Source organism: Ideonella margarita, from assembly GCF_038066635.1.
In the GTDB taxonomy this organism is placed as follows: domain Bacteria; phylum Pseudomonadota; class Gammaproteobacteria; order Burkholderiales; family Burkholderiaceae_C; genus Ideonella; species Ideonella margarita.
The window spans coordinates 57,672-110,763 of sequence record NZ_JBBUTI010000015.1 but is presented as its reverse complement, the minus strand read 5'-3'; the positions used below and the strand labels follow the sequence as shown (position 1 = coordinate 110,763).

Genomic DNA, 53,092 nt, shown 5'->3' with positions numbered 1-53,092 from the left:
GGGGGCGGCGGCTTGATCTCTTCGATGATCTTCGTCTCGATCGGCGCCTTCACCACCTCGACGATCTTGCGCGCCAGGCCGTTGACCAGCGCCCAGCCCAGCACCACGTGCAGGCCGGCCACGATCAACAGGCCCGTGGCCTTGTTCTTCTTCTCTAGTGGATTGTCGGAATAGTTCATTCGGCTGGGTCTTGTCAGGCCTGGGTGTTCAACTCGGCGATGAAGTCATAAGTGTCGCCGCGGTAGAAAGACTGCGACAGCTCGACGGCGCGGCCGTCGCGAAGGTAGCCCAGCCGCTCGACCAGCAAACCGGCATCACCGGGCTGGGCTTGCAGCAGGGCCGCCTGTTCCTCGTTCAGCAACAGGGCCCGCAAGCGTTGCAAGGCCCGTACCGGGCGAAAGCCTGCGTGCTCCAGGGCGTCATACAGCGAGGCCTGCACCGCGTCGAGCGACGGCAGCACCGACGCCAGCACCGTGGCGTACTCCAGCGCCATCGGCGCGTTGTCGGCATAGCGCAGGCGGTGGAAGCGGTACACCAGGGTGCCCGGGCTCAGTGCCATCTTGATGGCTTCTTCCGGCGACACGGTGCCTTCGGTGCGGCGCAGCCATTCACTGCGCGGCGTGCGGCCGCGGGCGCGCATGTCTTCAGAGAAGGAGGTGAGCTTCGAGAAGTTCTTGTCGATGCGCGCATTGACGAAATTGCCCGAGCCCTGCCGGCTCACCAGCAGGCCCTCACCGGCCAGACCATCAATCGCCTTGCGCACGGTGATGCGCGACACGCCCAGGTCCAGCGCCAGTTGCCGCTCGGACGGCAGCGCGTCATCCGGCCCGAGCACATGCTGCTCGATGGCGTCGCGCAGGGCCCGCTGCAGCTGCTGATACAGCGGCTGGCTGCTGCCGGCGTCCAGGGCGGACAAGAGTCTCTCCACCAGGGGCGTGGTCATGTTGAACGGAGTCTCCGGGGTCTTGCGGGGTTTGGGTAGGTGAGGTCTGAAACCTCTAGTACCACTAGCATACCAGAGGACTCGCAATTTCCGCATCCGGCCTCACCCGAAGTGATGTCCACATTGGTGCACCACCTGCACCACCCCGGTGACGCGTCACGAAACAGACACATCAGGGACATTCCCTAGCAACAAGTGGTAGCCAACTGGTTCTCTTTGGTAGTACATTGGTATTCATCGATCGACCCCCCAAGCCCATCCACCGAGGAGCCCATGAAACTGCAACTCACCCCCGTCGCCACCGCCGCAGCCCTGCTGGTGTTGAGCACGTCCGCCCTGTCGCAAGCCACCCCGGCTGCCGCCCCCGCCGCATCCGATGTCCAGACCATTGAAGTGACGGGCATCCGCGCTTCGATGCAGAAGTCGCTGCAAGCCAAGCGCAATGCTGAATCGCTGGTGGAGGTGATCACCGCCGAAGACGTGGGCAAGATGCCGGACAAGAACGTCGCTGACTCGCTGCAGCGCGTGCCTGGCGTGACGACCACGAGCGCCGGCTCGGCCGAAGGCTCTTTCGGTGAAAACGAACATGTGCAGATGCGCGGCCTGAGCTCGCAGCTGACCCTGACCACGCTGAACGGCCACCTGGTGTCGACCGGTGACTGGTACGGCCCGAACATCGCCGCGGGTGGCCGCAGCGTCACCTTCACCCTGCTGCCGTCCGACCTGATCGGCCGCGTGGTGGTGCACAAGTCGTCGCAGGCTGACCTGCCTGAAGGCGGCGCCGCCGGCACCGTGGACATCGAGACCCGCCATCCGCTGGACTTCAAGGCCCCGTTCAGTGGCGTGGTCAGCGTGGAAGCCGCCTACTCGGCCGCTGCCCGCAAGACCGACCCGTCCGTCAGCGCCCTGCTGAACTGGAAGAACGACGACAACACCTTCGGCCTGCTGGGCCAGGTGTTCTCGCAAGCCCGCCACCTGCAGCGCGCAGGCTCGGAAGGCGTGTGGTGGGACAAGACCCCCGCCACCTACCCGAACGCGGCCATGGCCGGCAAGAACATCAGCCTGCTGAGCGGCGCCGTGCTGTTCGAGCAGGAACGCAAGCGCGAAGGCGGCTACGTTGAAGCCCAGTTCAAGCCGAACAACCAGTTGATGTTCAACCTGTCGGGCTTCTACTCGACGGTGAAGGCCAAGAACTTCAACACCAACTACATGGCCGACGTGATCAACCCGGTCAACGGCCCGGGCTGGAACGGCAAGGCCGTCGGCCCCACCGGCACGCCGGTGGTGAGCGGCAACACCGTCACCAGCGTGTTCTATGACAAGAACGCCTTTGACGCCGTTGGCGGCTCGGCCGGTGCCTGGTCGGTGGTGGAAGACGTGGCGGCACGCCCTGACGCCAAGACCGACTCCAAGTTCCTGAACCTGGACGGCAAGTGGGTCATCAATGACGACCTGACCCTGACCGGCAAGGTCGGCCGCACCAGCGGCGGCGGCCGTACCAAGGACGTCGGCTTTGAAGTGCTGAGCGCCTGGAACAACGGCGCCGGCTACACCCTGAGCCCGGAAGGCATCTTCATCCTGAACGTGCCGGGCGGCGACAAGTTCGTCAAGGGCGGCGCAGGCATCGGCGGCTGGGGCGGCTACACCTCCTCGACCGACAGCGAAACCTACGCCCAGGTCGATGGCACGCTGAAGCTGACCTCGGACCTGACCCCGTCGGTCAAGTTCGGTGCCCGCAGCACCCAGCACCGCCGCACCCTGACCAAGCTGGGCATGACGCTCGGCGCAGGCGCCTCTGACGAAGCCAACATCCCGGATTCGGCCGTCGGCAACTTCGCCGCAGGCTGGTACGGCAACCTGCCGGTCAACCCGACGCCAGGCTTCCTGCCGTTCAAGATCAGCAAGGAGTTCGTGGAGCAGTGGGTCGCCAAGTACGCCACCTTCACCACCCACGCCACGCAGCAGGAATTCGACATCAAGGAAAAGACCAACGCCGCCTATGCGATGGTGAACCTGCAGCCGACCGACGCCGTCTCCGGCAACGTCGGTGTGCGTCTGGTGCGTACCAGCGAAGACATCGCCGCCTTCCTGCCGGGTGGCGTGCCGAGCTACCAGCAAAGCTTCACCGATGTGCTGCCGAGCCTGAACCTGCGCGCTGACCTGGCCAAGGACCTGGTGGGTCGTCTGGCGCTGAACCGCGGCATGTCGCGCCCTGACTTCGGTCAGCTCGCCGGCAATGACCTGCGCGACACGCAGAAGAACGGTGTGGGCTCCAACCCCTACCTGACGCCGATCCGCAGCAACAACTTCGACGTCTCGGCCGAGTACTACTACGCGCCGAAGTCGGCGGTGTCGGTGGGTGCCTTCGCCAGCCAGCTGAACGGCGTGATCGCCTACGGCCACTCGATGCTGCCCTACGCCAACCAGGCCAACGGCGGCAAGATCGAGCTGTATGACGTGTCGAGCCCGGTGAACACCAAGGGCCGCATGACGGGCATCGAGCTGATGCTGCAACATGCCCTGGGCGCCGGCTTCGGTGTGGAAGCGAACTACACCCACGCCAACGGCAAGCAGACCACCCAGCTGGCCACCGGCACCTGCAACGGCTCGGCCACGCAGGACTGCTCGCTGTACGGCACCTCGAAGGACGTCTACAACCTGGGCGCCTACTACGAAGATGAGCGCATGAGCGCCCGCCTGGCCTACAGCCACCGCTCGACCTACAAGCTGGGCAACCGTGGCGGCAAGGACTACTTCCAGAGCGCCAACGGCCAGCTGAACTTCGCGTTCAACTACAACGTGAATGACAAGGTCACCCTGACCTTCGAAGCGCAGAACCTGACCGATCCGCTGCTGACCGTCTTCCAGACGGACCAGACGCAGATCGCCGGTGTCTACAAGGCTGGCAAGATGTACTTTGCCGGTGCCCGCGTGAAGTTCTGATCGAGCGCCTGTGAGGGCTGTCGGCTTCAACCACCTTGGAGCCACCAGCCCCACCCCTTTGCCTTCAGCGGCCCGGCGTCACAACCGGGCCGCTTTTTTGTGGCTGACACCACCATGACCCACTTCTTTCCGAACCGCATGGCCCTGGCCCTGTGCCTGGCAGCAGCGCTGAGCACGCTGGCCTGCGCGCAAGCCGCACCCGCCACCGCGGCTGAGCCCACCCTGCCCTACGTGCCCTACAAGGACGTGACCCAGGGCTTTGATGCCACCACCCATGTGCTGCGCAGCGTGGCCGGCGATGCTCAGGCCAAGCCGCTGGTAGCTCAAGGCCTGAGCCAGCTGCCGGCCCGCACCCGCCAGGTGATGTGGGCCTTTGCCAGCGGTGAATGCGGCCAGGAAAGCTGGGGGCCTGGCATGGATGCCGACCGGCTGGTGGCCGTGAATGCCCCGGCCTTTGCCCAGGCGGGCCTGCGCTTCGTGGTGTCCACCGGTGGTGAAGCCGGTGTGTTCACCTGCGGCACCGAGGCCGGCATGGCCCGCTTCGCTGCGCGCTACGCCCACCCGGCGCTGGCTGGTTTCGACTTCGACATCGAAGGTCGCCAAACCCCGCAGCAGATCGACGACCTGGTGCGCCTGGCCCAGCAGCTGGCCCAGCGCCAGCCCGCCCTGCAGATCAGCTTCACGGTGGCCACGCTGGCCGCCAGTGACGGCCAGGCCGGCGGCGTGAATGCCACCGGCGCCGCGGTGATGGCGGCCCTGAAGAAATACCGCTTCGATCAGGCGGTGGTGAACCTGATGGTGATGAACTATGGCCCGGCCAGCACCGCCAACTGCGTGCTGCAGGCCAACAGCCAGCCGGCCCGCTGCGACATGGGCGCCTCGGGGGCGCAGGCCGCACGCAACCTGCACCAGCGCTTCGGCTGGCCGCTGTCGCGCATCGCCCTCACCGGCATGCTGGGCCGAAACGATGTGGCGGAGAACGTCTTCAGCATCGACGACGCGCGGCGCATGCAGGCGGATGCCAGCCGCCTGGGCCTGGCCGGCCTGTACGTGTGGTCGCTGGACCGTGACGCGGCCTGTGCACACGCCAACGCGCCGCTGTCACCGCGCTGCCATCATCTGCAGCAGGTGCCCGCGGGCGCGTTCCTGGCCCTGCCCTGATCAGTCGTTGCAGAAATCGTAGGGGCCGCCACGCTGCAGGGCGCGCTGGTAAGCGGGCCGGGCGTGGATGGTCTTGAGCCAGGCCATCAGTTTCGGGCGACTGGCGTCCAGCCCGGCACGCTGGGCAGCTGCTTCCACCGGGAAGCTCATCTGGATGTCGGCGGCGCTGAACGCCTCACCGGCGAACCACGGCTGGCGGCTCAGCGTGGCTTCCATGAAGTCGAGCTGGTTCTTCAGATTGGGCTCGACGAAGCTGCTCAGCACCTGCCTGGCAATGCCGCGCGCCACCGGCTTGACGAAGAACGGCATCGGCGCCGTCTGGATGCGGCCGAACACCAGCTTCATCAGCAGCGGCGGCATGGCCGAACCTTCGGCGAAATGCAGCCAGTAGGTCCAGTCGCGGCGCTGCGGCGTGCCGGCGGCCGGCCGCAGGCGGCCCTCGCCGTAGGTCTCCACCAGGTATTCAATGATGGCGCCGCTCTCGGCCACCGTGATGTCGCCGTCGGTGATCACCGGCGACTTGCCCAGCGGATGCACCTGCCGCAGCTCGGGCGGGGCCAGCATGGTGGTGGCGTCGCGCTGGTAGGGGCGAATCTCGTAGGGCAGGCCCAACTCCTCCAGCAGCCAGAGCACGCGCTGCGAGCGGGAATTGTTGAGGTGGTGAACGGTGATCATGGTGGTGAGGGTGGTGATGGGCGGCAACCGCAGACCATTTCATTGTGGCAGCGGCTTCAAGGCGGCGTTCACCCTGCTGTTTCAGCCTTGGCCCGGCAGGGGTGGCCAACAGAATCAAGGGGCAGTCGCCGCGTTGGCGTTCAACGCCCCCTACCCCCCACCGCCGTGAGCCAAGCTCCCTCTGTTTCCAGCTTCCTGACGCCCGCCATCCGCTTGATGCGAAGCCTCAGCCTACCCGTGAAGATGGCCTTCATCGCCTCGCTGGTGGCCGTGCCCCTCGCCATTCTGACGGCCCGCAGCCTGAGTGACACCTCCAGCCAGCTGTCGTTCACCCGGGAAGAGCTCGCGGGCTCCGAGGTGGTGCAGCAATTGATGGCCGTGGCGGTGCTGGCCCAGACACACCGCGGGCAGACCAACCTCGCGATGTCGGGCAATGCTGCCGCCGAACAGCAACTGCCCGCCACGCGCGACAAGCTCAAGGCCGCGCTGGCCAGTGCCGGCACCGCCGTTCAGGCACAGCCGCACTGGAGCGTGGCCGCCAGCTGGAAAACCACGCACGACGGTCTGCTGGCCCTGGCCAATGGCCAGCGCGACGGCGACCGCGCTGCGGTCTTCAAGAGCCACACCGCCCTCGTGTCCTCACTCCGGCAGCTGGTGTCGCGCGTCGGCGAAGACTCGCAATTGCTGTTCGACCCCGAAGCCGCGTCCTTCTTCCTGATGGACCTGGTGGTCGAGCGCATGCTGCCCTTCACCGAAGGCGCCGGCCTGCTGCGCGGACAAGGCGCCGGACTGATCGCCAAGGGTGAAGCCAGCCCGCAGGACATCGCCACGCTCTATGGCCGCATCGCCGGCCTGGAAGACCAGGCCCGCACCATCGAGGAGCGGATCGCCGCACTGGGCCGAGCGGGTGAGCCTGCACCGGCCGGCCATGAGGCGATGCTGGAGAAGACCCGCAGCTTTGCCGCCCTGGCCCGAACTTCGTTCGCGAGTGGCCAGCCCGCCGGCGACGCCGCGGCCTACTTCAAGGCCGGCACCGACGCCATTGGCGCGATGGTGGGGTTCTCGCAAGCCGCCAATGCCCGCCTGACCGAGCTGCTTCACGAGCGCAACCAGCGCCTGACGATGCAGCGCAACCTGGCCTTTGGCGGTGCCTTGCTGGGTGTGCTGGCCCTGCTGTACTTCGCGGCCGGCTTCTACCGCAGCACCATGCAGGCCCTGCACCAGGTGATTACCGCAGCGCGCGCCGGGGCGGCGGGTGATCTGACCGTGCGTGCCCGCGTGGAAGGCCGCGACGAGCTGGCGCAGATGGGCCGGGAGATCGACACCATGACGACCCAGCTGGCCGACATGGTTCACCAGATCCGTCAGAACGCCAGGGCCGTGGCGGCCACGGGCGACGACATCGCCGGCAGCAGTGAAGAGCTGGCCAGCCGCACGGCCCAGCAGGCCGCCAGCGTGGAAGAGTCAGCGGCCACGCTGACCCAGGTGGCGCACACCGTGCGCAACAACGCCAACCACGTGAACCAGGTGGATGAGCTGTTCCTGACCGTGCGCAGCACCGGCGAAGACGGCAATACCCGGATGCAGGTGGCGGTGACCACCATCGAAGGCATCGAGGCCACCAGCCGCCGCGTGGGCGAGATCGTCAGCGTGATCGACGGCATCGCCTTCCAGACCAACATCCTCGCGCTGAATGCCGCGGTGGAAGCCGCGCGGGCCGGCGAATCGGGCCGCGGCTTTGCCGTGGTGGCGAGCGAAGTACGCAGCCTGGCCCAGCGCTGCGCCAAGGCCGCGGCAGAAATCCGCGGGCTGATCCAGACCTCGGCCAACCAGGTGGCTCAAGGCGTGGGCCAGATCCACAGTGCCCGCGACAGCATGGGCCGCATGCTGGAACAGGTCAGCCACGTCAGCGTGGCGATGACGGAGCTGTCGGGCTCGACCCGGGCGCAGACCACCGCCGTCGAGCAGGTGAGCCTGGCGGTGCGGCAGATCGGCGATGTGACGGCCAACAACGTGAGCAGTGTTCAGCAGGCGTCCAACGCCGCCGCCGAGCTGCAGCGCACGGCGCTGGATCTGTCGCAGCTGGTGCACCGCCTGCGGGTGACGGACGCCGAAGCCGCCTGAGCGGCGAGCAACCTGCTACCGGTGCAGACTCAGGCCTCGGCCGGTGCCCCTGCCAGGCGCGCCGCCAGCCCGCGGGCAGCCACCACCGCACTGGCAAAACAGGCGCTGAGCAGGTAGCCGCCCGTCGGGGCTTCCCAGTCGAGCATTTCACCGGCCACGGCCACACCAGGCCAGGCTTGCACCTGCAGCTGCGCATCCAGCGCGCCCAGGCGCACGCCACCGGCGGTGCTGATGGCCTCGTCCATCGGGCGTGGCGCGGTCAGCGTCACGGGCAGTGCCTTGATGCGCCCGGCCAGCCAGGCCGCATCGCCGCTGTGGCGCGACCAGGTCGGCGCATCCACACCTTCGCGCAGCAAGCCGGCCTTCACACCGGAGAGGCTCAGTTGTTCGCGCAGGTGGTTGGCCAGGGAACGGGCGCCACGGCCACGGGCGATGGCCTGCGTGACAGCGTCCAGCGGTTGGTCGGGCAGCAGGTCGAGGTGCACGGTGACCGGGCCACGCGCAGCGATCTGGTCGCGGATGCAGGCAGAGGCGGCGTACACCAGACTGCCCTCCAGCCCGCCCTCGGTGAGCACACATTCGCCCTTGCGGCGGAAGAGCTCGGCGCCATCCAGGTCTGCCACGCACAGCGCCACGTTCTTCAGGGCGGCACCGGCGTGCTTCTCGCGCAGGTGCGGGCTCCACACGGCATCAAAGCCGCAGTTGGCCGCCTGCAGCGGCGCCACATCCAGGCCCGCGGCCTGCAGCGGGGCCACCCAGGCGCCGTCTGAGCCCAGGCGTGCCCAGCTGCCGCCGCCCAGCGCCAGCAACACGCCGCGCGCCTGCACAGTGCTGCGACCGGCCGGGTGATCAAATTCCAGGGTGTGCACGCCGTTCACCGGCGCCAGCGACGCCGGCACCCAGCGGTGGCGCATGTGAAAGCGCACGCCCGACTGGCGCAGGCGGTGCAGCCAGGCGCGCAGCAGCGGTGCGGCCTTCATCTCGGTCGGGAACACCCGGCCGGAGCTGCCCACGAAGGTGTCCACGCCCAGGGCCTGCGCCCAGTCGCGCAGGGCTTGCGGGCTGAAAGTGTCGAGCCAGCCGTCCACGGCCGGGGCTTGTGCGCCGTAGCGGCCGGCGAACTGCGGCTTGGCCTCGCTGTGCGTCAGGTTCAGGCCGCCCTTGCCGGCCAGCAGAAACTTGCGGCCCACCGAGGGCATGGCGTCGTACAGCGCAACCGGCAGGCCGGCGGCGGCAAGCACCTCGGCGGCCATCAGGCCGGCCGGTCCGCCACCCACGATCACCACGGGCGCGCCCCCAGCCTCCGGGGTCAGCGTGTCAGGGGCCGCGGCGTCTGCGGGCGAATTCGAGGGGGTGGTGTCTGGCATGAGGGGGCGAAGTCTAGTGCAAAGCCCCTGCCCCCGCCTGCCTGCCGGCCCACCCGGGCCTGTCAGATCGACATCATGTCGCGCACACCGCGACTTTCCATCTCGTGGCCACGGCCCTGGGCGATCACCTCGCCACGCTCCATCACCAGGTACTGGTCGGCCAGTTCAGCCGCAAAGTCGTAGTACTGCTCGACCAGCACGATGGCCATGGTCTTGCGGTCAGCGAGCATGCGGATGACGCGGCCGATGTCCTTGATGATGCTGGGCTGGATGCCCTCGGTCGGCTCATCGAGTATCAGCAGCTTCGGGCCAGCGGCCAGCGCGCGGGCAATCGCCAGCTGCTGCTGCTGCCCGCCCGACAAGTCACCGCCACGCCGCTGCAGCATCTGCTTGAGCACCGGGAACAGCTCGAACAGCTCGGCCGGAATGGGCTCGCTGCCCGGCCGGGTTGCCATGCCCATGCGCAGGTTGTCTTCCACCGTCAGGCGGCCGAAGATTTCGCGGCCCTGGGGCACGTAGCCCACACCCCGGCGCACGCGCTCATACGGCGTGTCGTGGGTGATGTTGGTGCTGCCGAGCGTGACCTGCCCGCTCTTGACCGGCACCACGCCCATCAGGCTCTTGAGCAGCGTGGTCTTGCCCACGCCATTGCGGCCGAGCACCACGGTGACCTCGCCCAGCGCGGCCTCGAACGAGACGCCGCGCAGGATGTGCGAGCCGCCGTAGTACTGGTGGAGTTGATCTACTTTCAGCATGAATGAACCTTGTGCTGCGGCGCTGGCTCAGCGCCCCAGATAAACCTCGACCACCTTCGGATTGGCCTGCACTTCCGACAGCGGGCCTTCGGCCAGCACGCTGCCTTCATGCAGCACGGTGACCTTCTTCCAGCCCTCGGTGAGCTGGTCGACGAACTTCATGTCGTGCTCGACCACCACCAGCGAGTGCTTGCCTTCCAGGCTCAGGAACAGCTCGGCCGTGCGCTCGGTCTCTTCGTCGGTCATGCCGGCCACCGGCTCGTCGAGCAACAGCAGCTTGGGCTCCTGCATCAGCAGCATGCCGATCTCCAGCCACTGCTTCTGGCCATGGCTGAGCAGGCCGGCGGTGCGCTGCGCCTCGGGCAGCAGGTGGATGAGCTGCAGGGTCTCGCCGATGCGGTCGAGCTGCGCGCCGGTCAAGCGCGAGAACAGGCTGGCCCGGGCGCGGCGGTCGGCCTTCAGCGCCAGCTCCAGGTTCTCGAACACGCTGAGCTGTTCCACCACCGTGGGTTTCTGGAACTTGCGGCCGATGCCGATCTGGGCGATCTCGTTTTCACGCAGGCGCAGCAGGTCGATGTTCGAGCCGAACGATGCTGTGCCGGCATCGGGCCGGGTCTTGCCGGTGATGACGTCCATCATCGTCGTCTTGCCCGCGCCGTTGGGGCCGATGATGCAGCGCAGCTCGCCTACGTTGATGGCCAGGCTCAGCGCATTGAGGGCGCGGAAGCCATCAAACGTGACGGTGATGTCGTCGAGGTACAGCGCCACGCCGTGGGCGAAATCGGGCTCGGCGCCCAGCACGCGGCCGTAACCGGCGCTGCGGTCACCGGAGGTCTGACCTTCAGCCGACTTGGCGGCGAATTCAGCCAGCTTGGCGGCGCCGGCCTGTTGCAGTTCGGGGGTCATGCGCGCTCCTCGGGGCGTTGCTTCTTGCTGAACTTGCGGGCCAGGCCCACCAGACCATCGGGCAGGTACAGCGTGACGGCGATGAACAGGGCGCCCAGGAAATACAGCCAGAACTCCGGAACCATCTGGGTGAACCAGCTCTTCGCCCCGTTGACGAAAAAGGCACCCACGATCGGGCCGATCAGGCTGGCGCGGCCGCCCACGGCCGTCCAGATGGCGATCTCGATCGACGCTGCGGCGCTCATCTCACCGGGGTTGATGATGCCGACCTGCGGCACATACAACGCACCGGCCACGCCGCACATCACCGCCGACAGCACCCAGATCGCCAGCTTGTACGACAGCGGGTCGTAGCCGGTGAACATGACGCGGCTCTCCGCATCACGGATGGCCTGCAGCACCCGGCCGAACTTGCTGTTCACGATGGCGCGGGCCATCAGGTAGAAGCCGATCAGCGTGAGGCCGGTCAGCACGAACAGCACCGTGCGGGTGGACGGCTGCGCCAGCGGCACGCCGAGGATGCGCTTGAAATCGGTGAAGCCGTTGTTGCCGCCAAAGCCGGTTTCATTGCGGAAGAACAGCAGCATCGCGGCGAAGGTCATCGCCTGGGTGATGATCGAGAAATACACGCCCTTGATGCGGCTGCGGAAGGCGAAGTAGCCGAACACCAGCGCCAGCAGCCCCGGCACCGCCACCACCAGCAGCATCTGCAGCGCAAAGCTGTCGCTCCAGGCCCATTGCCACGGAAGCTCTTTCCAGTCGAGGAAGACCATGAAGTCGGGCAAGTCGCTCTTGTAGTTGCCCTCGCGGCCGATCTCGCGCATCAGCGTCATGCCCATGGCATAACCACCCAGCGCGAAGAACAGGCCGTGGCCCAGGCTGAGGATGCCGGTGTAGCCCCAGATCAGGTCCATGGCCAGCGCACAGATGGCGTAGCACATGATCTTGCCGATCAGCGCCACGCTGTACTCGCTCATGTGGAACATGCTGTCGGCCGGCACCAGCAGGTGCAGCACGGGCACCAGCACGGTCACCACCAGCAGCGCGGCGGCCACGGCCAGCCAGCCGGCGCGGTTCAACAGCAGCCCGCGGCGTGGCGTGGGCAAGGCAAATTCGACACGGGTGGCGCTCATGGCGGGCTTCACGGCTTCAGTGAGAGGTGGTTGGGTGCTCATGCGTCACGCCCCTTCATGGCGAACAGGCCTTGCGGGCGCTTCTGGATGAACACGACGATGAACACCAGCACCATGATCTTGGCCAGCACCGCACCGGCCCAGCCTTCGAGGAACTTGTTCAGCACGCCCAGGCCGAGGGCGGCGTAGACGGTGCCGGCGAGTTGGCCCACACCGCCCAGCACCACCACCATGAAGCTGTCGACGATGTAGTTCTGGCCGAGGTCAGGGCCCACATTGCCGACCTGGCTGAGCGCGCAGCCGGCGAGGCCTGCAATGCCTGCGCCCAGGCCAAACGCCAGGGTGTCGATGCGGGCGGTATCAATGCCCACGCAGGCCGCCATGCGGCGGTTCTGGGTGACGCCGCGCACGAACAGGCCGAGGCGGGTGCGGGCGATCAGCAGCGCCACACCGGCCAGCACGGCGAAGGCGAAACCGATGATGGCGATGCGGTTGTAGGGCAGCACCAGGTTGCTCATGACGGCCACGCCGCCCGAGAGCCACGCAGGGTTTTCCACCGGCACGTTCTGCGCGCCGAACAGGCTGCGCACGGCCTGCATCAGCACCAGCGAGATGCCCCAGGTGGCCAGCAGCGTTTCCAGCGGACGGCCGTACAGCCAGCGCAGCACCAGCCGTTCGAGCACCGCGCCCACCAGCGCCGAGGCCAGAAAGGATGCGGGAATGGCCAGCCAGATGTAGTGGTCGAACGCCGACGGCGCGTAGGTGCGGAACAGGTTCTGCACGAGGTAGGTGGCGTAGGCGCCGATCATCATCAGCTCGCCGTGGGCCATGTTGATCACGCCCATCAGGCCGTAGGTGATGGCCAGGCCCAGCGCCACCAGCAGCAGGATGCTGCCCAGGCTGATGCCGGTGAACATCACGCCCAGGCGCTCGCCCCAGGCCAGCTTCGCAGAGACCTTGTCGATGGAGGCGATGAGGGCACCGCGCACTTCGGGGTCGGTTTCGGGGCCGCCGGTCTTGGCGTCGCCCAGGCGTTCCTGCAGCAGGCTGCGCACCTGGCTCTGGCCGCTCTCGCCCAGTGCGCGGGCGGCGTCGAGGCGCTGTGCCCGGTCAGACGAGGCAATCAGGATGGCGGCGCGCATCAGGCTCAGGCGCTCTTTCAGGGCCGGGTCGGTTTCAGCACCCAGCGCCTTGTCGATGAGGGGCAGCTGGGCGGCTTCCAGCGTTTCCTTGCCCAGCTCAGCCACGGCCGACTGGCGCACGGCCATATCGGGCGACAGGAGCTTCAGGGCGGCCTGCGCGGCCTGCAAGGCGCCGCGCATGCGGTTGTTGTTGACGACGTCTTCTGCGTCGTCCGGCAGCGTGGCCGCCTGCCCGGTGGCGGCGTCCAGCGCCTTGTCGCCGTCGATCACCAGCACCTGCTTCGGCGTCAGCTTCACGGCGTCGTCCAGCAGCGCCTGCACCAGGCGGGGCAGGCCTTCGTCGGCGCGGGCCGCGGCGGCTGCCAGTGCGGCGATGCGGGCATCGGTGTCGCCGGCCGCAATGGCGCGCGCCTCGTCAGGGGCCAGCGCTTGGGCTGGCAGCGAAGCCAGGCCCACGAAGGCGGCAAACAGCAGGGAAGTCAGGCGGCGCAAGTGCATGGTGGCAGGCTGGCGGTGGTGGTGAGGGGTTGCCACGAGGACGTGGCGCAGCACGCGCTTCAAGCACAGCGGGCCGGCCGCTGCCGGCCGGCCCGCTGGGAAAGTGCAGTGGCGAGGTGCGCTGTCCGGCTGGTCAGCGCAGCCTCACGACATCACTTCTTTTCAGGCACGTTCTTCTTGCCCTTGTTCTCGGCGATGTAGTCGCTCCACGGGTCGGCAACCACCGGGCCCGGGGTCTTCCAGACCACGTTGAACTGGCCGTCGGCCTTCACTTCGCCGATGAACACCGGCTTGTGCAGGTGGTGGTTTTCCTTATCCATCGTCGACATGAAACCGCCCGGTGCCTTGAACGTTTGGCCGGCCATCGCGGCGATCACCTTGTCGGTGTCGGTCGACTTGGCCTTGGCCACGGCCTGGGCCCACATGTGGATGCCGATGTAGGTGGCTTCCATCGGGTCATTGGTCAGCGGCTTGTCCTTGTGGCCCGGGATGTTCTTGGCCTTGGCGTAGTCGCTCCACTGCTTGATGAAGGCGGTGTTGGTCGGGTTCTTCACCGACATGAAGTAGTTCCAGGCAGCCAGGTGGCCGACCAGCGGCTTGGTGTCCACGCCGCGCAGCTCTTCTTCACCCACCGAGAAAGCCACCACCGGCACGTCGGTGGCCTTCAGGCCCTGGTTGCCCAGTTCCTTGTAGAAGGGCACGTTCGAGTCACCGTTGATGGTGGAGATCACGGCCGTCTTCTTGCCTTCGGAAGCGAACTTCTTGATCTTGGCAATGATGCTCTGGTAGTCAGAGTGACCGAACGGGGTGTACTCCTCGATGATGTCGGCTTCAGCCACGCCCTTGGACTTCAGGAAGGCGCGCAGGATCTTGTTGGTGGTGCGGGGGTAGACGTAGTCGGTGCCCAGCAGCACGAAGCGCTTGGCCGAGCCGCCGTCCTTGCTCATCAGGTATTCCACGGCGGGAATGGCCTGCTGGTTCGGTGCTGCGCCCGTGTAGAACACGTTCTTGCTCAGCTCTTCACCCTCGTACTGCACGGGGTAGAACAGCAGCGAATTCTTTTCTTCGAAGACCGGCAGCACCGACTTGCGGCTGACCGAGGTCCAGCAGCCGAACACGGCAGCGACCTTGTCCTGGTCGATCAGCTGCTTGGCCTTTTCGGCGAACAGCGGCCAGTTGGACGCGGGGTCGACCACGACAGGCTCGAGCTTCTTGCCGAGCACGCCGCCCTTGGCGTTGATTTCATCGATGGTCATCAGGGCCACGTCCTTCAGGACGGTTTCCGAGATGGCCATGGTGCCCGACAGCGAGTGCAGGATGCCGACCTTGATGGTGTCGGCGGCCTGGGCCAGCGAGCTGAAACCGAGCACGCAGGCAGTGGCTGCCAGCGCGGTGATCGAACGACGTGAGATCTTCATGGGTGGGGCTCCGTGGGACGTTGCTGAAAACCGCATCGCTGCGGACTGAGTGCAGTCTCCGCCGGGAGCCCCTGCGCACCTATACGCAAGGTGGCGTAGTTGCTCAGTCGCCCGAGCCGCCGCGCACGCGCGTCAGGGCCAGGCCGGCCGCTGCAGTGCGCGTCTCCACGCCCAGCTTTTCGAAGACGTGTTCGAGGTGCTTGTGCACGGTGCGCGGGCTGGTGCCGAGGATGTCGCCGATGTCGCGGTTCGTCTTGCCCTGGATGACCCAGTACAGCACTTCGGATTCGCGCGCGGTGAGGCTCGGGAACGAGAGCGCCAGGCTTTCCAGCAGCGCCGTCTCTGATTCCTCGCGCAGCACCAGCAGCCACTCGCCCTCGGCGCCCTGGTCATCGGCCATCGGGTGCAGCGTGAAGTTGATGCGCTGGGCACCACGCGCAATCGTCAGCGTGAGCGGGTCGGCCCCCGCGCGGCGGCGCAGCGATTCACGTGCCACCCAGGCCATCAGCTCGGGCGGCGTGGCCACTTCGGGCGCGTCGGGAAAGTACTGCGCCATCAGGCGTCGGGCCAGCGCGGTTTGCCACACCCGGCGGCCGTCGCGCTCACGCACCACCAGCGTGGCGTGGCCGAAGGCGTCCAGCGCGTGCCGGGCCTGGCGCTGCGCCCGGGCGCTGTTCAGGTGGGCAGCGATGCGGGCCAGCACCTCCCGCGGGCGCAGTGGCTTGGTGACGTAATCAATGCCACCGGCGCCGAAGGCCGCCACCACATGCTCGGTGTCGGTCAGGCCGGTCATGAAGACGATCGGGATGGCGGCGGTGGCCGGGTTCGCCTTGAGGCGGCGCGCCACCTCGAAGCCGTCCATGCCGGGCATCACGGCATCCAGCAGCACGATGTCAGGCCGGGCCTGCTCGGCGCGTTGCAGCGCGGTTTCACCGTTGGTGGCCACCAGCACGGTATAGCCGGATTCGTCGAGTGCGTCGTGCAGCACGGCGAGGTTGTCGGGCACGTCGTCCACGATCAGCACCACGTCGGTGGCGCCGCCGTCGAGGTGGGCATCAAGGGGCGCGGTGGTCATCAAGGGCTTTCGTCAAGGTCTGGGTCATGGCGTCCAGCTGGAACTGGCGCGCCTGGGATTGCAATCGGCCGAGAAACGCCTGGGCCTGAGGATGGGCTTGCTGGAGCTGCTCCAGCTGTTTCTGCACGCCCTTCACGTAGCCCAGGCCCACCAGCTCGGACAGGGCTTGCAGGGCTGCACGCGGGGGCAACGTGGTGGGGTCGCCCTCGCCTGCCGGCTGGTCTGGGGCGTCGGGGTTCGGGGTGGCATCAGAAGCTGTTGCGGACTGATTCACGGCGGGCAACCAGCTCAGGTTCAATCGCTGCCCGAGCCAGTCCAGCAGGTCGGCCACGCGCACGGGCTTCACCAGAAAGTCCGAAGGTGGCAGGCCGACGATGTTTTCCAGCCCCTTGTCGAAGGCGTTGGCCGAGACCACCGCCACCGGCGCCTCACTCAATCCTTGAGCGCGCAGGCGCCGGATAGTTTCCCAGCCGTCGATGCCGGGCATCGCCAGGTCCATGAAGATGGCATCGGGCTGCAGGCTCGCCAGGCGTTGCAGGCCCTCTGCGCCCGACGCGGCCTGTTCAATCTCGAAGCCCAGCGGCTGCAGCAGGTCAACCAGCAGCTGCCGGTCGGCCTCTTCGTTGTCGACCACCAGGATGCAGCGCCGCGGGCCCGCATAGCCCACGCGCGGGGTGCGGGGCAGCGCGCGCTCGGCCAGCTCCGGCCGCACCTCGGGCAGGAACAGGCGCACGCTGAAGGTGCTGCCCTCGCCCGGCTGGCTGCGCACGGTGAGCTCACCGCCCATCAGGTCGGTCAGCATCTTGCTGATGGTCAGCCCCAGCCCCGTGCCACCTGCCGATGCCGTGCCGGCCGCCGAGCCGCGCTCGAAAGGCTCAAACACCCGCGCCAGCTCGGTCTGGGTCATGCCCGGGCCGGAATCGATGATGTCGAAGCGGGCCATTTCCCGCTGGTGCAGCACCCGCAGCGTCACCTGGCCGGTGCGGGTGAACTTCACCGCATTGCCCAGCAGGTTGATGAGGATCTGGCGCAGCCGGCGCTCGTCAGCCCGCACCACCTCCGGCAGGGCTTCGCCGCCGTCCAGCACGAAGCCGATGCCCTTGGCCGCGGCCTGCAGCTCGAACATGCGGGCGAGCTCAAGCACGCATTCGCGAAAGCGCATGGGCCGCACATCGAGCGTGACCTTGCCGCCTTCGATGCGCGCCACATCCAGCGTGCCTTCGATCAGGCTCAGCAGGTGGTCGCCGCCGCGCCGGATGACGCTCACGGCCTGGCGGCGGTGCGCGGGCATCGCCGGGTCTTCCTCCAGCAGCTGCGCATAACCGAGGATGCTGTTGAGCGGCGTGCGCAGCTCGTGGCTGATGGCGGTGATGTAGCGGGTCTTGGCCTGGTTGGCGGCATCGGCCACGCGCTTGGCTTCCTGCAACTGCAGGTCGGTCTGGGCGTGTGAGTCAATTTCGCGCACCAGCGCCTCGGTCTGCCGCGAGATTTCTTCCTGCGCCACTTCGCGGCTCTTGTGCGCCAGCACCAGCCACCAGGCGACCACGCCCGCCACCAGCAGCAGGGCCGCGTAGGCCTTCACGAAGCCGGCTTGCAGCACCGGGGCCAGCTGCGCCGTGAGATCGGGGCCGCCGCGCCGCTCGATCGCCTGCAGCTCCTGGTGATAGAGCAAGCCGAACAAGGCGCCGAGGGCCGGCACGATCAAGCCCATCAGCAGCAGGTAGTGGCCCAGACCGGTGTCGATGCGGCCAGCCAGCCGCTGCGGCAGCACGCGCTTGAGCAGCCGCTGCCACGGGCCCCAGAGCTGGTCGGCCAGGCGGGGCTGGGGCTTGCAGCGGTCGCCGCAGCGCGCGTCCAGCGTGCAGCAGAGCGAGCAGATGGCGCCACCGTAAGCCGGGCAGCCGGCCATGTCTTCGGCCTCGTAGGCGCCTTCGCACACCACGCAGCGCTGCACGCTGCCGGGCGGGCCCCAGCGCAGGTAGCGGCCGGCGTCGTCGTCGGGTGACCGTGCGAGGTAAAACCGCCCACCAGTGCCCCAGGCGATCAGGGGTGCCGCCACCAGGGCCGTGACCGCCGCCACCGCCGCCGAAAAAGCCTGCGCCAGCGGGCCGAACGCGCCGAGGTGCGCCGCCACCGACAGCACCGACGCCAGCCCCATCGCGCCCACGCCCACCGGGTTCACGTCGTGCAGATAAGCGCGGCGGAACTCGATGCCCGGCGGGCTCCAGCCCAGTGGCTTGTTGATGACCAGGTCGGCCACCACGGCCATGATCCAGGAGATGGCGATGTTCGAAAACAGGCCGAGCACCTCGCCCATGGCCTGGAACACATCCAGCTCCATCAGCATCAGCGCGATGAGGGTGTTGAACACCATCCACACCACGCGGCCCGGGTGGCTGTGCGTCAGCCGCGAGAAGAAGTTGCTCCAGGCGAGTGAGCCGGCATAGGCGTTGGTGACGTTGATCTTCAGCTGCGAGACGATGACGAACAGGGCCGTGGCCGCCACCGCCCAGCCGTAGTGGCCGAACAGGGTTTCGTAGGCGGCCAGGTACATCTGGTTCGGGTCTACCGCGCGGTCGGCCGGCACCATGTGGCCCAGCGCCAGCCAGGCCAGCAAGGCGCCGCCCAGCATCTTCAACACGCCGGGCAGCACCCAGCCCGGGCCGCCCACCAGCACGCCGAACCACCAGCGGCCGCGGTTGCGCAGCGTGCGCTCTGGCATGAAGCGCAGGTAGTCAACCTGCTCACCCAGCTGCGTGATGAGCGCGATGCCCACCGTGGTGGCCGCCCCGAACAGCAGCACATTGAACTGCCCACCCTGCCCGTTTTCACCGGCATAACCCGCCAGCTCACCGAGCACGCCGGGGTGCTGCCAGAACACCGCGATGTAGGGCAGCACCAGCATGGCCAGCCACAGCGGCTGCGTCCACACCTGCAAGCGGCTGATGGCGGTGACGCCGTAGGTGACCAGCGGGATCACCGCCAGCGCGCACAGCAGGTAGCCCCAGGCGGGCGGAATGTCGAAAGCCAGCTCCAGCGCGTAGGCCATCACGGCGGCTTCGAGCGCAAAGAAGATGAAGGTGAAGCTGGCGTAGATGAGCGAGGTGAGCGTGGAGCCGAGGTAGCCAAAGCCGGCGCCGCGGGTGAGCAGGTCCATGTCGACGCCGTGGCGGGCGGCATAGATGCTGATGGGCAGGCCCGCCAGGAAAATCACCAGCCCGGTGACCAGGATGGCCCAGAAGGCATTGATGAAGCCGTATTGCACAAGCAGGGTGGCGCCCACGGCCTCCAGCACCAGAAAGGACGCCGCACCAAATGCCGTGTTGGCCACCCGCCACTCTGACCATTTGCGGAAGGAGCGCGGGGTGAAACGCAGCGCGTAGTCTTCCAGCGATTCCGCACCGACCCAGGCGTTGTAGTCGCGGCGGATCTTCACCACGCGCTGCTGCGCGGGGGGCGCAGGCGCGGCAGGGTCAGGCCGGGCGGTGTTGAGGGAAGAAGCGGCGGGCGTTGTCATGAACAGGCAGGCCAAGGGGCCTACCCTGTTCATTCAAGAAGCGCACCACCTTTGCGCCATGAACCAACGCCGTTTCGCACTGTTGCAGGGCGAAATCAGGGCGCAAACCAACGCTTTGCGCCCGGCGGGTGCTCAAGACGCACCCGCATGGTGCCGACGCTCAGTCCCAGGGCGCCGTGGTGGTGTCGGGGCTGGCCGCGGCTGCAGGGGCAGCGGTGGCTGCTGCGGCAGGGGCCGCCGCAACGGCGGCGCCCGTGAGCTGCGCCGGCATCGCGCCGGGCTGCAGCTCGCCGTCGAGCGCGTTGATCAGGTCCGGAATCAGCTGGCACAGCTCGCCGGTAGAAATCGCTGCGTCGGCATCAAAGGCTTCTTCCGGCGTCGACTTCGAGCCCTTGGTGCTTTCGAACACCACGTCATCAAAGGCCAGGCGCTTGATCTGCAGCAGGTCGGTCAGCACGAAGGACACGCGGCCGGCCCAGGTCAGCGCCAGGCGGGTCGGCTGCTTGCCCAGGGTGATGTGCGCGCGCACCTCATCGATGTCGAGGTTGTGTCGGGCATAACGCACCACCGACTTCATCTCGTCAGCCGACTTCAGCTCGCACTCGCGGTCCACCGTGAAGCCCTGCGGCGGCTCACCGGTCGACAACCAGTGCGACATCGCCACGGCCGGGCTCATCGTGGTCTGCAGCGGCTGCACGGCAAAGCCCGGCATCGCCTTGACCAGTTCGGTCACCACGTCTTCGGCGCGCTTGGCACTGGTGGCGTCGACCATCAGCAAGCGGGCTTCCGGGTCGATCCAGATGCGCACCGCCGCCTGGCGGGTGAAGGCCTGGGGCAGCAGCTCCAGCAGCGCCTGCTCCTTCAACTCCTTGGTTTGCTTCTTGCCCGGCTTGCGGCCGGTGGTCAGCTCGATGTGGGCGGCAATCTCTTCGGTGCGACGGCGCACCACCGAGCCCGGCACCATCTTCTGCTCCACCATCAGCTTGAGCAGCCACTGGCCGGCGATCATCTCGATCAGCGGTGCATGCGCCACGCCGCGTGGCTCAACCCAGCCCAGGGACATCGGCTGGCTGGCACCACACTCGACAAAACGACCCTTGTCGAGCGCGTCGAGAGCGGCCAGCAGATCGGGCGTCCAGTCCGGGCCGATGCGGTAAACGATCAGATTCTTGAACACGTGTGACCTCGTGAAAGCAACACCCCGCCGAACTTGCGTTGCGGCGGGGCGGTGGAAAGGGTTGGATCGTCGCCCACCACAAGCTCAAGCGATGAGCCTGTGGCGATGCGACGAGAAGCAGATCAGCTCAGACGACCGTGGCAGGCCTTGTACTTCTTGCCGCTGCCGCATGGGCAGGGGTCGTTGCGGCCGACTTGCGGCACGGACGCAACCTGGGTCGCCGGGTCGGCTTCCTGGGTGACGCTGCCGTCTTCGTTCGGGTGCGTGTAGGTGACGTTGCGCACCTGCTCAGCCCGCTCCTCGATGGCCTCGGCGGCTTCCGCCACCTGCTCCTGGCTCTGGATGCGCACGGTCATCAGCACGCGCGTGACTTCCATCTTCACCACGTCGAGCAGCTGCGAGAACAGATCAAACGCCTCGCGCTTGTATTCCTGCTTCGGGTTCTTCTGGGCGTAGCCGCGCAGGTGGATACCTTGACGCAGGTAGTCGAGCGCAGCCAGGTGTTCACGCCAGTGCGAGTCGATGGACTGCAGCAGCACCATGCGCATGAACGGCGTGAACTGCTCACCGCCCACCAGTTCAAGCTTGGCATTGAAGGCGTCATCAGCCGCCTTCAGGACCACGACCAGCACGTCTTCGTCGGTGATGCTGTCGCTCTTCGCGACCATGTCCTGCAACGGCACCTCGAGTTGCCACTCGTCGCGCAGCGTCTTCTCCAGGGTCGGCAGGTCCCACTGCTCTTCCAGGGTTTCCGCCGGCACGTAGGTGCGCACCACGTCGGTCATCGTGGCCTGGCGCAGGTGGCCGATCTGCTCAACCAGCGTCTGCGCTTCGAGGATCTCGCTGCGCTGCTGGTAGATGACCTTGCGCTGGTCGTTCGACACGTCGTCGTACTCCAGCAGCTGCTTGCGCACGTCGAAGTTGCGGGCTTCCACCTTGCGCTGGGCCGACTCGATCGAGCGGGTCACGATGCCGGCTTCGATCGCTTCGCCCTCGGGCATCTTCAAGCGGTCCATGATGGCCCGCACGCGGTCGCCCGCGAAGATGCGCATCAGGGAGTCGTCAAGCGACAGGTAGAAGCGCGAAGCGCCCGGGTCACCCTGGCGGCCCGAGCGGCCACGCAGCTGGTTGTCGATGCGGCGCGATTCATGGCGCTCGGTGGCGATGATGCGCAGGCCGCCAGCGGCCTTCACCTGGGCGTTCAGTGCCGCGGCTTCGTCCTTCAGCACCTGGACGCGCTGGGCCTTGTCGGCCTCGGACAGCGACTCATCGGCTGAAACCGCCTGCACCTGCTTCTCGACGTTGCCGCCGAGCACGATGTCGGTGCCGCGACCGGCCATGTTGGTCGCGATGGTGATCACGCCCGGACGACCGGCCTGGGCCACGATCTCGGCTTCACGCGCATGCTGCTTGGCGTTCAGCACCTGGTGCGGCAGCTTGGCGGCCGTCAGCAGGTTGGAGATCAGCTCGGAGTTCTCGATCGAGGTGGTACCCACCAGCACTGGCTGGCCACGTTCGTGGCAGCCGCGGATGTCCTCGATCACGGCGTTGAACTTCTCGCGGCTGGTCTTGTAGATCAGGTCGAGTTCGTCCTTGCGGATGGTCGGGCGGTTCGGCGGGATCACCACGGTTTCGAGGCCGTAGATTTCCTGGAATTCGTAGGCTTCGGTGTCGGCCGTGCCGGTCATGCCACCGAGTTTGCCGTAGAGGCGGAAGTAGTTCTGGAAGGTGATCGAGGCGAGCGTCTGGTTCTCGCTCTGGATCTGCACGCCTTCCTTGGCCTCGACAGCCTGGTGCAGGCCATCCGACCAGCGGCGACCCGACATCAGGCGGCCAGTGAATTCGTCAACGATGACCACCTCGCCGTCCTGCACCACATAGTGCTGGTCACGGTGGTAGAGGTTGTTGGCACGCAGGGCTGCGTACACATGGTGCATCAGCGAAATGTTGGCCGGGTCATACAGGCTGGCGCCTTCGACCAGCAAGCCGGCTTCAGCCAGGATGCGCTCGGCGTTTTCATGGCCGTCTTCGGTCAGGAAAACCTGGTGGGTCTTCTCATCGACCGTGAAGTCACCGGCCTCGATGACGCCTTCGCCGGTGCGCGGATCGGCTTCACCGATCTGCTTCTTCAGGCGCGGCACGACGCTGTTGATGCGCACGTACATCTCGGTGTGATCTTCGGCCTGGCCCGAGATGATCAGCGGGGTGCGGGCTTCGTCGATCAGGATCGAGTCCACTTCGTCGACGATGGCGTAGGCCTGGCCGCGCTGGACGCGGTCGCCGAGCTCATAGACCATGTTGTCGCGCAGGTAGTCGAAGCCGAATTCGTTGTTCGTGCCGTAGGTGATGTCGGCGCGGTAGGCGGCCTGCTTCTCGGCGCGGTCCATGCCGGGCACGTTCACGCCCACGCTCAGACCCAGGAAGTTGTAGAGGCGGCCCATCCACTCGGCGTCACGCCGGGCGAGGTAGTCGTTCACCGTCACCACATGCACGCCCTTGGCAGGCAGCGCATTCAGGTAGACCGGCAGCGTGGCCATCAGCGTCTTGCCTTCGCCGGTGCGCATTTCAGCGACCTTGCCCGAGTGCAGCGTCATGCCGCCGATCAGCTGCACATCGAAGTGCCGCATCTTCAGCACGCGCTTGCCGGCTTCACGCACGGTGGCAAAGGCCTCGGGCAGCAAGGTGTCGAGCGTCTCGCCCTTGGCCAGTCGTGCGCGGAATTCTTCGGTCTTGGCCTTCAGAGCCGCATCGTCGAGCCGCTCGAACTGGGCTTCCAGCGCATTGATCGTCTCGACCGTGCGGCGAAAGCCTTTGAGCAGCCGGTCATTGCGACTGCCGAAAATCTGGGTAAGGAGCTTGGGCAACATGCAGCGTCAGGGCCTGAAAACAAGTGGCGACGCGCCCGCAGCGGCAGGCGTGCCAGCGGTCAGGCGCAGACGTTTGCCGGGCTTGGCGAACGCCGTCTACCCGATATGGGGACGGCCGCCTGTCCTGCAAGCGCCCTATGCGTCGCAAAGCGTCAAAGTTTAGCATCCGGCACACCCATGACCGAGCGATGACGGCCCGGGCCTACCGGGGGAATGCCCGCGTACGACGCGGGCCGTGCGTGCAGATCAGCGAGCGAGCGTGCCGGCGGACGGCTCGCCGGCGGGCGCTGGCACTGGCCGACTGACGTTCGGGGCTGCCGGCGGAGCTGACACGACCGGGTTGACACGAGCTGGCCCGCTGGTCACCACGGGCGCATTGGCAGCCACCGGCCCGGTGGCCGGAGCGGGCTGCCCGCCGTTCGCCAGGAACCGCGCCGGGTTTTGCGGCACTCCATCCAGCAACACCTCGAAGTGCAGGTGCGGCCCGGTGGACCGTCCCGTGCTGCCGACCAGGGCCACTTCCTGGCCGCGCTTGATCAGATCCCCCGTCTTCACCAGGATGCGCGAGGTGTGCGCGTACCGGGTGACGAGGCCGTTGCCGTGGTCGATTTCCAGCAGCTGCCCGTATTGCGGATGCATTTCAATCGAGGACACCACGCCACCGGCCGCCGACACGATGGTGGCCCCGACATCGGCCGCGAAATCCATGCCGGTATGCAGCGCTGGCCGGCCAGTGAAGGGGTCAGCCCGGAAACCGAAGCCCGAGCCCAGAGGCGCATTCACCGGACGGGTGTTGGGCACCATCAGCGCCGTGAGCCGGCTCTCGAACAGGCGCGATTCGGCCAGGGTGAAAACGTCGCCGCGCAGGTCGGCTTGTTGCTCCAGCACCTGCAGCGCCTGGTTCAGCAATTCGGTGGTGGGGTGGTCCAGCGGGATGAACGGGCCGCCCTTGCCGCCTGCCCCCGTGGCGGCAGCGTCACCGGCCGGCTGAAGAGCCTTGAGGTCATCGGCCTTCACGCCCGCCAGGCCCGACAGGCGTTCGCCCATCACTTCCAGCTTGATCATGCGGGCCTGGAGATCGCCCACCTTGTTGGCCATGGCGTCGAGGTTGTCGCGCATGAACCGGTCGCGCTGCGCGAATTCATCGCGCACGACCAGCTTGACCAGCTGGCTGACAACCGGCCACCCTTCCTGAGCCGCCTTGAGAAAGACAAAGTGGTACACCGTGCCCGAAAGGAGCAGCAAGGTGGCAACCACCGTCGCCGCGAGCATGGCCAGCTGCGGGCGACTGAAAGTCAGCGTGCGTGTCTTCGACAGTCCGCTGTGGGTGATCATGATCTGCATCGCTACACTCCCTGCATGTCCAAGCCCGCCCGCCAGCAGCCATACACGCGCCCCATCACCGAAGCCCTCGGTGCGAACGCGATGCTGGGCCAGTTGCTGGCACGACTGCGCGAATCGCAGGAACGGTTTGCGGCGGTTCAGCCCGTGCTGTCACCGGCCATGCGGCGGCATGTACGCCCTGGCTCCATCGACGAGGAAGGCTGGAACCTGCTGGTGCCCAACGGTGCAGTCGGTGCCAAGTTGCGGCAGAGCCTGCCCTTGATCGAGCAGGTCCTGTTGGACCAAGGCTGGCCTGCATTGCCGGTGCGGGTCAAGGTTCAAGCCACCCAGGCCTGATCGAGCGCGCGGACGGCGGTGGTGCCGGCTATCCGAATCGAACGGATGACCTACCGCTTACAAGGCGGTTGCTCTACCAACTGAGCTAAGCCGGCACGTGAAAAAAGTCATTCTAGAGCCTGTAGCGCTGTCTTCCTGACGCGCCGGCCCCGGAAGGGGCAGCAGGCAAGCTGAATGGGCCGCAGCGAGCTTACTTGACGCGCTTGAGCGCGGGGCGCGGGCTGGCTGGCGGCGGGGTGTCGTCACCGCCATCGACCGGAGCCGGCACATCAGCAGCTGAAGACTCGCCGGCATCAGAGGCCAGTCGCAAGCCAGGGCCAGGCACCGGCCGGGCTGCGTTCAAGTCGGCGGCGACCTCGTCGATCACCTCGACCGCTTCCGGCGCGTCGCCGGCTGCGGCGTCAGGCGCCGGCATGGGGAAGGCCATGCCCTGCCCGTTTTCACGGGCGTAGATGGCAACCACATGGTCGACGGGCACCACGATTTCGCGGGGAACGCCACCAAAACGGGCCTTGAACTCGATGAACTCATTGCCGAGCTTCATGCCGCTCGTGGCTTCGAAGCCCACGTTCAGCACGATCTCGTTGTTCTTCACATACTCCATCGGCACCTGCACACCACGGCCCACCGCCACCGCGAGGTAAGGGGTGAAGCCGTTGTCGGTGCACCAGTCGTGCAACGCACGGATCAGGTACGGCCGGGTGGAGGTTCCCTGCGCATCTGCAGGAGGCGTGATCGAGTTCATGGCGGCCCGTTGCGCTTACTTGCGCATCACCTTCTCGGAAGGCGTCAGTGCTTCGATGTAGGCCGGGCGCGAGAAGATGCGCTCAGCGTACTTCAGCAGCGGAGCGGCGTTCTTCGACAGGTCGATGCCGTAGTAATCCAGACGCCACAGCAGCGGCGCGATGGCCACGTCGAGCATCGAGAAATCGTCGCCCAGCATGTACTTGTTCTTCAGGAAGATCGGGGCCAGCTGGGTCAGGCGATCACGGATCTGCGCACGGGCCTTTTCCAGTTGCTTGTCGTTGCCCTTGATGCCGCGGCTTTCGAGAATGTTCACGTTGGCGAACAGTTCCTTCTCGAAGTTGAACAGGAACAGGCGGACGCGTGCACGAGCGACCGGGTCTCCGGGCATCAACTGCGGGTGCGGGAAACGCTCATCAATGTACTCATTGATGATGTGCGACTCGTACAGGATCAGGTCGCGTTCAACGAGGATAGGAACCTCGTTGTACGGGTTCATCAGCGCGATGTCTTCGGGCTTGGCGAACAGGTCGACGTCGCGGATCTCGAAGTCCATGCCCTTTTCGAACAGGACAAAACGGCAACGGTGCGAATAGGGGCAGGTCGTTCCGGAGTAAAGCACCATCATGGTGGGAAGCTCCCTTCAGAAGCAGTTCACAGGCGCACGCGAGGCGCGCACAAAACAGAAAAACGCAGTGGGCCTGAACGGCACACACTGCGCGAGGTGCCCAGCCGCCTCAGCAGCCGGGCCGGGGATCACTTGACGTCTTTCCAGAAAGACGCGTTCAGTCGCCAGGCGATGACCATGAACACGCCCAGGAACAGGATGACGACCACACCCAGACGATAACGCTGGTGCTGGGCCGGCTCGCCCATCCACTGCAGGTAGGCCACCAGATCGCCGATGGCGCTGTTGTACTCCTGGGTGGTCATCGTGCCCTTGGTCAGGGCGGTCATGCCCGTCATGCGGTGCTCGGTCTTGGCCGGATCATGCGCGTCCTTGACTTCCTCGAACACGGCAGCCTGCTGACCTTGCAGTTCCCACAGCACGTGCGGCATGCCGACGCCAGGGAAAGCAGTGTTGTTCCAGCCAGTCGGACGGGTGTCGTCACGGTAGAAACCACGCAGGTAGGTGTAGAGGTAGTCGGCGCCGGTGCCCTGCGAGCCAGCGCGCGAGCGCGCGATGACGGTCAGGTCAGGCGGCACGCCACCGAAGAAGGCCTTGGCTTCCTTCGGATCAAGCGAAACCTTCATGGTGTCGCCGACCTTTTCGGTGGCGAACATCAGGTTCTGCTTGATCTGCTCTTCGGTCAGACCGATGTCGCGCATGCGGTTGTAGCGCATGTATGCCGCACTGTGGCAATTCAGGCAGTAGTTGACGAACAGCTTGGCACCGTTTTGCAGTGACGAGACGTCGGTCATCTTCTCCGTCGGGAACTTGTCCCACGGAGCGCCACCCGAGTTGGCCATCGCACCCGAAACCAGGCACAGCGTTGCGGCGAGGCCAGCAATGAATTTCTTGATCATGGTTGTGCTCCTGCCGTCGGGTTCAGTGCGGGTGGAAGTTCACGCGATCCGGCACTTGCTTGAAGGTGCCGATCTGGCTCCACCACGGCATCAGCAGGAAGAAACCGAAGTAGAACAGGGTACCGACCTGCGACACGATCGTGCCGATGGTCGAAGGCGCCTGGATACCCAGATAGCCCAGCACCACGAAGATCACGACGAACACGCCGTACAGCACCTTGTGCCACTGCGGACGGTAGCGGATGGACTTCACCGGGCTGTAGTCGAGCCAAGGCAGGAAGAACAGGATGATGACGGCACCACCCATCACCACCACGCCCCAGAACTTCGCGTCGAAGGTCTTGAGCAGCAGGATGGCGACGAGCGCAGCACCCACCACCAGGCCCTTGGCGATCAGGTTCAGGCGGCCCTTCAGCAAAGCACCCACCGCAGCCAGGCCGAGGATGACGCACAGCACGTTGACCATCACGTCGGTCGTGGCACGCAGCATCGAGTAGAACGGCGTGAAATACCAGACCGGGGCGATGTGCAGCGGCGTCTTCAGCGGGTCAGCCGGGATGAAGTTGTTGTACTCGAGGAAGTACCCACCCAGCTCAGGCGCGAAGAAGATGATCGAGCAGAACACCAGCAGGAAGCCGCTGACACCCAGGATGTCGTGCACCGTGTAGTACGGGTGGAACGGGATGCCGTCCAGCGGGTGACCCTGCGCGTCCTTCGGAGCGTTCGGGCCCTTGATCTCGACGCCGTCCGGGTTGTTCGAACCCACTTCGTGCAGCGCGATGATGTGCGCAACCACCAGGCCCAGCAGCACCAGCGGCACGGCGATGACGTGGAAGCTGAAGAAGCGGTTCAGGGTGGCGTCGCCGACGACGTAGTCACCGCGGATCAGCAGCGCCAGGTCCGGGCCGACAAACGGCACGGCAGCGAACAGATTCACGATCACCTGGGCGCCCCAGAAGGACATCTGGCCCCACGGCAGCAGGTAGCCCATGAAGGCTTCGGCCATCAGCGCCAGGAAGATGGCGCAACCGAAGATCCAGACCAGCTCGCGCGGCTTGCGGTACGAGCCGTAGATCAGGCCACGGAACATGTGCATGTACACGACCACGAAGAACGCCGAGGCGCCAGTCGAGTGCATGTAGCGGATCAGCCAGCCCCAGGGCACATCACGCATGATGTATTCCACCGAGGCGAACGCCAGGTTGGCGTCCGGCTTGTAGTGCATCACCAGGAAGATGCCGGTGACGATCTGGATCACCAGCACCAGCAGTGCCAGCGAACCGAAGAAATAGAAGAAGTTGAAGTTCTTCGGCGCGTAGTACTCGGAGAGGTGCTCCTTGTACAGCTTCGACGCGGGGAAACGGTTGTCCACCCAGGTCAGCAGCTTCTCGCCTGCGGTGGCGTTAGCCGGCGCGACTTTGAATTCAGCCATGATTGCCTTTCGTCTTGTCTTGGGCGCCGGGGTCAGGCCTTCTTGTCCTCACCGATCAGCACCTTGCTGTCGGAGAGGAACATGTGGGGCGGGACTTCCAGGTTGTCAGGCGCGGGCATGTTCTTGAACACGCGGCCGGCCATGTCGAAGATCGAACCGTGGCAAGGGCACAGGAAGCCACCTTGCCAGTCGTCCGGCAGCGACGGCTGCGGGCCGGCCACGAACTTGTCCGACGGCGAGCAACCCAGGTGGGTGCACACGCCGATGACGATCAGGAACTCTTCCTTGATCGAACGGCCAGCATTCTTGGCGTATTCAGGGATCGGGTAAGCCGTGCGCTCGGAAGCCGGGTCAACCAGCTTGGGCGTCAGGGTCTTGAGCGCTGCCACCTGCTCGGGCGTGCGACGCACGACCCAGACAGGCTTGCCGCGCCATTCAACGGTCAGCTTCTCACCGGGTTTGATACCGCTGATATCAACCTCGACGGCCGCACCGGCCGCCTTGGCGCGCTCCGAAGGCGCAAAAGTGCTGACAAAGGGCACGGCTACGGCCACGCCACCCACGGCACCAGCACAACTCGAGGCGATCAGCCACGTGCGCTTGCCTTGGTCCACCGCGTTATCACTCATGGGGGTCCTTCTTGGAGCTCTGGGAAGACGACAAAAACTGCAGAGTTTGGTTCTCGGCCAATCGCGCATTTTAGCGGACAAGCAACGCTGTTCCCACGTCTGTGTGCAAGCTTGCTCGCTAAACACGACAAAAGTATTGGCCCGAGCGGCTTATGCCGCAATACTGCCGACCGGCGGGAGCGAGCTATTCGAGGTCGTTTCCGCGCCACAAGTAGATCAAGCAGGAGTAGAGAACATGAGTTTTGGATCCGAATTCAAGGAATTCGCCATGAAGGGCAATGTCGTCGACCTCGCGGTTGGCGTCATCATCGGCGGTGCATTCGGCAAGATCGTTGATTCGGTGGTGGCCGATCTGATCATGCCTTTCGTCGGCGTGCTCTTCGGCGGCCTCGACTTCAGCAACTACTTCATCCCGCTGGCAGGCCAGACGGCCACCACGCTGGTGGAAGCCAAGAAGGCCGGCGCGGTGTTTGCCTATGGCAGCTTCATCACGGTGGCACTGAACTTCGTCATCCTCGCTTTCATCATCTTCATGATGATCAAGCAGATCAACCGCATGAAGAAGTCGGAAGCTGCCGCCCCGGCCGAGCCGGCTGCACCGGCCCCGACGCCGGAAGACGTGCTGTTGCTGCGCGAAATCCGCGACGCCCTGGCCAAGCGCTGAGACGCTTGAAGCCGACGCCTAAGGTGTCGGGCCCCGGGCGAGCCCCTGGCCCGCCGTTTGTGCAGACAGACGGCGGGCCATTTTCATGGCGGCCACCAAACTGGCCGGGTCGGCCCGGCCGGTGCCGGCGATGTCAAACGCCGTGCCGTGATCCGGGCTGGTACGCACCAGCGGCAGGCCGAGCGTCACGTTCACGCCCTGCTCCACACCCAGGTACTTCACGGGGATCAGGCCGTGGTCGTGCGTCATGGCCAGCACGAAGTCGAACTCGCCCGGATGACCAGGTGCGTGCCGGGCCCGCATGAACACGGTGTCCGGCGCAAACGGGCCGGTGGCGTTGATGCCCTCGGCGCGCGCAGCGTCGATGGCCGGCTGGATGATGCGAATCTCCTCATCGCCGAACAAGCCGCCCTCCCCTGCATGCGGGTTCAAGCCAGCCACGGCGATGCGGGGTGCATGCAGACCAGCGCGCAGCCCGGCCTCATGGGTGATGCGCAGGGTTTCGAGGATGCCGGGCGTGTCGAGCGCGTCAATCGCGCGCCGCAGCGAGAGGTGGATCGTGACCAGCACCACCCGCAACTCCTCGTTCGCCAGCATCATGCGGACCGCCAGTGGCCGCCCCACATGGGCCGCGGCTGCCGCCTGCAGCATTTCGGTGTGACCCGGGAAGGGCACGCCCGCCGCACCCAGGGCCTCCTTGTGAATCGGGGCGGTGACCATGGCCGCCGCCCGGCCCTGCAGCGTCAGCCCTGACGCGACGTCGATGCAGACAGCAGCTGCGCGACCCGCATCGGCATGCACCTGGCCCCAGGGCAGCGCTGCCAGACCTGACGGCAAGCCCGCTGGCGCCAGCACCCGCAAGCTGCGCCCTGACCCGACCGGTGAGGGCGATGGCCACGCTGCCGGCCATTGGGCCAGCACATCCATGTCAACGCTCAAGCCCAGCACCGCCGCGGCACGCTGGATCACTCCCGGATCACCCACAACCACCGCGTCATCACACTCACCCGCCGCCCAGGCCTTCAGAATGATTTCGGGCCCGATGCCGCAGGGGTCGCCCATGGTCAGCAGCAGCGGCAATACAGACGGTGCACTCATGCCGGGTTGCCGATCTCGATGAACTGATGCTCCAGGCCAAAGTGGCTGGCCAGATGCGCGCCCACCGCCGGAGCGCCATAACGCTCGGTTGCATGATGGCCACAAGCCAGGAACGCCACCCCGGTTTCACGGGACAGGTGCGCCTGCGGCTCTGAAATTTCACCGGTCAGGAAGACATCCACGCCAGCGGCGATTGCGCCCTCGAAGTAGCCTTGGGCACCACCGGTGCACCAGGCGGCGCGCCGCAGCGGTCGGCCATCGCCAGGCAGCACCACAGGCACGCGCTGCAGTCGCTCAGACACCAAGGCGGCGAGCGCATCCGAGGTCATCGCCTGCGGCAGTTCGCCGAGAAAGCCCAGATCTTGTTCGCCGAAGCGGCCGGTGGCACTCCAGCCGAGCACCCGGGCGAGTTGGGCGTTGTTGCCGAGCTCTGCATGGGCATCCAGCGGCAGGTGGTAGGCAAACAGGTTGATGCCGTGCGCCATCAACTTTTCCACACGCGCCTTCAACCAGCCTGTCAGCCGGCCGTCCTGGCCGCGCCAGAACAGGCCGTGGTGAACGAGGATGGCATCTGCCCGGGCCTCAATGGCCGCGTCGATGAGAGCCAGGCTCGCGGTGACACCGCTGACCACCTTGCAAATCTCGGCCTTGCCCTCCACTTGCAAACCGTTCGGCCCATAATCCTTGAAACGGTCGGCTGCCAGCAATTGATTGAGGTAGGCCTCGATGGGGGCTCGTGCAGTCATCCGGTCAACCTCCTCGTTGTGTCATGCGCAGAATCTGGCTCGTATTCTCCCAGACCGTCACCGTGGTGGTGGCAGTCCTCTTCGTGGTCGGCACCTTCAAGCCCTTGTGGCTGAATGGGTCGTCAAGCGGGTCACCGCTGGCGGGTCTGGTGCCCGTCACCGTCGCCACGCACGACGCGGCCGTGCCCGCCCAACCTTTCACGGCAGCGGCCCGGCTGGCTGCCCCGGCCATCGTCAGCGTGATCGCCAGCAAGGCACCGCGCACCGAAGCCAACACGCAGAACCTCGACCCCTGGCTGCGCCACTTCTTCGGTCAGCGCGCCGCGCCGCAGAACGCCGAGCCGCAAGTCGGTCTGGGCTCGGGCGTGATCGTGTCGACGGAAGGCTACCTGCTGACCAACAACCACGTCATTGCAGGCGCCGATGAAATCCGCGTGCAACTGGCCGATGGCCGCGAGGCCGACGCCAAACTGGTGGGCACCGACCCCGACACCGACGTGGCCGTGCTGAAGATCGACCTGCCGCGCCTGCCGGCCGTCACGCTGGGTGACATCGAACGCCTGCAGGTGGGCGATGCGGTGCTGGCCATCGGCAACCCGTTCAACGTGGGCCAGACCGTGACCTCCGGCATCGTCAGTGCGCTCGGCCGCAATGGCCTGGGCCTCTCAACCTTCGAGAACTTCATCCAGACCGATGCGGCCATCAACCCCGGCAACTCGGGCGGCGCGCTGGTGGACGTGAACGGCAACCTGATCGGCATCAACACGGCCATCTATTCGCGCTCGGGCGGCAGCATGGGCATCGGCTTTGCCATCCCGATCGATGTGGCCCGGCAGGTGATGGACAGCCTCGTGAAGGACGGCCAGGTCACCCGCGGCTGGATCGGCGTGCAGCCGCGCGACCTCGACGCGGAACTGGCGCAGAACTTCAAGCTGCCGGTGAACGAAGGCGTGCTGATCACCGGCGTGCTGCAAGACGGCCCGGCCAGCCAGGCGGGCATCAAGCCCGGTGACGTGGTGCTGAAGATCGCCGGCAAGGCGGTGCACAACACGTCGCAGCTGATGAACTCGGTGGCGGCGCTGAAGCCGCAAGCCGAAGCCGTGATCACGGTTCAGCGGGGCGACAAGACGATCGATGTGCCGGTGAAGGTCGGCTTGCGACCCAAGACCGCGCAGCGCCCGTCGACTGACGAGTAAACGAAGCAGACGGAGCGGCGCTCAGTTGCCGACCCCGGTCATCACTCCCGGCCATCACCCCCAGGCGATAGGCCGGGAGGACTGAAGTCAGTCTTCGCTGTCCGGAGCCTTGGTGTACCGGACGAAGTACTTGGCGCAGAAGATGCCCAGCTCGTAGAGCAGCACCATCGGAATCGCCAGCGCCAGCTGCGACACCACATCAGGCGGCGTCAGCACGGCGGCGATGATGAAGGCCAGCACCACGAAGTAGCCGCGGAATTCACGCAGCTTTTCGAGCGTGACGATGCCCATGCGCACCAGCACGACCACCACCACCGGCACCTCGAAGGCGGCACCGAAGGCGATGAACATGCTCATCGCGAAGCCCAGGTAGGCCTCGATGTCAGGCGCAGCCGTGATGCTCTTCGGGGCAAAACCCTGGATGAAGGCAAACACCTTGCCGAACACGAAGAAGTAGCAGAACGCCACGCCGATCAGGAACAGCACCGTGCTCGACACCACCAGCGGCAGCACCAGGCGCTTCTCGTGGGCATACAGGCCCGGTGCCACGAAGGCCCAGACCTGGTAAAGCACGTAGGGCAGCGCCAGCAGGAAGGCAGCCAGCAGGGTGATCTTCAGCGGCACCATGAACGGCGAGATCACGTTGGTCGCGATCATCGTCGCCCCGGACGGCAAAGTGGCCACCATGGGCTGCGCGAGCAGGTCATACAGGCCCGCCGGCGTCGGGTAGATCGACAGGCCGATGAAGACCACCGCCAGGGCAATCACCACACGCACCAGGCGATCACGCAACTCGATCAGATGGGAAACAAAGGGCGCTTCCGTACCCGCCAGTTCATCCGGCTTTTCTTCTTGGCTCATCCCTGGTTCCCATGGCGGGGCGGACGAAAGCGTGCCACCCGCGCAGCACCTGACTGCACATGCGTGCGAACGCCGGCGCGCTGCTTGAACCAGCGCGGCACGGCCGCCCGCTTGACGCGGAAATTCTTGCGCGGAGGCTCGTAGGCCGGCGGCGCGGGTGTCCAGGCAGAGCTGTCAGCACCTGCGCCTTCCAGCGCCGAGCCCGCTTCAGACCATGCCGACGCCACGCTTGACGACGCCGAATTGACTTCCCGGTGCACCGTCTGTTCAACGTCGCGGGCCGCGCTCTCGAACTGGGACTTCATCTTCTGAAGCTCCTCCAGTTCGATCGAGCGATTGACCTCGGCCTTCACATCGGACACGTAGCGCTGCGCCTTGCCCACGAAGTGGCCCACGGTGCGGGCCACGCGCGGCAGCTTCTCGGGGCCGATGACGATCAACGCCACCGCTCCGATCAAGGCGAGCTTGTCGAAACCGAAATCAATCATGTCGAAAATGAGAAGCCGCCACGCAAGCGGGCGGCTGTGTCAAAGGCTCCGAACGGCCGGGCAGGTTTGCCGGCCAGCGCGGATCAGGACTTGGTCTTCGCCTCGACGTCGACGGTGTTGGCGTCAACCTTGCTGGTCGTGACCTGCTGCGGCGGCACGTCGGCAGACTCGGCGCCGCCCTTCATGCCGTCCTTGAAGCCCTTGACTGCCGAGCCGAGGTCAGAGCCGACGTTCTTCAGCTTCTTGGTGCCAAAAACCAGCACCACCACCAACAGCACGATCAGCCAATGCCAAATGCTGAACGATCCCATGACGTTTCTCCAGTAAACAGTTGCTCTGATTCTACGGGCAGGTCCATGACCCTGCTGCGACAGTCGGACAGAAGCTTGTCAGCCCTTCAGCCACGGGCGGGGGCCGCCCATCACATGCATGTGCACGTGATAGACCTCCTGCCCGCCGTCCGGGCCGGTGTTGATGACCTGGCGGAAGCCGCCCGTCACACCCAGCTCGGCCATCAGGCGCGGCGCCAGCACCATCATCTTGCCCAGCACGGCCTGGTCTTCCGGCGTCACATCGACCATCGAGGCGATGTGGCGCTTCGGCACCAGCAAGATGTGCACCGGGGCCCACGGATTGATGTCGTGGAATGCCAGCACATCGTCATCCTCGAAGACCTTCTTCGAAGGAATCTGGCCGGCGATGATCTTGCAGAAGATGCAGTTCGGATCGTGACTCATGTCGCTCACTCGGTCGTTACGTCAGGCCGGCACCGGCATGGGCTTGCCGTCGTTGCAGTTCAGGATGCCCTTGACGATGCGGTAGATCACCCAGATCGAATCGATCACCAGGATGACCACGCCCACGCCGATGATCAGCGTGACGAAGCCGATCACGGCCCACAGCAGCGACCACCAGAAGGTGCGGATCTGCCAGGTGAAGTGGCTCTCGTACAGCGTGCCCGCTGCGTCTTCGCGCTTGATGTAGTTGATGATGATCGCCGCCAGCCCGGTGATGCCGATGAAGGCGCTCAGGGCGTAGAGGATGTAGATGATCATCGTCAGCTGCTTCAGCTGCGCCGACTTGACGGCGAGCTGCACGTCAGTGGCGTTCACGGGGTCGTTCATGGAGCCTCCTGTTGATCACGGGCCTGCGCCTTGCGGGCAGCGAATTCTTCCAGGCCCGACAGGCCTTCGCGGCGCTCGAGCTCACGCAGCACATCGGCCGGTGACAGGTCGAACTGCGCCAGCGCGATCATCGAGTGGAACCAGAGGTCCGCCACTTCGTAGACGATCTTCTCGCGGTCACCGTCCTTGGCGGCCATCACCGTCTCGGTGGCCTCTTCGCCGATCTTCTTCAGGATGGCGTCGGTGCCCTTGTGGAACAGGCGCGCCACGTAACTCTTGTCGGGGTCGCCCGCACGGCGTGAGGCAATCACGTCGGCCAGCCGCTGCAGGGTGTCGTTCGAGCTCATCGGGTTCACTTGTAGATGTGTTCGGGGTCTTTGAGCACCGGGTCCACGGCCTGCCACTGCTCGCCATCCAGGCGCTCAAAGAAGCAGCTGTGGCGACCGGTGTGGCAGGCAATGCCGGGCTCGTGGCCGTGCTGGGTGATCTTCAGCAGCACCACGTCCTGGTCGCAATCGAGGCGAATTTCGTGCACCTGCTGGAAGTGCCCCGACTCTTCGCCCTTGTGCCAAAGCCGCTGGCGCGAGCGGCTGAAATACACCGCCTGCTTGAGCTCGGCCGTGCGTGCCAGCGCCTCGCGGTTCATCCACGCAAACATCAGCACGTCGCCGCTGCCTGCTTCCTGCGCAATGACGGGCACGAGGCCGTCCTTGTCCCACCTGATGTGATCCAGCCAACTCATGGCCGCAGTGTAACGAACGGGGCGCTGCGGCCACTCAGCCGCGGTGCGTAACTTCCGCAAAACCACGCTCGGCCGCCAGCCACTGCAGCACGGGGATGGTGCCGGGCAGAACGGGCATGGACGACACCGGAAGGCGCTCCCAGGCCATGCTCTGCTGCTCGCGCATCTCGAACTCGCCGGTCCACTCGAACACCTTGTGGAAATGCAGCCGCACCTTGGCGTGCGGGTACTCCATCACCAGCTCTTGCCAGGGCTGGCTGCCACCGATGGTGATGCCGAGCTCTTCCTGCAACTCGCGGCGCAGGGCCTGCTCCACCGTTTCGCCCGCCTCCAGCTTGCCGCCCGGAAACTCCCAGTAGCCGGCGTACACCTTGCCTTCAGGGCGGGAGGTCAACAGGAAGTCAGCCTCGTGGCCCTCGGCATCACGGCGCACCAGCACGCCCACGGCCACATCCACCGGCACCCGGTTGGTCGGTGCGTGCGGATCGGCGCTCATGCGGCACCGCCGATCACATCACCTGCACCTGCCACCAAGCGGCGGCCGGCCATGTCGCGCGCAAACTGCCACGCCACCCGGCCCGAGCGCGAGCCGCGCTCCAGCGCAAACACCAGTGCCTCACCCCGCACGGCCTCGATGGCCGCAGCGTCAAAACCCGCCTGCCGCAGCCACTGCGCCACGATGGCCAGGTACTCGTCCTGGCTGAACGGGTAGAAGCTGATCCACAGACCGAAGCGCTCGGACAGGGAGATCTTTTCCTCGATGACCTCGCCCGGATGCACCTCGCCGTCCTCGGTGTGGGTGTAGCTGAGGTTGTCCTTCATGTACTCAGGCAACAGGTGCCGGCGGTTGCTGGTCGCGCAGATCAGCACGTTGTCGCTGGCGGCAGACACCGACCCGTCGAGGATCGACTTCAGCGCCTTGTAGCCGGGCTCGCCGTCTTCAAAGCTCAGGTCGTCACAGAAGATGATGAAGCGCTCGGCGCGCTCACCCACCAAATCGACGATGTCCGGCAGATCAACCATGTCGGACTTGTCCACCTCGATGAGGCGCAGGCCGCGGTCAGCGTATTCGTTCAGGCAGGCCTTGATGAGCGAGCTCTTGCCCGTGCCACGCGCACCGGTCAGCAGCACGTTGTTGGCAGGTGCGCCCGCCACGAACTGCGCCATGTTGCGAACCAGACGATCACGCTGGCCGTCGATCTCCTGCAGATCAGACAGCCGGATGCCACCAACGTGGCGCACCGGATCGAGCAAGGCCGCATGAGCACGGCGGCGATAACGGAAGGCCACGGAGGCGCCCCAATCAGGCGCTTCCAGCGGACGAGGCAAGGTGGATTCAAGCCGGGCCAGCACACGCTCCGCGCGCGCCAGCAGCGCTTCCAAGGCAGGGTTCACAGTCATGCCGCCAGTGTAGTCAAGGCGTACTGCCTGCACAGGCCGGCACGCGGCCGGCTGAGCTTGCCGATTCAGGTCAGCAGCGCCAGCGCCACGTCGAGCTGCTCGGTGGGGCTGCGGCGGAAGCCCGAGCGCGCGAAGCGCTGCAGGCGGCCGATGATGAAGGCTGTCAGCGCGGAGGCCTGGCCGTTGGCCGTGACGGTGGGCGTGGCCGAGCCAGCCGCATCTGCGCTGGCCTTGAGGCTCTGGCGCAGCTGCGACTCGATGCGGTCGAAGAACTGGTTCATGCGCACGCTGAGGCGGTCGTTCTCGAAGACCAGCGCATCGCCCACCATCACCCGGGCCATGCCGGGGTTCTTCTCGCCAAACTGCAGCAGCATCTGGGTGATGCGCTGGGCCTGGACGGCGCCGCTGGTTTCACGCTCGGCGATCTGGTTGATCAGGCTGAAGACGGTGGATTCGATGAACTCGATCAAACCCTCGAACATCTGCGCCTTGCTGGCGAAATGCCGGTACAGCGCGGCTTCGCTCACCTCCAGCTTGGCCGCCAGGGCCGCGGTGGTGATGCGGTCAGCGCCAGGCTGCTGGAGCATTTCCGCCAGCGTCTGCAGGATCTGCACACGGCGCTCACCGGGGCGCGGGCGCTTGCGCGCAGGCGGCGCGGCAGCAGCCACCGCGGTGGCGGTGTCCGGGGCAGCGGCATCGACATCGCTGGATGTCCCGGCGAGCGGTAGCGCTTCGTCCGGCATGGGCACTTCAGGCAAATCTGACATCACAGGGCGCGGTGCAACTGGTTGAGCGAGTTGATTCTGGCACACACATATGCCGGCTTCCGGTGGAGATAAACACCGAGCTCGGGGCCGTGGCTGCCAAGCTTCACCCAGCGCTGCATCCACACGCAACGCATGCCAACGCTGCGTGCGGCCTTCTGGTGCGCCAGGGTGTCTTCCACCAGCACGCAGCGGCCGGGAGGCACGCCCAGCTTCACCGCCAGCGTGCGGAACATGCGCGCGTCCGGCTTGGGCCTGAGCTCGCCGAACATGGTCATCTGCTCGATGCTGATGATGCCGTCGAACAGGCCGCGCATCTTCAGAGCGCCCAGCACCCGCTCGGTGTAAGCGAGCGGTGCATTGGTGAGGATGTACTTGCGCCCGGCCAGGCGACGCACGGCCGCCACATCATGGGCATGGGTGACGACGTCTTGTTCCAGCGTCGGCAACACATGCGTGTGGTGCAGGAAGTGGTCGACCTTCACGCCGTGGTGGCGGATCAGGCCCAGCAGCGTGGCGCCGTAGCGGTGCCAGTAATGCGCCCGCAGGTGGTTGGCCTGCTCGGCGCTCACGCCCACCTGGCGCTCGATGTAGCTGTTCATCGAGCGGTCGAGGTGCTTGAACGCCGAGACCGATGCGTTGTGCAGCGTGTTGTCGAGGTCAAACAGCCACACGGTGCCTGGGTCTCGGGCCAGACGCCCACGCTCGGTCATGCCGGCCCACCCGCGCTCAGTGCGAACGGATCATCGTGCCGAAGGCCTGCTCGGTCAGGATTTCCAGCAGCAGCGCGTGCGGCACGCGGCCGTCGATGATGTGCACGGCATTCACGCCGCTCTTGGCGGCATCCAGCGCGCCGGCGATCTTCGGCAGCATGCCGCCGCTGATGGTGCCATCGGCAAACAGCTCGTCGATGCGGCGGGCGGTCAGGTCAGTCAGCAGCTCGCCTTGCTTGTCGAGCACACCGCTGATGTTGGTCAGCATCAGCAGCTTCTCGGCCTTCAGGATGGTGGCCAGCTTGGCCGCCACCACGTCGGCGTTGATGTTGTAGCTCTCGTTGTTCTCGCCGAAGCCGATCGGGCTGATGACGGGGATGAAGGCGTCGTCCTGCAGCGCCTTCACCACGCTCGGATCGATCGATTCGATCTCGCCGACCTGGCCCACGTCGTGTTCCTTCGACGGGTCGTCCTTGTCGACCATCTTGAGCTTGCGGGCGCGGATCATGCCGCCGTCGCGGCCGGTCAGGCCCACGGCCTTGCCGCCGGCAGCGTTGATCAGGCCGACGATGTCCTGCTGGACCTCGCCGCCCAGCACCCACTCCACCACTTCCATGGTTTCTTCGTCGGTGACGCGCATGCCCTGGATGAAGGTGCCCTTCTTGCCCAGGCGGTTCAGGGCTTCATCGATCTGCGGGCCGCCACCGTGCACCACCACCGGGTTCATGCCCACCAGCTTCAGCAGCACGATGTCTTCGGCGAAGTCCTGCTGCAGGGCCGGGTCGGTCATGGCGTTGCCGCCGTACTTGATGACCAGCGTCTTGCCGTGGTACTTGCGGATGTAGGGCAGCGCCTGCGCAAGGATCTCGGCCTTCTCGCGAGGCTGGATGTGGTCAAGCGAAGGCTGGATGTCGGCTTGGCTCATGGCGATGTGGGGCCCGGGCTGGCGTGAAAGGTTGGAAGAAGCTGCCGGAGATCCCGGCGTCGATGCCTGCATTTTAGAGAGCAAGCAGGGCTCGCCCGAGGGCGAAGCGGGAACTTTGTGTGCGGGCTTGTCGTCCACCTTGATAAGCTGTCCGTTGTTGGAGTACCCAAGGAGAATTCAATGCGCCACACCTCTGTCACTTCTGCCCCGCACACCCGCTGGCTGACCGCCCCGCTGACCAGCGCGCTGGTGGCGTTGACGCTGCTGGCAGCCGCCGTGTCGGCCCACGCGGCAGACGGCGAAGTGCGCAAGATCGACAAGGCGCAGGCCAAGGTCACGCTGAAGCACGGCGAGATCAAGAACCTCGACATGCCGCCGATGACCATGGTGTTCCGCGCCCAACCCGCCACGCTGCTCGACGGCCTGGCGGAAGGTGACGCCGTGACCTTCACGGCCGACAAGGTCGGTGGCCAGTACGTGGTCACCGAGATCCGCAAGCGCTGATACCGCCCCGGCGCTCAGGCGCCGCGGTGCACCGCCCCCCGGTGGGTCGCCGCGGCCTCCAGCCCCATGTCACCAATCGCCTGCACCACGCCGCAGGCGTCCGTCGGGCCGGCGCAGCAGCTCGCCCGCAAGGCCAGCAGCCGGGTTTCCAGCGACTGCAGCGCCGCCAGCCGCTCGCGCACATGCGCCAGGTGCTCATCGATCACCTTGTGCGCAGCGTGGTCGCCCGGTGCGGCCTCATGGGCCAGCAGTGAGCGCACCTCGTCCAGGCTCATGTCCAGCGCCCGGCACTGGGCGATGAACTGCAGGCGCCTCAGGGCCTCCGGCCCGTACAAACGGTAGTTGTTCGCCAGCCTCACGGGCGGCGGCAGCAAGCCTTGCTGCTCATAAAACCGGATGCTGGCCGTGCTCAGGCCGGTGTGGCGTGACAGCTCGCCGATGCGCAGGGCCGCGACGGTGGTGTGGTCAGGCGCTTGACCTTCAAGTGGCTTCATGGTTTTCAATGATGCCTCAGAAGGAAATTCCATGCCTCACCACCACGCCGATCCACACGCCGATCCACACGCTGATCACGCCGATCACCACGCCCACCATCACCCCGCCCCGGCGGCTGGCCACACCTGCAGCCACGGCCATGACCACGGCGGGCATGACCACGACCACGGCGCCAGCTTCGCCAGCAACCCGGCCCTGCGCAAGGTGCTGTGGTGGGCACTGGCCTTGAACGGCGGCATGTTCCTGCTTGAAGTGGGCCTGGGCGTGCGCAGCGGCTCAGTCGCCCTGTGGGCCGACGCCCTCGATTTCGCGGGGGACGCAGCCAGCTACGCCATCTCCTTGATGGTGCTGGGCTGGGCCGCCGTGTGGCGCGCACGCGCCGCGCTGCTGAAGGCCGCCGCGATGGCGAGCTTCGGCGTGCTGGTGCTGGCCCGGGTGGTGTGGGCCGTGATGAACGGCGCGCCGCCTGAGCCCATGACGATGGGCCTGACCGGCGCCCTGGCGCTGGCCGTCAACCTGGGCGTGGCGCTGATGCTCTACGCCTACCGTGACGGAGACGCCAACATGCGCAGCGTGTGGCTGTGCAGCCGCAACGACGCGATCGGCAATGTGGCTGTGATGCTGGCTGCCGTCGGCGTGTTCGGCACCGGCACGGTCTGGCCTGATCTGGCCGTGGCCGGGCTGATGGCCGGCCTGGGGCTGAACGCCGCCCTGCGGGTGTTGCCACACGCCAGGGCGGAGTTGCAGCAGGCTCAGAAGTGAATGCCGCGCATCATCTGCTGGAACGCCACGGCTTCCGGTGACAACTTGGGGCGATCCAGCTTGTCGCCCTTGGCTGCCTCGGAGTCAGGGAACATGCGGAAGCTGGTGTTCATCATGATCTGCGCCACGCGCGGCACCAGCGCATGCATTACCTGGCCGGTGATGCCCAGGCGGGTAGCGATGCGCACCGGCTTGTCGATGCAGGCCTGGGCGATCATGTCTGCGGCCTCTTCCGGCGACAGCGTCGGCACGTTGTTGTAGATCTTCGTGGGCGCGATCATCGGCGTGCGCACCAGCGGCATGTTGATGGTGGTGAAGGTCACGCCCTGGTCAGCAAACTCGCTGGAAGCGCAGCGCGTCCAGGCATCGAGCGCAGCCTTGCTGGCCACGTAGGCCGAGAAGCGCGGCGCGTTGGTCAGCACACCGATCGAGCTGATGTTCACCACATGGCCGCGGCGCTTGCGCACCATGCCGGGCAGCAGGCCCATCGTCACCCGCAGACAGCCGAAGTAGTTCAGCTGCATCGTGCGTTCGTAATCGTGAAAGCGCTCGTAGCTGCTCTCGATGGCGCGGCGGATCGAACGGCCGGCGTTGTTGATCAGGAAATCCACGCCGCCGAACTGGCTCTCGATGGTTGCAAGCATCGCCCCGCAGCTTTCTTCGTTGGCAATGTCGGCCGCAATGCTGTGCACCTGCGCGTCCTTGCCAGCGTGCTCGCGGATGAGCGTCACGGCTTCCTGCAGCTTGATTTCATCGCGCGCGCAGATCACGGTGATGGCGCCCGCCTCGGCGAACTTCATCGCCGCGGCCAAGCCAATGCCGGATGAGCCGCCCGTGACCAGCACCACCTTGCCGCCCACGGTGCCCTTCAGCGTGCGGTCGATGAACAACGCCGGGTCGAGATGACGCTCCCAGTAGTCCCACAGGCGCCAGGCGTAGTCGCGCAGGTTCGGGCAGGCGATGCCCGAGCCCTTCAGCGCAGCCTGGGTTTCGCGGCAGTCAAAGCGCGTCGGGTAGTTGATGAAGGTGAGGATGTCTTCGGGCAGGCCCAAGTCCTTCATCACCGCATTGCGCACGCGACGCACCGGTGCCAGCGCCAGCAGGCCCTTGGTCACGCTGCGCGGGATGAAGCCCAGCAGCGCGGCGTTGACGAACAGGTTCATCTTCGGGGCGTGCGCCGCCTTGCTGAAGATGTCGAGCACGTCGCCCACGCGGTAGCCGGTCGGGTCGACCAGGTGGAAGCACTTGCCCTTCAGCGGCTGCTTCGAATGGCTGATGTGGTCGAGCGCCGCCACCACGAAGTCGACCGGCACGATGTTGATGCGGCCACCTTCCAGGCCCACCGCAGGCATCCACGGCGGCAGGATCTGGCGCATGCGCTGGATCAGCTTGAAGAAGTAATACGGGCCGTCGATCTTGTCCATCTCGCCCGTGGTGGAGTCGCCCACCACCATCGCCGGGCGATACACCGTCCACGGCACCTTCGATTCAGTGCGCACGATCTTCTCGGACTCGTGCTTGGTCATGAAGTACGGGTGGTCGAGGTTCTCGGCCTCGGAGAACATGTCTTCGCGGAACACGCCCTCGTACAGCCCGGCCGCAGCGATCGAGCTCACATGGTGCAGGTGGCCGGCGTCGATCGCCTTGGCGAACTCGACGACGTTGCGGGTGCCTTCCACATTGACATGCACCTGCGCTTCTTCGTCCGCGCCCAGGTCGTAGACGGCGGCCAGGTGATAGACGGCGTCGATCTGGCCCTTCAGGCCCTTGATCACGTCGGCGGCCACGCCCAGCTTGCGCTGCGTCAGGTCACCGGTCACGGCAATCGCGCGCTGGCGGCTCACGCCCCAGTCTTTCAGCAAGGCCGCTGCCTTGTCTTCGCTGCCCGGCCGAACCAGGAAATACACGGTGCTGCCACGACGCGACAGCAGTTGACGCACCAGTCGTTTGCCGATGAAGCCGGTCGCGCCGGTCACGAAATACTGCATGCGATCCTCCAGAACCAAGAGTGACGTGAAGTGAGAACAGACAATCGATTCTCGAACAGCTCGCGAGGCCTCCGGCTGAGCGCTAACCCGGGATAGGGGCCGGCCCCTAGGGAATTAGGATGTTGGCTCCAGAGCGTCCTCCTACACTCAATTCAAGACGGACGACCGCATGGTGGCATGGCGGTCCACGCACCGATTGTTGATGCCACGACATTGAAGGAATCACCCATGGTCAAGAAGCTGAAGAAGATGGCTGAGCAGAAAGCTGCTTCCCCCGCAGGCCTGCTGGACAGCCAGCTCGCCGGTGCCGTGAAGGCGTCCGCCCAGCAGATCTGGCTGGCCGGCATGGGTGCCTTTGCCAAGGCCCAGGAAGAAGGCGGCAAGGTGTTTGAAGCGCTGGTCAAGGAAGGCGTGAGCCTGCAGCGCAAGACCCAGGCCGTGGCCGAAGAACGCCTGGGCGACGTGACCGGCAAGGTCAGCGCCATGGCCGGCGAAGTGACCAACAAGGCCGGTGCCTCGTGGGACAAGCTGGAATCGATTTTTGAATCGCGCACGGCCAAGGCCATGGGCAAGCTGGGCGTGCCGACCGCCGCTGATGTGGCCAGCCTGTCGGCTCGCCTGTCGGCCATCGAAGCGGCCCTGGGCCTGAACGCCCCGAAGGCTGCTGCGAAGAAGAAGCCGGCGGCCAAGGCTGCGGCTCCTGCCAAGGCCGTGACCAAGACCGCCGCCAAGCCGGCTGCCAAGGCCGCTGCACCGAAGAAGGCTGCTGCCAAGGTGGCTGTGAAGGCTGCACCGGCTGCACCAGCCAAGAAGGCTGCTGCGACCAAGGCCACCCCGGCCAAGACCGCGACCAAGGCTGCTGCCAAGAAGGCACCGGCCAAGGCGGCCAAGGTGGTCGCACCGGCTGCCGCTGCTGCACCGGCACCGGCCGAGGGCTGATCAGCCGACGGGCTCAGCTCAAGACTGAGCCCGCGATTGAGTCGGTAACTGAACCGGTAACCGAGCCCCGGCTGATCACATCACCGGGCGCTTCGCCCAGCCCCCTCAGGCGCCGAGATAACGCGTCTGCAGGTGGGCCTTGAAATGCGCCGGGTTGAGCGTTTCGCCGCTCGCCCGCAGCGCCAGCTCATCGGTGGTCCATCGGCTGCCCGCTGACCAGATGTGCTGCGACAGCCAGTCGAACACCACGCCCAGATCACCTTGAGCGATGCGTGCATCCACGTCAGGGTGTGCCCGGCGGATGGCTGCAAACCACTGTGCGGCGTACATCGCCCCGAGCGAATAACACGGGAAGTAGCCGAACAGGCCGGCCGGCCAATGCACGTCCTGCATCGGGCCGTCCTTGAAGTTGCCGCGGGTGTCGATGCCCAGCAGCTCCTGCATGCGCTCGTCCCACAGCGCCGGAATGTCCTCCGCTTCTGCCTGGCCTTCGATCAGCGCGCGCTCGATCTCGTACCGCAGGATGACGTGCGCCGGGTAGGTCACCTCGTCCGCGTCCACACGTATCAGGCCGGGCTTCACACGCGTGATCAGGCGGTTCAGGTTCTGCGCTGAAAACGCAGGTTGATCACCAAACGCCTGCTGAACCAGCGGCGCGAGCAAACCGGCAAAGCCCGGGTGGCCGCCCAGCTGCATCTCGAACGACAGGCTCTGGCTTTCATGGATGGCCATCGAGCGGGCACGCGCCATCGGCTGGCCCAGCCAGTGGCGCGGCAGGTTCTGCTCATAACGGCCGTGGCCGGTTTCATGCAGCGTGCCCATCAGGCTGGTCAGGAACTCATGGTCCGAGAAGCGCGTGGTCAGGCGAACGTCTTCCGGCATGCCGCCCGAAAACGGGTGCGTGCTGACATCCAGCCGACCAGCCTCGAAATTGAACTGCATCAGGCGCATCGACTGCTCACACAGCGCGCGCTGGGCGGGCACCGGGAACGGCCCCTGCGGCGCCAGCACCTCTTCCGTCGATTGGCGAGCGATCACGTCGCGGATCAAGCCCGGCAACCAGGTGCGCACTTCACCAAACACCCGCGACACCACGTCGCTGCGCATGCCCGGCTCGAAACGATCCATCAGCGCGTCGTAGGGCGCCACGCCCAACCGCTCGGACAGGCGCTGGGCCTCCTCGCGGGCCACGCTCAGCACTTCCTTCAGGTTGGGCAGGAATCCGGCCCAATCATTGGCCGGGCGCTGCTTGCGCCAGGCGTGCTCACACCGCGACGTGGCCATCGAGCCACGCTCCACCAGCGCTTCGGGCAGGCCGTTGACCTCCGCCCAATCACGGCGCATTTCGCGCAGGTTGGCGCGCTGGGTGTCGTCCAGGCTTTCGCCGCCGGCACGCTCCAGCGCCGCAGCCAGGGCGGGGTCGGTACGCAGTCGATGCAGCAGCGCTGCCATCTCGGTCATCGCAGCGGCTCGGGCCTCATTGCCGCCGGGCGGCATGTTCACGGCCTGGTCCCAGGACGCCATGCTTTGCAGGTGCCCGAGGTTGTAGAGACGCTGGAAATCGCGCGTCAGCGCGTCATAGGCAGGGGTAGACATCAGGAGATTGTCGGCGCGACATCGCAATTCCCGCCTCGCCGAAACCCGGGGGAAGATCCTCCGTTTGGGGGGATCGGCGCAACTTTTTGCCGGAACTCAGGGGACGAAGCTACCGGGGAACCACCACAGCAGGGCAGATGTCATCGTTACGTATCTCAGAAATTTGCCGAGCGCCATCCAGGCCAGGCAGGGCCAGAAGGGCAGGCGCAGCCAGCCTGCCAGCAGGCACAGCGGGTCTCCCACCACGGGCAGCCAGCTCAGCACGCAGGTGATCGGGCCGAAGCGTTCCAGCCAGCGCAGCACCGCCAGCTCGCGCGGCGGGCGCTGCCGCACCTGCTCATAGGCCCGCTCAGCACCAAAACCCATCCACCAGCTGATGGCCCCACCCAGGGTGTTGCCGGCGGTGGCCACAAACATGGCTGGCCAGAACAGGCCCGGGTCGAGCTTGACGAGGCCGAACACCACCGGCTCCGAGCCCAGCGGCAGCAGCGTCGCCGACACCAGCGACACCACAAACAGGGTGCTGAGACCGAACTGGGGCAACGCCAGCCAGGCAAGCACGGAAGTCATCCACATGTCCATGGGCATCATTTCACCAGAACCACCCAGGCACCACCCTCAATGGGGGACGGACGGCTATACTCCTGCCTCCTTTTTCAGCAGGCCAAACCCCCTCCTCCCCATGCACATCGGCCCTTACGCGCTGCCGAACAACCTGTTCGTCGCCCCGATGGCCGGGGTGACTGATCGGCCGTTCCGGATGCTGTGCAAGCAATTGGGGGCCGGCTACGCGGTGAGCGAGATGGTGACCTCGCGCAAAGACCTGTGGAATTCGCTGAAAACCTCGCGCCGGGCCAACCACGAGGGTGAATCTGCGCCCATCGCGGTGCAGATTGCCGGCACCGAGGGGCCGATGATGGCCGAGGCCGCCGCCTACAACATCGACCGCGGCGCACAGATCATTGACATCAACATGGGTTGCCCCGCCAAGAAGGTGTGCAACAAATGGGCCGGCTCTGCGCTGATGCGCGACGAAGCCGGCGCGTTGGCGATTGTTGAAGCCGTGGTGGCCGCCTGCGCCGCCAAGGGCGTGCCGGTGACGCTGAAGATGCGCACCGGCTGGTGCGACACCGAACGCAACGCCCTGCGCCTGGCCCGGGACTTCGAAAACGCCGGCATCGCGATGCTGACCATCCACGGCCGCACCCGCGAGCAAGGCTACAAGGGCTACGCCGAGCACGACACCGTGGCCGCCGTGAAGGCCGCGCTGCGCATTCCGGTGGTGGCCAACGGAGACATCGATTCGCCGCAGAAGGCCGCCGAGGTGCTGCGCCACACCGGCGCCGACGCGCTGATGATCGGCCGCGCTGCCCAGGGCCGCCCCTGGATCTTTCGGGAAATCGCGCATTTCCTCGCCACCGGCGAGATACTGCCGCCACCCGCCACCCGCGAGGTGCAGCGCTGGCTGACCGACCACCTGCATGAGCACTACACGCTCTACGGCGAAGATGCCGGCGTGCGCAGCGCACGCAAGCACATCGGCTGGGCCGTGCGTGCGCTGCCTGGCGGCGAAGCCTTCCGCGGCGTGATGAACACCCTGGACGACTGCGACGCGCAACTGCGGGCAGTCCATACCTTCTTTGACCACCTCGCCGAGGACCACGCGCTGCTGCCAGCCGTCCTGGGCGCGGCCAACCAGGACACCATCGCGCTTCAAGCCTGAACCAGGCCCGACGGACCACCCTGCCGGGTGACCGGCGGGTCGCTTTCCCCGAGTGCCGCGCGCCTGATGCGCCGGGCTCCCCTGATCCCGAGAAGATGAGCAAGAAAAACATTGAGGAGTGCGTCCGCGAGACGCTGGACCAGTATTTCAAGGACCTGCACGGCGCCGAACCGCATTCGCTGCACGACATGGTGATCCGCACGGTCGAGAAGCCGCTGCTGGACGTCGTGATGCAGCAGGCTGACGGCAACCAGAGCAAGGCCGCCGAATGGCTGGGTATCAACCGCAACACCCTGCGCCGCAAGCTGGTTGAACACAAGCTGCTGAAGTAATCCAACGCCCGGCACCTTTGCGCCGGGCTTCCCACATTCATTCATCCATTCCGATCGCACCATGGCCCAACTCACTGCCCTGCTGTCCGTCTCCGACAAGACTGGCATCGTCGAATTTGCCCAGAGCCTGCATGCCCACGGCATCAAGCTGCTGTCCACCGGCGGCACCGCCAAGCTGCTGGCCGGCGCCGGCCTGCCAGTCACCGAAGTCTCGGAGATCACCGGCTTTCCGGAAATGCTCGATGGCCGCGTGAAGACGCTGCACCCGCGCGTGCATGGCGGCCTGCTGGCCCGCCGTGATGTGCCCGAGCACATGGCCGCGCTGAAGGAACATGGCATCAACACCATCGACCTGCTGATCATCAACCTGTACCCGTTCGCCCAAGCCACCGCCAAGGCCGACTGCACGCTGGAAGACGCGATCGAGAACATCGACATCGGCGGCCCGGCCATGCTGCGCGCAGCGGCCAAGAACTGGCAGGACGTGGGCGTGGTCATCGACCCCACCGACTACCCGCAAGTGCTGGCCGAACTCACCGCCTCCGGCGGCGCCAGCCTGACCCGCGCCACCAAGTTCATGCTGGCCAAGAAGGTGTTCTCGCACACCGCTGCCTACGACGGCATGATCAGCAACTATCTGACCGCGCTGGAAGCAGGCTCCGAGGACAAGACCGAAGCCGTGCCCGCCCGCGAGCAGTACCCGGCTGTCTTCAACCTGCAACTGCACAAGGTGCAGGGCATGCGTTACGGCGAGAACCCGCACCAGTCGGCCGCCTTCTACCGCGAAGCGCAGCCGGCTGAAGGCCTGCTGGCCGGCTGGCAGCAGATCCAGGGCAAGGAGCTGTCGTTCAACAACATCGCCGATGCCGACGCCGCCTGGGAATGCGTGAAGGCGTTTGACCTGCCTGCCTGCGTCATCGTCAAGCATGCGAACCCCTGTGGCGTGGCCGTGGGCGCAACGCCGCTCGAGGCCTACCAGAAGGCCCTGAAGACCGATCCGACCAGCGCGTTCGGCGGCATCATGGCCTTCAACCGCCCGATCGACGCGGACGTGGTCGAGGCCATCAACGCCAACAAGCAGTTCGTGGAAGTGGCCATCGCGCCGGCCTTCACGCCTGCCGCTCGCACGGCCTATGCCGGCAAGCAGAACGTGCGCCTGCTGGAAGTGCCGGTGAGCAAGCTGAGCAACGCGCTCGACTTCAAGCGCGTCGGCGGCGGCATGCTGCTGCAATCGGCTGACAACATCGACCTGGTGGGCGACGTGAAGGTCGTGACCAAGGTGCAGCCGACGGCCCAGCAGATGGCCGACCTGCTGTTCTCGTGGACCGTGGCCCGCTTCGTCAAGAGCAACGCCATCGTGTTCTGCAAGGACGGCATGACGATGGGTGTGGGCGCCGGCCAGATGAGCCGCCTCGACTCCGCCCGCATCGCCAGCATCAAGGCCGGCCACGCTGGTCTGACGCTGCAGGGCACCGCCGTGGCCAGCGACGCCTTCTTCCCGTTCCGGGACGGCCTGGACGTGGTGGTCGACGCGGGTGCCACCTGCGTCATCCACCCGGGTGGCTCGATGCGTGACGACGAAGTGATTGCCGCGGCCGACGAGCGCGGCATCGCGATGGTGCTGACCGGCACCCGCCACTTCCGCCACTGATCGATGGCGAGGCAGGCCTCAGGGCCTGCGGAAAACCAGATGCGGCCGGAGCCCTGAAACAGGCCTCCGGCCGCTTACCATCCGGGGATGAATCCCGCAGATCTGATGGGCAAGTTGCTGGCCTTCATCGCGCGCCTGATCACCGGCGCGCAAGGCCACTGGCAAGGTTGCCCCCCTGAAGCGCTGCAGCGCATCTATTTCGCCAATCACCAGAGCCACCTCGACTGGGTGCTGATCTGGGCCTCCTTGCCCGGAGAGTTGCGCAGCACCACCCGGCCCATCGCCGCGAAGGACTACTGGACGGCAACCCCGCTGAAGCACTGGATCACCCGCGAGGTGTTCAACGCGGTCTACGTGAACCGCACCCGCACCGACGACCAGGACCCGCTGGAGCCCCTGCAGCAGGCATTGGCGGCCGGCGATTCGCTGGTCATCTTTCCGGAAGGCACGCGCTCGAACAAGGGCGAACCACAGGCCTTCAAGAGCGGGCTGTATCACCTGGCCGAGCAATTTCCGGGGGTGCAGCTGGTGCCCGCCTGGATTTCGAACGTGCAGCGCGTGATGCCCAAAGGCGAAGTGGTGCCGGTGCCGATTTTGTGCACCGTCACCTTCGGTGCGCCGATGCACCTGCAGGACGGTGAAGACAAACGCGCTTTCCTGGAACGGGCGCGTGCCGCCGTGATGGCCTTGCGGCCGGTGGGAGGCTGAACATGGGCTTCCTTCGTCGCATGAGCACCGAACACCAGATCGCGCTGCTCTTTGTCATCGTCTTCGGCATGCTGGTGCTGGTCACCGCCGCCGCCGTCCTGCGCAGCCTGCGCGACATCTCCCCTGAGCAACGGCAGCGCCACGAGCGCTTCAAGCGTGACCTGCGCGCGGTGTGGATCGGCATGACCACGTTCTGGCTGGCCTGGGTCTCCGGGCCACTGGGCGCCACGCTGCTGTTCGGCATCTTCTCGTTCCTGGCCCTGCGTGAGTACATCACCTTGATGCACACCCGCCGCAGCGATCACCGCAGCCTGATCGCCGCCTTCTTCGTGGTGCTGCCGCTGCAGTACGCGCTGGTGGGCTGGCGCACCTTCGATCTGTTCTCGGTGTTCATCCCGGTCTACGTGTTCATCGCCATCCCGGTGATCAGCGCGCTGGCGGGTGATCCGGAGCGCTTCCTGGAGCGCAACGCCAAGATCCAGTGGGGCATCATGGTCTGCGTGTTCGGGCTGTCACACGCCCCTGCCCTGCTGCTGCTCGATTTCCGCGGCCAGGAAGGCCGGGGCGCTTTCCTCGTGTTCTTCTTGGTCATCGTCGCCGGCGTGGGCCAGGTGGTGCAGGAAGCCATGAGCCGCTGGCTGCGCCGTCGGCCCGTGGCCCGCGCCATCAGCCGGTCGTTCTCTTACCGCGCCTGGTGGTGCGGCTCGCTGGCGGGTGCACTGGCTGGCACCGCGCTGTACTGGATCACCCCGTTCAAGCCCTGGCAGGCCTTCTGCATGGCAGCCATTGCCTGCGCTGCGGGCACGCTGGGTGAACTCGTCACCAAGGCACTGAAGAAGGACGCCGGTGTGCAGTACTGGGGCAACCAGGCGTCGGTCACGGGTGCAGTCGGTCTGCTCGACCGCATTGCGCCGCTGGCTTTTGCCGCACCGGTCTTTTTCCACTCGGTCCGCTGGTATTTCAAGCTCACTCCATGACGACACGCGTCCTCGGCATTGACCCCGGCCTGCAATGCACCGGCTTCGGCGTGGTGGAGCAGGAGGGCTCCAAACTCCACTACGTGGCCAGCGGCACCATCCGCACCACCTCGGGCATTCAACTGGGCAACCTGCCCGGCCGCCTGAAGATGATCTACGAAGGCATCTGTGAAGTGGCCCAGCGCTACCAGCCCACGGCCGCCGCCTGCGAAATCGTCTTCGTGAACGTGAACCCGCAATCAACGCTGCTGCTGGGACAGGCGCGTGGTGCTGCGCTCACGGCGCTGGTGATGTCGGGCCTGACGGTGTCAGAGTACACCGCCCTGCAGATGAAGAAGTCGGTGGTGGGCCACGGCCACGCCAAGAAGGACCAGATCCAGGAGATGGTGATGCGGCTGCTGAACCTGCCCGGCCTGCCCGGCAAGGACGCGGCCGACGCCCTCGGCATCGCCATCACCCACGCCCACGCAGGCGGCTCGTTCGCCGCCATGGCCCAGGCCACCGACCTGAACCGCCGCACCCACGCGCAGTTCAAGGGCGGCCGTACCTACTGAGCCCCGTCGGGGCCGCACCGCCATGTCGTCAACATCTTCGCAAGCCGTTCCGCACACCCGCTGGCTGACGCTGGACAGCCAGAACGCCACTGCCGCCACCGACGCCACAACGGCCGCCCCCTTCACCGGCTACCTGGCCTTGCCACCCGGCGGTCGCGGCCCGGGCCTGCTGCTCCTGCAGGAAATCTTCGGCGTGAACGAGCACATCCAGGCGGTGGCCCGGCAGTGGGCGCTGCACGGCTTCGTGGTGCTGGCCCCCGACCTGTTCTGGCGCCAGCAGCACCAGGTGGCCCTGGGCTATGAGGGCGCCGACCGCGAACAAGCCGTGGCCCTGATGAAGGCCCTGACACCCGCACAAGCCGGGCACGACATGCACACCGCCATCGCCGCGCTGAAGGCCCTGCCCGAGTGCAACGGCCGCGTCGCAG

Annotated in this window: 52 protein-coding genes and 1 tRNA gene (1 of these 53 running past the window's edge); 16 read left to right on the top strand and 37 right to left on the bottom strand. The window is 66.1% G+C overall.

Annotation, left to right across the window (positions count from 1 at the left end; all coding sequences use genetic code 11):
• Positions 1 to 193: 193 nt before the first annotated feature.
• Positions 194 to 943 (bottom strand): GntR family transcriptional regulator, encoded by a 750-nt coding sequence (locus AACH00_RS18365; RefSeq protein WP_341400633.1) that lies wholly within the window; start codon positions 941 to 943, stop codon positions 194 to 196.
• A gap of 273 nt (positions 944 to 1,216) precedes the next feature.
• On the opposite strand from AACH00_RS18365, the gene AACH00_RS18360 reads away from it, so the two are divergent.
• The gene (locus tag AACH00_RS18360; protein WP_341400632.1) at positions 1,217 to 3,886 is read left to right on the top strand and encodes a TonB-dependent receptor; all 2,670 of its coding nucleotides are present in this window, start codon (positions 1,217 to 1,219) and stop codon (positions 3,884 to 3,886) included.
• A 114-nt stretch (positions 3,887 to 4,000) separates the two neighbouring features.
• Positions 4,001 to 5,047, top strand: coding sequence for a glycoside hydrolase family 18 protein (locus AACH00_RS18355; RefSeq protein ID WP_341400631.1), 1,047 nt, complete (start codon positions 4,001 to 4,003; stop codon positions 5,045 to 5,047).
• Here AACH00_RS18355 and AACH00_RS18350 read toward each other — a convergent pair whose 3' ends face one another.
• Positions 5,048 to 5,722, bottom strand: a complete 675-nt coding sequence (locus AACH00_RS18350; protein WP_341400630.1) for a glutathione S-transferase family protein — start codon at positions 5,720 to 5,722, stop codon at positions 5,048 to 5,050.
• Positions 5,723 to 5,887: 165 nt separating this feature from the next.
• Between AACH00_RS18350 and AACH00_RS18345 the strand changes: the two genes are divergently transcribed.
• Complete coding sequence (locus AACH00_RS18345; RefSeq protein ID WP_341400629.1) at positions 5,888 to 7,846, top strand: methyl-accepting chemotaxis protein; 1,959 nt, start codon at positions 5,888 to 5,890, stop codon at positions 7,844 to 7,846.
• 29 nt (positions 7,847 to 7,875) lie between these two features.
• Here the strand turns inward: AACH00_RS18345 and AACH00_RS18340 are convergent, their stop codons facing one another.
• The 11 genes from AACH00_RS18340 to AACH00_RS18290 form a co-directional block, all read right to left on the bottom strand.
• Positions 7,876 to 9,213 (bottom strand): BaiN/RdsA family NAD(P)/FAD-dependent oxidoreductase, encoded by a 1,338-nt coding sequence (locus AACH00_RS18340; protein ID WP_341400628.1) that lies wholly within the window; start codon positions 9,211 to 9,213, stop codon positions 7,876 to 7,878.
• A 62-nt stretch (positions 9,214 to 9,275) separates the two neighbouring features.
• A complete protein-coding gene (urtE, locus tag AACH00_RS18335) occupies positions 9,276 to 9,968 on the bottom strand; it encodes an urea ABC transporter ATP-binding subunit UrtE (protein WP_341400627.1) in 693 nt (230 codons plus the stop codon).
• A gap of 27 nt (positions 9,969 to 9,995) precedes the next feature.
• On the bottom strand, positions 9,996 to 10,874 hold the full coding sequence (gene urtD / locus AACH00_RS18330; RefSeq protein WP_341400626.1) for an urea ABC transporter ATP-binding protein UrtD: 879 nt from the start codon (positions 10,872 to 10,874) through the stop codon (positions 9,996 to 9,998).
• Positions 10,871 to 12,007, bottom strand: coding sequence for an urea ABC transporter permease subunit UrtC (urtC, locus tag AACH00_RS18325; protein ID WP_341400637.1), 1,137 nt, complete (start codon positions 12,005 to 12,007; stop codon positions 10,871 to 10,873). The genes urtD and urtC overlap by 4 nt, the downstream gene beginning before the upstream one ends.
• A 38-nt stretch (positions 12,008 to 12,045) precedes the next feature.
• Entirely contained in the window at positions 12,046 to 13,647 is a 1,602-nt protein-coding gene (urtB, locus tag AACH00_RS18320) for an urea ABC transporter permease subunit UrtB (protein WP_341400625.1), read from the bottom strand.
• Positions 13,648 to 13,799: 152 nt separating this feature from the next.
• The gene (urtA, locus tag AACH00_RS18315; RefSeq protein WP_341400624.1) at positions 13,800 to 15,065 is read right to left on the bottom strand and encodes an urea ABC transporter substrate-binding protein; all 1,266 of its coding nucleotides are present in this window, start codon (positions 15,063 to 15,065) and stop codon (positions 13,800 to 13,802) included.
• Positions 15,066 to 15,168: 103 nt separating this feature from the next.
• Positions 15,169 to 16,140 carry a response regulator transcription factor gene (locus AACH00_RS18310; protein ID WP_341400623.1) on the bottom strand — a complete coding sequence of 324 codons (972 nt, stop codon included), beginning with the start codon at positions 16,138 to 16,140 and terminating at the stop codon, positions 15,169 to 15,171.
• Positions 16,121 to 19,657 carry a hybrid sensor histidine kinase/response regulator gene (locus tag AACH00_RS18305; protein WP_341400622.1) on the bottom strand — a complete coding sequence of 1,179 codons (3,537 nt, stop codon included), beginning with the start codon at positions 19,655 to 19,657 and terminating at the stop codon, positions 16,121 to 16,123. Before AACH00_RS18305 ends, AACH00_RS18310 begins: the two co-directional genes overlap by 20 nt.
• Positions 19,658 to 19,817: 160 nt before the next feature.
• Positions 19,818 to 20,834, bottom strand: coding sequence for a recombination-associated protein RdgC (locus AACH00_RS18300; RefSeq protein WP_341400621.1), 1,017 nt, complete (start codon positions 20,832 to 20,834; stop codon positions 19,818 to 19,820).
• Positions 20,835 to 20,956: 122 nt separating this feature from the next.
• Entirely contained in the window at positions 20,957 to 23,701 is a 2,745-nt protein-coding gene (secA, locus tag AACH00_RS18295) for a preprotein translocase subunit SecA (protein ID WP_341400620.1), read from the bottom strand.
• A 246-nt stretch (positions 23,702 to 23,947) separates the two neighbouring features.
• Positions 23,948 to 25,045 (bottom strand): M23 family metallopeptidase, encoded by a 1,098-nt coding sequence (locus tag AACH00_RS18290; RefSeq protein ID WP_341400619.1) that lies wholly within the window; start codon positions 25,043 to 25,045, stop codon positions 23,948 to 23,950.
• Between the two features lie 15 nt (positions 25,046 to 25,060).
• Between AACH00_RS18290 and AACH00_RS18285 the strand changes: the two genes are divergently transcribed.
• Positions 25,061 to 25,381 (top strand): hypothetical protein, encoded by a 321-nt coding sequence (locus tag AACH00_RS18285; protein ID WP_341400618.1) that lies wholly within the window; start codon positions 25,061 to 25,063, stop codon positions 25,379 to 25,381.
• Between the two features lie 19 nt (positions 25,382 to 25,400).
• Here AACH00_RS18285 and AACH00_RS18280 read toward each other — a convergent pair.
• From AACH00_RS18280 to petA, 6 genes are all read right to left on the bottom strand, one after another.
• Positions 25,401 to 25,476, bottom strand: a tRNA-Thr gene (locus AACH00_RS18280).
• A gap of 95 nt (positions 25,477 to 25,571) precedes the next feature.
• Positions 25,572 to 26,126 (bottom strand): ClpXP protease specificity-enhancing factor, encoded by a 555-nt coding sequence (locus tag AACH00_RS18275; protein ID WP_341400617.1) that lies wholly within the window; start codon positions 26,124 to 26,126, stop codon positions 25,572 to 25,574.
• A 15-nt stretch (positions 26,127 to 26,141) separates the two neighbouring features.
• Positions 26,142 to 26,753, bottom strand: coding sequence for a glutathione S-transferase N-terminal domain-containing protein (locus AACH00_RS18270; protein WP_341400616.1), 612 nt, complete (start codon positions 26,751 to 26,753; stop codon positions 26,142 to 26,144).
• Between the two features lie 128 nt (positions 26,754 to 26,881).
• Positions 26,882 to 27,649, bottom strand: a complete 768-nt coding sequence (locus tag AACH00_RS18265) for a cytochrome c1 (RefSeq protein WP_341400636.1) — start codon at positions 27,647 to 27,649, stop codon at positions 26,882 to 26,884.
• A gap of 25 nt (positions 27,650 to 27,674) precedes the next feature.
• The gene (locus AACH00_RS18260; protein ID WP_341400615.1) at positions 27,675 to 29,084 is read right to left on the bottom strand and encodes a cytochrome b; all 1,410 of its coding nucleotides are present in this window, start codon (positions 29,082 to 29,084) and stop codon (positions 27,675 to 27,677) included.
• A 32-nt stretch (positions 29,085 to 29,116) separates the two neighbouring features.
• Complete coding sequence (gene petA / locus AACH00_RS18255) at positions 29,117 to 29,713, bottom strand: ubiquinol-cytochrome c reductase iron-sulfur subunit (RefSeq protein WP_341400614.1); 597 nt, start codon at positions 29,711 to 29,713, stop codon at positions 29,117 to 29,119.
• A 235-nt stretch (positions 29,714 to 29,948) separates the two neighbouring features.
• Here petA and mscL point away from each other — a divergent pair, with 235 nt between their 5' ends.
• The gene (gene mscL, locus AACH00_RS18250; RefSeq protein ID WP_341400613.1) at positions 29,949 to 30,377 is read left to right on the top strand and encodes a large conductance mechanosensitive channel protein MscL; all 429 of its coding nucleotides are present in this window, start codon (positions 29,949 to 29,951) and stop codon (positions 30,375 to 30,377) included.
• 18 nt (positions 30,378 to 30,395) lie between these two features.
• On the opposite strand, the gene pdxA is transcribed toward mscL, so the two are convergent.
• The gene (gene pdxA, locus AACH00_RS18245) at positions 30,396 to 31,475 is read right to left on the bottom strand and encodes a 4-hydroxythreonine-4-phosphate dehydrogenase PdxA (RefSeq protein WP_341400612.1); all 1,080 of its coding nucleotides are present in this window, start codon (positions 31,473 to 31,475) and stop codon (positions 30,396 to 30,398) included.
• Entirely contained in the window at positions 31,472 to 32,221 is a 750-nt protein-coding gene (locus tag AACH00_RS18240; protein WP_341400611.1) for a Nif3-like dinuclear metal center hexameric protein, read from the bottom strand. The genes pdxA and AACH00_RS18240 overlap by 4 nt, the downstream gene beginning before the upstream one ends.
• 23 nt (positions 32,222 to 32,244) lie before the next feature.
• On the opposite strand from AACH00_RS18240, the gene AACH00_RS18235 reads away from it, so the two are divergent.
• A complete protein-coding gene (locus AACH00_RS18235) occupies positions 32,245 to 33,417 on the top strand; it encodes a S1C family serine protease (RefSeq protein WP_341400610.1) in 1,173 nt (390 codons plus the stop codon).
• A gap of 87 nt (positions 33,418 to 33,504) precedes the next feature.
• Here the strand turns inward: AACH00_RS18235 and tatC are convergent, their stop codons facing one another.
• The 12 genes from tatC to argB form a co-directional block, all read right to left on the bottom strand.
• Positions 33,505 to 34,278 (bottom strand): twin-arginine translocase subunit TatC, encoded by a 774-nt coding sequence (gene tatC, locus AACH00_RS18230; protein WP_341400609.1) that lies wholly within the window; start codon positions 34,276 to 34,278, stop codon positions 33,505 to 33,507.
• Complete coding sequence (tatB, locus tag AACH00_RS18225; RefSeq protein ID WP_341400608.1) at positions 34,275 to 34,766, bottom strand: Sec-independent protein translocase protein TatB; 492 nt, start codon at positions 34,764 to 34,766, stop codon at positions 34,275 to 34,277. The genes tatC and tatB overlap by 4 nt, the downstream gene beginning before the upstream one ends.
• An 83-nt stretch (positions 34,767 to 34,849) precedes the next feature.
• A complete protein-coding gene (gene tatA, locus AACH00_RS18220; protein WP_341400607.1) occupies positions 34,850 to 35,077 on the bottom strand; it encodes a Sec-independent protein translocase subunit TatA in 228 nt (75 codons plus the stop codon).
• A gap of 78 nt (positions 35,078 to 35,155) precedes the next feature.
• On the bottom strand, positions 35,156 to 35,503 hold the full coding sequence (locus AACH00_RS18215; protein WP_341400606.1) for a histidine triad nucleotide-binding protein: 348 nt from the start codon (positions 35,501 to 35,503) through the stop codon (positions 35,156 to 35,158).
• A 21-nt stretch (positions 35,504 to 35,524) separates the two neighbouring features.
• On the bottom strand, positions 35,525 to 35,890 hold the full coding sequence (locus tag AACH00_RS18210) for a DUF4870 family protein (RefSeq protein WP_341400605.1): 366 nt from the start codon (positions 35,888 to 35,890) through the stop codon (positions 35,525 to 35,527).
• The gene (locus AACH00_RS18205; protein WP_341400604.1) at positions 35,887 to 36,237 is read right to left on the bottom strand and encodes a phosphoribosyl-ATP diphosphatase; all 351 of its coding nucleotides are present in this window, start codon (positions 36,235 to 36,237) and stop codon (positions 35,887 to 35,889) included. The genes AACH00_RS18210 and AACH00_RS18205 overlap by 4 nt, the downstream gene beginning before the upstream one ends.
• A gap of 5 nt (positions 36,238 to 36,242) precedes the next feature.
• Positions 36,243 to 36,632 carry a phosphoribosyl-AMP cyclohydrolase gene (gene hisI, locus AACH00_RS18200; RefSeq protein WP_341400603.1) on the bottom strand — a complete coding sequence of 130 codons (390 nt, stop codon included), beginning with the start codon at positions 36,630 to 36,632 and terminating at the stop codon, positions 36,243 to 36,245.
• 34 nt (positions 36,633 to 36,666) lie between these two features.
• Positions 36,667 to 37,128 (bottom strand): NUDIX domain-containing protein, encoded by a 462-nt coding sequence (locus tag AACH00_RS18195; RefSeq protein ID WP_341400602.1) that lies wholly within the window; start codon positions 37,126 to 37,128, stop codon positions 36,667 to 36,669.
• On the bottom strand, positions 37,125 to 38,027 hold the full coding sequence (locus tag AACH00_RS18190) for an ATP-binding protein (RefSeq protein ID WP_341400635.1): 903 nt from the start codon (positions 38,025 to 38,027) through the stop codon (positions 37,125 to 37,127). The genes AACH00_RS18195 and AACH00_RS18190 overlap by 4 nt, the downstream gene beginning before the upstream one ends.
• Before the next feature lie 71 nt (positions 38,028 to 38,098).
• The gene (slmA, locus tag AACH00_RS18185) at positions 38,099 to 38,776 is read right to left on the bottom strand and encodes a nucleoid occlusion factor SlmA (protein ID WP_423221962.1); all 678 of its coding nucleotides are present in this window, start codon (positions 38,774 to 38,776) and stop codon (positions 38,099 to 38,101) included.
• Between the two features lie 23 nt (positions 38,777 to 38,799).
• Entirely contained in the window at positions 38,800 to 39,510 is a 711-nt protein-coding gene (locus AACH00_RS18180; protein WP_341400600.1) for a pyrimidine 5'-nucleotidase, read from the bottom strand.
• A gap of 16 nt (positions 39,511 to 39,526) precedes the next feature.
• Positions 39,527 to 40,435, bottom strand: coding sequence for an acetylglutamate kinase (gene argB / locus AACH00_RS18175; RefSeq protein WP_341400599.1), 909 nt, complete (start codon positions 40,433 to 40,435; stop codon positions 39,527 to 39,529).
• A 180-nt stretch (positions 40,436 to 40,615) separates the two neighbouring features.
• On the opposite strand from argB, the gene AACH00_RS18170 reads away from it, so the two are divergent.
• Complete coding sequence (locus AACH00_RS18170; protein ID WP_341400598.1) at positions 40,616 to 40,939, top strand: copper-binding protein; 324 nt, start codon at positions 40,616 to 40,618, stop codon at positions 40,937 to 40,939.
• Positions 40,940 to 40,953: 14 nt separating this feature from the next.
• Here the strand turns inward: AACH00_RS18170 and AACH00_RS18165 are convergent, their stop codons facing one another.
• Positions 40,954 to 41,433, bottom strand: coding sequence for a MerR family transcriptional regulator (locus tag AACH00_RS18165; protein ID WP_341400597.1), 480 nt, complete (start codon positions 41,431 to 41,433; stop codon positions 40,954 to 40,956).
• Between the two features lie 31 nt (positions 41,434 to 41,464).
• Between AACH00_RS18165 and AACH00_RS18160 the strand changes: the two genes are divergently transcribed.
• A complete protein-coding gene (locus AACH00_RS18160; protein ID WP_341400596.1) occupies positions 41,465 to 42,196 on the top strand; it encodes a cation efflux transmembrane domain-containing protein in 732 nt (243 codons plus the stop codon).
• Here AACH00_RS18160 and AACH00_RS18155 read toward each other — a convergent pair.
• Positions 42,187 to 44,184, bottom strand: coding sequence for an SDR family oxidoreductase (locus AACH00_RS18155; RefSeq protein WP_341400595.1), 1,998 nt, complete (start codon positions 44,182 to 44,184; stop codon positions 42,187 to 42,189). The genes AACH00_RS18160 and AACH00_RS18155 overlap by 10 nt on opposite strands.
• Positions 44,185 to 44,412: 228 nt before the next feature.
• On the opposite strand from AACH00_RS18155, the gene AACH00_RS18150 reads away from it, so the two are divergent.
• Entirely contained in the window at positions 44,413 to 45,123 is a 711-nt protein-coding gene (locus tag AACH00_RS18150) for a phasin family protein (protein WP_341400594.1), read from the top strand.
• Between the two features lie 105 nt (positions 45,124 to 45,228).
• On the opposite strand, the gene AACH00_RS18145 is transcribed toward AACH00_RS18150, so the two are convergent.
• Positions 45,229 to 46,719, bottom strand: coding sequence for a carboxypeptidase M32 (locus AACH00_RS18145; protein ID WP_341400593.1), 1,491 nt, complete (start codon positions 46,717 to 46,719; stop codon positions 45,229 to 45,231).
• Positions 46,720 to 46,815: 96 nt separating this feature from the next.
• Complete coding sequence (locus AACH00_RS18140; RefSeq protein WP_423221961.1) at positions 46,816 to 47,289, bottom strand: YqaA family protein; 474 nt, start codon at positions 47,287 to 47,289, stop codon at positions 46,816 to 46,818.
• Positions 47,290 to 47,401: 112 nt separating this feature from the next.
• On the opposite strand from AACH00_RS18140, the gene dusB reads away from it, so the two are divergent.
• The 7 genes from dusB to AACH00_RS18105 all read left to right on the top strand — a co-directional run.
• On the top strand, positions 47,402 to 48,442 hold the full coding sequence (gene dusB, locus AACH00_RS18135; protein WP_341400591.1) for a tRNA dihydrouridine synthase DusB: 1,041 nt from the start codon (positions 47,402 to 47,404) through the stop codon (positions 48,440 to 48,442).
• 95 nt (positions 48,443 to 48,537) lie between these two features.
• The gene (locus tag AACH00_RS18130) at positions 48,538 to 48,774 is read left to right on the top strand and encodes a Fis family transcriptional regulator (RefSeq protein ID WP_341400590.1); all 237 of its coding nucleotides are present in this window, start codon (positions 48,538 to 48,540) and stop codon (positions 48,772 to 48,774) included.
• 61 nt (positions 48,775 to 48,835) lie between these two features.
• Entirely contained in the window at positions 48,836 to 50,425 is a 1,590-nt protein-coding gene (gene purH / locus AACH00_RS18125; protein ID WP_341400589.1) for a bifunctional phosphoribosylaminoimidazolecarboxamide formyltransferase/IMP cyclohydrolase, read from the top strand.
• 87 nt (positions 50,426 to 50,512) lie between these two features.
• Complete coding sequence (locus AACH00_RS18120; protein WP_341400588.1) at positions 50,513 to 51,133, top strand: lysophospholipid acyltransferase family protein; 621 nt, start codon at positions 50,513 to 50,515, stop codon at positions 51,131 to 51,133.
• A gap of 2 nt (positions 51,134 to 51,135) precedes the next feature.
• Positions 51,136 to 52,110 carry a phosphatidate cytidylyltransferase gene (locus AACH00_RS18115; protein WP_341400587.1) on the top strand — a complete coding sequence of 325 codons (975 nt, stop codon included), beginning with the start codon at positions 51,136 to 51,138 and terminating at the stop codon, positions 52,108 to 52,110.
• Positions 52,107 to 52,664 (top strand): crossover junction endodeoxyribonuclease RuvC, encoded by a 558-nt coding sequence (gene ruvC, locus AACH00_RS18110; RefSeq protein ID WP_341400586.1) that lies wholly within the window; start codon positions 52,107 to 52,109, stop codon positions 52,662 to 52,664. The genes AACH00_RS18115 and ruvC overlap by 4 nt, the downstream gene beginning before the upstream one ends.
• Before the next feature lie 22 nt (positions 52,665 to 52,686).
• Positions 52,687 to 53,092, top strand: partial view of a dienelactone hydrolase family protein gene (locus tag AACH00_RS18105; protein ID WP_341400585.1) — the 5' portion only. It continues 341 nt past the right edge of the window; only the first 406 of its 747 coding nucleotides appear in the window; the start codon lies at positions 52,687 to 52,689; the stop codon falls past the right edge of the window.

Coding starts and splice junctions, on each gene's coding strand:
- mscL (WP_341400613.1), top strand. CDS start 29,949: ATGAGTTTTGGATCCGAATTCAAGGAATTCGCCATGAAGGGCAATGTC.
- AACH00_RS18155 (WP_341400595.1), bottom strand. CDS start 44,184: ATGCAGTATTTCGTGACCGGCGCGACCGGCTTCATCGGCAAACGACTG.
- AACH00_RS18270 (WP_341400616.1), bottom strand. CDS start 26,753: ATGATGGTGCTTTACTCCGGAACGACCTGCCCCTATTCGCACCGTTGC.
- secA (WP_341400620.1), bottom strand. CDS start 23,701: ATGTTGCCCAAGCTCCTTACCCAGATTTTCGGCAGTCGCAATGACCGG.
- AACH00_RS18365 (WP_341400633.1), bottom strand. CDS start 943: ATGACCACGCCCCTGGTGGAGAGACTCTTGTCCGCCCTGGACGCCGGC.
- ruvC (WP_341400586.1), top strand. CDS start 52,107: ATGACGACACGCGTCCTCGGCATTGACCCCGGCCTGCAATGCACCGGC.
- AACH00_RS18215 (WP_341400606.1), bottom strand. CDS start 35,503: ATGAGTCACGATCCGAACTGCATCTTCTGCAAGATCATCGCCGGCCAG.
- tatB (WP_341400608.1), bottom strand. CDS start 34,766: ATGATTGATTTCGGTTTCGACAAGCTCGCCTTGATCGGAGCGGTGGCG.
- purH (WP_341400589.1), top strand. CDS start 48,836: ATGGCCCAACTCACTGCCCTGCTGTCCGTCTCCGACAAGACTGGCATC.
- AACH00_RS18285 (WP_341400618.1), top strand. CDS start 25,061: ATGTCCAAGCCCGCCCGCCAGCAGCCATACACGCGCCCCATCACCGAA.
- urtD (WP_341400626.1), bottom strand. CDS start 10,874: ATGACCCCCGAACTGCAACAGGCCGGCGCCGCCAAGCTGGCTGAATTC.
- AACH00_RS18310 (WP_341400623.1), bottom strand. CDS start 16,140: ATGACCACCGCGCCCCTTGATGCCCACCTCGACGGCGGCGCCACCGAC.
- AACH00_RS18150 (WP_341400594.1), top strand. CDS start 44,413: ATGGTCAAGAAGCTGAAGAAGATGGCTGAGCAGAAAGCTGCTTCCCCC.
- AACH00_RS18140 (WP_423221961.1), bottom strand. CDS start 47,289: ATGACTTCCGTGCTTGCCTGGCTGGCGTTGCCCCAGTTCGGTCTCAGC.
- slmA (WP_423221962.1), bottom strand. CDS start 38,776: ATGCCGGACGAAGCGCTACCGCTCGCCGGGACATCCAGCGATGTCGAT.
- AACH00_RS18350 (WP_341400630.1), bottom strand. CDS start 5,722: ATGATCACCGTTCACCACCTCAACAATTCCCGCTCGCAGCGCGTGCTC.
- AACH00_RS18170 (WP_341400598.1), top strand. CDS start 40,616: ATGCGCCACACCTCTGTCACTTCTGCCCCGCACACCCGCTGGCTGACC.
- AACH00_RS18275 (WP_341400617.1), bottom strand. CDS start 26,126: ATGAACTCGATCACGCCTCCTGCAGATGCGCAGGGAACCTCCACCCGG.
- AACH00_RS18210 (WP_341400605.1), bottom strand. CDS start 35,890: ATGAACGACCCCGTGAACGCCACTGACGTGCAGCTCGCCGTCAAGTCG.
- dusB (WP_341400591.1), top strand. CDS start 47,402: ATGCACATCGGCCCTTACGCGCTGCCGAACAACCTGTTCGTCGCCCCG.
- AACH00_RS18260 (WP_341400615.1), bottom strand. CDS start 29,084: ATGGCTGAATTCAAAGTCGCGCCGGCTAACGCCACCGCAGGCGAGAAG.
- tatA (WP_341400607.1), bottom strand. CDS start 35,077: ATGGGATCGTTCAGCATTTGGCATTGGCTGATCGTGCTGTTGGTGGTG.
- AACH00_RS18130 (WP_341400590.1), top strand. CDS start 48,538: ATGAGCAAGAAAAACATTGAGGAGTGCGTCCGCGAGACGCTGGACCAG.
- AACH00_RS18240 (WP_341400611.1), bottom strand. CDS start 32,221: ATGACTGCACGAGCCCCCATCGAGGCCTACCTCAATCAATTGCTGGCA.
- AACH00_RS18160 (WP_341400596.1), top strand. CDS start 41,465: ATGCCTCACCACCACGCCGATCCACACGCCGATCCACACGCTGATCAC.
- AACH00_RS18360 (WP_341400632.1), top strand. CDS start 1,217: ATGAAACTGCAACTCACCCCCGTCGCCACCGCCGCAGCCCTGCTGGTG.
- petA (WP_341400614.1), bottom strand. CDS start 29,713: ATGAGTGATAACGCGGTGGACCAAGGCAAGCGCACGTGGCTGATCGCC.
- tatC (WP_341400609.1), bottom strand. CDS start 34,278: ATGAGCCAAGAAGAAAAGCCGGATGAACTGGCGGGTACGGAAGCGCCC.
- AACH00_RS18305 (WP_341400622.1), bottom strand. CDS start 19,657: ATGACAACGCCCGCCGCTTCTTCCCTCAACACCGCCCGGCCTGACCCT.
- urtC (WP_341400637.1), bottom strand. CDS start 12,007: ATGAGCGCCACCCGTGTCGAATTTGCCTTGCCCACGCCACGCCGCGGG.
- urtA (WP_341400624.1), bottom strand. CDS start 15,065: ATGAAGATCTCACGTCGTTCGATCACCGCGCTGGCAGCCACTGCCTGC.
- AACH00_RS18195 (WP_341400602.1), bottom strand. CDS start 37,128: ATGAGCGCCGATCCGCACGCACCGACCAACCGGGTGCCGGTGGATGTG.
- argB (WP_341400599.1), bottom strand. CDS start 40,435: ATGAGCCAAGCCGACATCCAGCCTTCGCTTGACCACATCCAGCCTCGC.
- hisI (WP_341400603.1), bottom strand. CDS start 36,632: ATGAGTTGGCTGGATCACATCAGGTGGGACAAGGACGGCCTCGTGCCC.
- AACH00_RS18340 (WP_341400628.1), bottom strand. CDS start 9,213: ATGCCAGACACCACCCCCTCGAATTCGCCCGCAGACGCCGCGGCCCCT.
- AACH00_RS18205 (WP_341400604.1), bottom strand. CDS start 36,237: ATGAGCTCGAACGACACCCTGCAGCGGCTGGCCGACGTGATTGCCTCA.
- AACH00_RS18120 (WP_341400588.1), top strand. CDS start 50,513: ATGAATCCCGCAGATCTGATGGGCAAGTTGCTGGCCTTCATCGCGCGC.
- AACH00_RS18180 (WP_341400600.1), bottom strand. CDS start 39,510: ATGACCGAGCGTGGGCGTCTGGCCCGAGACCCAGGCACCGTGTGGCTG.
- AACH00_RS18145 (WP_341400593.1), bottom strand. CDS start 46,719: ATGTCTACCCCTGCCTATGACGCGCTGACGCGCGATTTCCAGCGTCTC.
- AACH00_RS18115 (WP_341400587.1), top strand. CDS start 51,136: ATGGGCTTCCTTCGTCGCATGAGCACCGAACACCAGATCGCGCTGCTC.
- urtE (WP_341400627.1), bottom strand. CDS start 9,968: ATGCTGAAAGTAGATCAACTCCACCAGTACTACGGCGGCTCGCACATC.
- pdxA (WP_341400612.1), bottom strand. CDS start 31,475: ATGAGTGCACCGTCTGTATTGCCGCTGCTGCTGACCATGGGCGACCCC.
- AACH00_RS18165 (WP_341400597.1), bottom strand. CDS start 41,433: ATGAAGCCACTTGAAGGTCAAGCGCCTGACCACACCACCGTCGCGGCC.
- AACH00_RS18235 (WP_341400610.1), top strand. CDS start 32,245: ATGCGCAGAATCTGGCTCGTATTCTCCCAGACCGTCACCGTGGTGGTG.
- urtB (WP_341400625.1), bottom strand. CDS start 13,647: ATGCACTTGCGCCGCCTGACTTCCCTGCTGTTTGCCGCCTTCGTGGGC.
- AACH00_RS18355 (WP_341400631.1), top strand. CDS start 4,001: ATGACCCACTTCTTTCCGAACCGCATGGCCCTGGCCCTGTGCCTGGCA.
- AACH00_RS18290 (WP_341400619.1), bottom strand. CDS start 25,045: ATGCAGATCATGATCACCCACAGCGGACTGTCGAAGACACGCACGCTG.